The sequence below is a fragment of the Streptomyces sp. NPDC003697 genome (assembly GCF_053587115.1).
Genome location: NZ_JBSFNN010000062.1, coordinates 1 through 41,095, shown reverse-complemented (window position 1 = coordinate 41,095; position 41,095 = coordinate 1). Strand labels below are relative to the sequence as shown.

General features: G+C 71.0%; 39 protein-coding genes and 2 pseudogenes. 26 read left to right on the top strand and 15 right to left on the bottom strand.

The window, feature by feature from the left end; all coding sequences use genetic code 11:
* Nucleotides 1–42: 42 nt before the first annotated feature.
* The 3 genes from ACWDNY_RS22580 to ACWDNY_RS22570 are packed head-to-tail and all read right to left on the bottom strand — an operon-like array spanning nt 43 to nt 1,074.
* Nucleotides 43–396, bottom strand: coding sequence for a hypothetical protein (locus ACWDNY_RS22580; RefSeq protein ID WP_451647597.1), 354 nt, complete (start codon nt 394–396; stop codon nt 43–45).
* A 4-nt stretch (nt 397–400) separates the two neighbouring features.
* A complete protein-coding gene (locus tag ACWDNY_RS22575) occupies nt 401–754 on the bottom strand; it encodes a hypothetical protein (protein ID WP_451647596.1) in 354 nt (117 codons plus the stop codon).
* The gene (locus ACWDNY_RS22570) at nt 751–1,074 is read right to left on the bottom strand and encodes a PadR family transcriptional regulator (protein ID WP_451647595.1); all 324 of its coding nucleotides are present in this window, start codon (nt 1,072–1,074) and stop codon (nt 751–753) included. Before ACWDNY_RS22570 ends, ACWDNY_RS22575 begins: the two co-directional genes overlap by 4 nt.
* Before the next feature lie 185 nt (nt 1,075–1,259).
* Here ACWDNY_RS22570 and ACWDNY_RS22565 point away from each other — a divergent pair, with 185 nt between their 5' ends.
* The gene (locus ACWDNY_RS22565) at nt 1,260–1,520 is read left to right on the top strand and encodes a recombinase family protein (protein ID WP_451647594.1); all 261 of its coding nucleotides are present in this window, start codon (nt 1,260–1,262) and stop codon (nt 1,518–1,520) included.
* A gap of 147 nt (nt 1,521–1,667) precedes the next feature.
* Here ACWDNY_RS22565 and ACWDNY_RS22560 read toward each other — a convergent pair whose 3' ends face one another.
* On the bottom strand, nt 1,668–1,919 hold the full coding sequence (locus ACWDNY_RS22560) for a helix-turn-helix domain-containing protein (RefSeq protein ID WP_451647593.1): 252 nt from the start codon (nt 1,917–1,919) through the stop codon (nt 1,668–1,670).
* A 33-nt stretch (nt 1,920–1,952) separates the two neighbouring features.
* Here ACWDNY_RS22560 and map point away from each other — a divergent pair, with 33 nt between their 5' ends.
* The 5 genes from map (at nt 1,953) to ACWDNY_RS22535 (ending at nt 8,473) form a co-directional block, all read left to right on the top strand.
* Complete coding sequence (gene map, locus ACWDNY_RS22555; protein ID WP_451647592.1) at nt 1,953–2,720, top strand: type I methionyl aminopeptidase; 768 nt, start codon at nt 1,953–1,955, stop codon at nt 2,718–2,720.
* Between the two features lie 513 nt (nt 2,721–3,233).
* Entirely contained in the window at nt 3,234–5,777 is a 2,544-nt protein-coding gene (locus ACWDNY_RS22550) for an ATP-dependent Clp protease ATP-binding subunit (protein WP_451647591.1), read from the top strand.
* 505 nt (nt 5,778–6,282) lie between these two features.
* Nucleotides 6,283–7,188, top strand: a complete 906-nt coding sequence (locus tag ACWDNY_RS22545) for a serine hydrolase (RefSeq protein WP_451647590.1) — start codon at nt 6,283–6,285, stop codon at nt 7,186–7,188.
* Between the two features lie 175 nt (nt 7,189–7,363).
* Nucleotides 7,364–7,882 carry an HAD domain-containing protein gene (locus ACWDNY_RS22540; RefSeq protein ID WP_451647589.1) on the top strand — a complete coding sequence of 173 codons (519 nt, stop codon included), beginning with the start codon at nt 7,364–7,366 and terminating at the stop codon, nt 7,880–7,882.
* A 183-nt stretch (nt 7,883–8,065) separates the two neighbouring features.
* Nucleotides 8,066–8,473: a DUF6416 domain-containing protein gene (locus ACWDNY_RS22535; RefSeq protein ID WP_451647588.1), complete on the top strand. Its 408-nt coding sequence runs from the start codon at nt 8,066–8,068 to the stop codon at nt 8,471–8,473.
* 327 nt (nt 8,474–8,800) lie between these two features.
* On the opposite strand, the gene ggt is transcribed toward ACWDNY_RS22535, so the two are convergent.
* Nucleotides 8,801–10,600, bottom strand: a complete 1,800-nt coding sequence (gene ggt / locus ACWDNY_RS22530; RefSeq protein WP_451647587.1) for a gamma-glutamyltransferase — start codon at nt 10,598–10,600, stop codon at nt 8,801–8,803.
* Nucleotides 10,601–10,824: 224 nt separating this feature from the next.
* Here ggt and ACWDNY_RS22525 point away from each other — a divergent pair, with 224 nt between their 5' ends.
* Nucleotides 10,825–11,580 (top strand): hypothetical protein, encoded by a 756-nt coding sequence (locus ACWDNY_RS22525; protein ID WP_451647586.1) that lies wholly within the window; start codon nt 10,825–10,827, stop codon nt 11,578–11,580.
* A gap of 435 nt (nt 11,581–12,015) precedes the next feature.
* Here the strand turns inward: ACWDNY_RS22525 and ACWDNY_RS22520 are convergent, their stop codons facing one another.
* The 5 genes from ACWDNY_RS22520 to ACWDNY_RS22500 all read right to left on the bottom strand — a co-directional run bounded on the left by ACWDNY_RS22520 (nt 12,016) and on the right by ACWDNY_RS22500 (nt 16,099).
* A complete protein-coding gene (locus ACWDNY_RS22520; protein ID WP_451647585.1) occupies nt 12,016–12,456 on the bottom strand; it encodes a DUF6278 family protein in 441 nt (146 codons plus the stop codon).
* A 91-nt stretch (nt 12,457–12,547) separates the two neighbouring features.
* Nucleotides 12,548–13,327: an exodeoxyribonuclease III gene (locus tag ACWDNY_RS22515; RefSeq protein WP_451647584.1), complete on the bottom strand. Its 780-nt coding sequence runs from the start codon at nt 13,325–13,327 to the stop codon at nt 12,548–12,550.
* A 67-nt stretch (nt 13,328–13,394) separates the two neighbouring features.
* Nucleotides 13,395–14,030, bottom strand: a complete 636-nt coding sequence (locus tag ACWDNY_RS22510) for an MBL fold metallo-hydrolase (protein WP_451647583.1) — start codon at nt 14,028–14,030, stop codon at nt 13,395–13,397.
* Between the two features lie 72 nt (nt 14,031–14,102).
* Nucleotides 14,103–15,395, bottom strand: coding sequence for a bifunctional 3-oxoadipate enol-lactonase/4-carboxymuconolactone decarboxylase PcaDC (gene pcaDC, locus ACWDNY_RS22505; RefSeq protein WP_451647582.1), 1,293 nt, complete (start codon nt 15,393–15,395; stop codon nt 14,103–14,105).
* Nucleotides 15,396–15,763: 368 nt separating this feature from the next.
* Nucleotides 15,764–16,099, bottom strand: a complete 336-nt coding sequence (locus ACWDNY_RS22500) for an IS110 family transposase (RefSeq protein ID WP_451647581.1) — start codon at nt 16,097–16,099, stop codon at nt 15,764–15,766.
* Nucleotides 16,100–16,134: 35 nt separating this feature from the next.
* Here ACWDNY_RS22500 and ACWDNY_RS22495 point away from each other — a divergent pair.
* Nucleotides 16,135–16,338: pseudogene (locus ACWDNY_RS22495) on the top strand (hypothetical protein); the annotation flags it as partial.
* A 396-nt stretch (nt 16,339–16,734) separates the two neighbouring features.
* On the opposite strand, the gene ACWDNY_RS22490 reads toward ACWDNY_RS22495, so the two are convergent.
* Nucleotides 16,735–18,273 carry a sulfatase family protein gene (locus ACWDNY_RS22490; RefSeq protein ID WP_451647580.1) on the bottom strand — a complete coding sequence of 513 codons (1,539 nt, stop codon included), beginning with the start codon at nt 18,271–18,273 and terminating at the stop codon, nt 16,735–16,737.
* 255 nt (nt 18,274–18,528) lie between these two features.
* Here ACWDNY_RS22490 and ACWDNY_RS22485 point away from each other — a divergent pair, with 255 nt between their 5' ends.
* From ACWDNY_RS22485 to ACWDNY_RS22475, 3 genes are read left to right on the top strand one after another with little or no spacing between them, the layout of a single operon-like run.
* Nucleotides 18,529–18,726 (top strand): AraC family transcriptional regulator, encoded by a 198-nt coding sequence (locus ACWDNY_RS22485; RefSeq protein WP_451647579.1) that lies wholly within the window; start codon nt 18,529–18,531, stop codon nt 18,724–18,726.
* A gap of 49 nt (nt 18,727–18,775) precedes the next feature.
* Entirely contained in the window at nt 18,776–19,492 is a 717-nt protein-coding gene (locus tag ACWDNY_RS22480) for a response regulator transcription factor (protein ID WP_451647578.1), read from the top strand.
* Entirely contained in the window at nt 19,489–21,087 is a 1,599-nt protein-coding gene (locus ACWDNY_RS22475) for a sensor histidine kinase (RefSeq protein WP_451647577.1), read from the top strand. Before ACWDNY_RS22480 ends, ACWDNY_RS22475 begins: the two co-directional genes overlap by 4 nt.
* A gap of 339 nt (nt 21,088–21,426) precedes the next feature.
* On the opposite strand, the gene ACWDNY_RS22470 is transcribed toward ACWDNY_RS22475, so the two are convergent.
* The gene (locus ACWDNY_RS22470; RefSeq protein ID WP_451647576.1) at nt 21,427–22,755 is read right to left on the bottom strand and encodes an aminotransferase-like domain-containing protein; all 1,329 of its coding nucleotides are present in this window, start codon (nt 22,753–22,755) and stop codon (nt 21,427–21,429) included.
* A gap of 284 nt (nt 22,756–23,039) precedes the next feature.
* On the opposite strand from ACWDNY_RS22470, the gene ACWDNY_RS22465 reads away from it, so the two are divergent.
* The 12 genes from ACWDNY_RS22465 to ACWDNY_RS22410 all read left to right on the top strand — a co-directional run bounded on the left by ACWDNY_RS22465 (nt 23,040) and on the right by ACWDNY_RS22410 (nt 35,912).
* On the top strand, nt 23,040–24,356 hold the full coding sequence (locus ACWDNY_RS22465; protein WP_451647575.1) for an MFS transporter: 1,317 nt from the start codon (nt 23,040–23,042) through the stop codon (nt 24,354–24,356).
* 346 nt (nt 24,357–24,702) lie between these two features.
* On the top strand, nt 24,703–25,008 hold the full coding sequence (locus ACWDNY_RS22460) for an MSMEG_0570 family nitrogen starvation response protein (protein ID WP_451647574.1): 306 nt from the start codon (nt 24,703–24,705) through the stop codon (nt 25,006–25,008).
* 47 nt (nt 25,009–25,055) lie between these two features.
* Nucleotides 25,056–26,354, top strand: coding sequence for an MSMEG_0569 family flavin-dependent oxidoreductase (locus ACWDNY_RS22455; RefSeq protein WP_451647573.1), 1,299 nt, complete (start codon nt 25,056–25,058; stop codon nt 26,352–26,354).
* A 14-nt stretch (nt 26,355–26,368) separates the two neighbouring features.
* Nucleotides 26,369–27,184 carry an amidohydrolase family protein gene (locus ACWDNY_RS22450; protein ID WP_451647572.1) on the top strand — a complete coding sequence of 272 codons (816 nt, stop codon included), beginning with the start codon at nt 26,369–26,371 and terminating at the stop codon, nt 27,182–27,184.
* A 61-nt stretch (nt 27,185–27,245) separates the two neighbouring features.
* Nucleotides 27,246–27,776, top strand: coding sequence for an MSMEG_0572/Sll0783 family nitrogen starvation response protein (locus ACWDNY_RS22445; RefSeq protein ID WP_451647571.1), 531 nt, complete (start codon nt 27,246–27,248; stop codon nt 27,774–27,776).
* A gap of 34 nt (nt 27,777–27,810) precedes the next feature.
* Entirely contained in the window at nt 27,811–28,902 is a 1,092-nt protein-coding gene (locus ACWDNY_RS22440) for an MSMEG_0568 family radical SAM protein (RefSeq protein WP_451647570.1), read from the top strand.
* The gene (locus ACWDNY_RS22435; protein ID WP_451647569.1) at nt 28,872–30,407 is read left to right on the top strand and encodes an MSMEG_0567/sll0787 family protein; all 1,536 of its coding nucleotides are present in this window, start codon (nt 28,872–28,874) and stop codon (nt 30,405–30,407) included. The genes ACWDNY_RS22440 and ACWDNY_RS22435 overlap by 31 nt, the downstream gene beginning before the upstream one ends.
* Nucleotides 30,404–31,255, top strand: coding sequence for a carbon-nitrogen hydrolase family protein (locus tag ACWDNY_RS22430; RefSeq protein ID WP_451647568.1), 852 nt, complete (start codon nt 30,404–30,406; stop codon nt 31,253–31,255). The genes ACWDNY_RS22435 and ACWDNY_RS22430 overlap by 4 nt, the downstream gene beginning before the upstream one ends.
* On the top strand, nt 31,252–32,088 hold the full coding sequence (locus ACWDNY_RS22425) for a carbon-nitrogen hydrolase family protein (RefSeq protein WP_451647567.1): 837 nt from the start codon (nt 31,252–31,254) through the stop codon (nt 32,086–32,088). Before ACWDNY_RS22430 ends, ACWDNY_RS22425 begins: the two co-directional genes overlap by 4 nt.
* A 19-nt stretch (nt 32,089–32,107) precedes the next feature.
* Complete coding sequence (locus ACWDNY_RS22420; protein WP_451647566.1) at nt 32,108–33,322, top strand: MSMEG_0565 family glycosyltransferase; 1,215 nt, start codon at nt 32,108–32,110, stop codon at nt 33,320–33,322.
* Between the two features lie 323 nt (nt 33,323–33,645).
* Nucleotides 33,646–34,935, top strand: a complete 1,290-nt coding sequence (locus ACWDNY_RS22415; protein WP_451647565.1) for an NYN domain-containing protein — start codon at nt 33,646–33,648, stop codon at nt 34,933–34,935.
* A gap of 305 nt (nt 34,936–35,240) precedes the next feature.
* Nucleotides 35,241–35,912 carry a TetR/AcrR family transcriptional regulator gene (locus tag ACWDNY_RS22410; protein WP_451647564.1) on the top strand — a complete coding sequence of 224 codons (672 nt, stop codon included), beginning with the start codon at nt 35,241–35,243 and terminating at the stop codon, nt 35,910–35,912.
* Between the two features lie 210 nt (nt 35,913–36,122).
* On the opposite strand, the gene ACWDNY_RS22405 is transcribed toward ACWDNY_RS22410, so the two are convergent.
* Nucleotides 36,123–37,328 (bottom strand): cytochrome P450 family protein, encoded by a 1,206-nt coding sequence (locus ACWDNY_RS22405; protein WP_451647563.1) that lies wholly within the window; start codon nt 37,326–37,328, stop codon nt 36,123–36,125.
* A gap of 413 nt (nt 37,329–37,741) precedes the next feature.
* Between ACWDNY_RS22405 and ACWDNY_RS22400 the strand changes: the two genes are divergently transcribed.
* Nucleotides 37,742–39,064 carry an MFS transporter gene (locus ACWDNY_RS22400; RefSeq protein ID WP_451647562.1) on the top strand — a complete coding sequence of 441 codons (1,323 nt, stop codon included), beginning with the start codon at nt 37,742–37,744 and terminating at the stop codon, nt 39,062–39,064.
* Here the strand turns inward: ACWDNY_RS22400 and ACWDNY_RS22395 are convergent.
* Nucleotides 39,056–39,303, bottom strand: a pseudogene (locus tag ACWDNY_RS22395) (EamA family transporter); the annotation flags it as partial. The gene ACWDNY_RS22400 and the pseudogene ACWDNY_RS22395 overlap by 9 nt on opposite strands.
* A gap of 120 nt (nt 39,304–39,423) precedes the next feature.
* Between ACWDNY_RS22395 and ACWDNY_RS22390 the strand changes: the two are divergent.
* Nucleotides 39,424–39,738 (top strand): hypothetical protein, encoded by a 315-nt coding sequence (locus ACWDNY_RS22390; RefSeq protein ID WP_451647561.1) that lies wholly within the window; start codon nt 39,424–39,426, stop codon nt 39,736–39,738.
* Nucleotides 39,739–39,897: 159 nt separating this feature from the next.
* A complete protein-coding gene (locus ACWDNY_RS22385) occupies nt 39,898–40,659 on the top strand; it encodes a maleylpyruvate isomerase family mycothiol-dependent enzyme (protein WP_451647560.1) in 762 nt (253 codons plus the stop codon).
* A 4-nt stretch (nt 40,660–40,663) separates the two neighbouring features.
* Here the strand turns inward: ACWDNY_RS22385 and ACWDNY_RS22380 are convergent, their stop codons facing one another.
* Entirely contained in the window at nt 40,664–40,828 is a 165-nt protein-coding gene (locus ACWDNY_RS22380) for a hypothetical protein (protein WP_451647598.1), read from the bottom strand.
* Nucleotides 40,829–41,095: the final 267 nt, after the last annotated feature.

Genomic DNA, 41,095 nt, shown 5'->3' with positions numbered 1-41,095 from the left:
CAGTCGGCACATGGGCGGTCCGGGCCAGGTGCTCATCAGTTTCTATACCTCGGCGGACCGGCGGTCTTGTGGCGATTGCACGACGGCACGCCGGCGGCCGCGGCGCCGAAGGAGATGGGCAACTGTCGCGCCCAGGACGACCAGCCCGGGTCCGGAGTGCACGGCGAAGACGCCCAGCAAGTGCGGGCCGCCCCAGTCCTGCGCATAGCTCTCAGGATTGGAGTAGTCGATGATGAAGAACTCGGCGATTCCCCGGGCAATCAGGTAAACCGCCAGAAGTCCACCGACAAGCATCGCGGCCGCTCTGAGGACCCACCGCCGGGACCTCGGCGAAACGACACACACCATTGAGCCGACCACAAGCGTGAGAAAGACGCAGGCGACAGCGATGAGCATGAGCTCAGGCCTTCCCAATTGGCTTACGGTGGCGGCGATAGGTGAGGACTAGCAGTCCGGCCCAGGGAGCGAGGGAGGCCGACAGCGCCAGCGCTCGGCGCGGTGTAGTGGGGGCCCACAGGATGTTGTCTGTCAGTCCAGCCTGCAGCGCGAGGTGGGTGACGGTGGTGGACACCACGATCGCCAGCGCGACCAGCACCAGCGTGAAGCGTGCCCGCACCTGCTGTGTGGCAGCATGGGCGACCACGTCGATCAGGGTGCGCGGGGTGAGGTCGGTGTCGTCGAGGAGGGCGCGGAACTCTTCACCGTAGCGCTCACGCCACGGCTTCGGGTGCAGTGCCACGAGCAGATCCCTCATGCCCACCCCAACCGCCGCCTTCCGGTGCTCACTACGCGCGACCAACTCTCCAGGTGCGCCGCCAGCGCCTCCCGCCCGGCCGGGGTGATCTCGTACGGGCGCCGGCGCTCCTCGCTGGGCAGTGCAACGATCAGCCCGCGGTCGACGAGCTTGCTCAACGACCCGTACAGCGTGCCCGGACCTAGTTGGACCCCGGTCTGCTCCTTCACGTCGGCGGTGATGGCGTAGCCGTGCTTGGGCCCATCACTGAGTGAGAGCAGCACCAGTGCGCCCGGTTCGCCGAACCGAGCCAGTCCCTCCAAACGTCTTTGGTTCGTCATGCGATGCATCGTATGACGTAGTAGAGCGCTCGTGAAGGGCGCAACGGAGAATTGCCACCCAGAACTGCGTTCTCCGCGACATACCGGAGCCCGCCGAACCGGCCGCCGCCGTCGAACAGTTCGACTGTCCAACCTGTGAAGCACCCGCCGGAAGCACCTGGGGCACACTCCGCGCCGAGCTGGAGGTGAGGACCCCCGCCGACCGCGGCCCCGGACGCGCGTGGGAGATGGGCCCGGCCATCGACGCCGCGGTGCCCGAGGCAACCACGAAGCCCACACGGGTGGGGTACGCCCGCTGTAGTACCGCCCAGCAAGAACTCCAGAGCCGGCTCGACGCCCTCACGGAAGCCGGGTGCGACCCGGTGTTCTCCGAGAAGCTCAGCACCCGGGTCAAGGTCCGGCCCGAGTTCGTCAAGGCGATGGACGGACCACGCGGCCGAGGCTAGGCGCGGCCTCCGGACGGCGCACCCGGCCACCGGGGGCCGCGACGCAGGGGCGACCGTGCGAGGCCGCGCGGTCGCTACGGCCTCCGGCAGACCCCCTGACCGGGCCGCTTCGGCCTGGGACGCCTCACCGCGAAGGCGCCTCCCCGGTCACAGCGGGGCCGGTACGCACCGTCCGGCCAGCTCGTCCATCGACAGCCCGAGCACGCCGGCCAGCGCGGCGACAGTGAAGAAGGCCGGCGTCGGGGCCCGGCCCGTCTCGATCTTGCGGAGCGTCTCCGCCGAGATGCCGGCTCTCGCCGCGACCTCGGCCATGCTGCGGCTGCCGCGCGCCTCGCGCAGCAGGAGGCCCAGCCGTTCGCCGCGTTCACGCTCTTCGGGGGTGAGGGGGGTGCGCACCATGAGCGTCATTCTAATACCGGTATAGTAATTGGCATGGTGGAACTCAAGACGGACACTTCGATCGACGCCATGCACGCGGCTGGGCAGGTGGTGGCACGGGCCCTCACCGCCGCACGGCGCGCCGCCGGCGTCGGCGTCTCCCTGCTGGAACTGGACGAGCTGGCACGCGAGGTGCTGCGCGAGGCCGGCGCGACCTCCCCGTTCCTGGGCTACCGGCCCTCCTTCGCGCCCGTCCCCTTCCCCGCGGTCCTGTGCGCCTCCGTCAACGACGCCATCGTGCACGGCATCCCGACCGCCTACCGGCTGCGCGACGGCGACCTGGTCTCCCTCGACTTCGGCGCCGAGCTGGACGGCTGGGCCGGCGACTCCGCGATCAGCTTCACCGTGGGCAGGCCCCGCCCGGCCGACGTCCGGCTGATCGAGACCGCCGAGCGGGCGCTGGCCGCCGGCATCGAGGCGGCCGTGGTGGGCAACCGCATCGGCGACATCGCGCACGCCGTCGGCTCGGTGTGCCGGGCGGCGGGTTACGGCGTGCCGGACGGCTTCGGGGGCCACGGGATCGGCCGCCGCATGCACGAGGACCCCGCGGTTCCCAACGAGGGCCGCCCCGGCCGCGGTCTCCCCCTGCGTCACGGCATGGTCCTGGCGATCGAGCCGATGCTGATCGGGGGCGGCACGGACGGCTACCACGCGGATCTGGACGGCTGGACCCTGCGCACGAACGACGGCTCCCGGGCGGCTCACGTCGAGCACACGGTCGCGATCACGGCAGCGGGCCCTCGCGTCCTCACCGCGCGATGAGCGTCCTCCCCACAGGCTGAACCACTCGTCCCGCGCGGCCGGCGGGCTGCGCACCGCGCAGGGCGAGCGTGCTGCCGCGCGCGGCGCGCGGCCGGCCGAGGAGGCCGAACGTGCTGCCGCGCAGCGCGAGCCCTCAGCCGCGCCGCGCAGGGCGCGCGTACTGCCGCGCGCAGCGCGCGGCCGGCCGAGGGGAGCGAGGGCCGGCCGAGGGGGGCGAGGGCCGGCCGAGGGGGGCGAACGGGCCGGTCGAGGGCGGTGAACGTACGCGCCGGGGGGACCGCGCTCACCGCGGCCCTGCGTCTCCGCCGCGCGAGGCGGCGACGAGCGGCCGGGGACGGGGGGCCGGACACCGTACGGGCGGCCGCCTTCGGACCGGGCCGGCACAGGCCGGAAAGCCCTTGCGCGGACTCCGTCCCGGACATGCCTGCCGCAGAAGAACGTGCCATCGTGGCATGAGCGCCCTTCGCCGGGTTACCCGGCCCCGGCACGTCGTCAGCGAAGGAGCGGAAAGCGATGACCAGCGGTTTCATCGGTCCGGAGGGCGACCCCTTCGGCGAATTCCTCGCCCGCTTCTTCGGCGGACCGCGCCCCGGCCCCCGGCAGATCGACATCGGGCGCCTGCTCAGCCAGCCCGCCCGCGAGATGGTCCGGGGTGCGGCCCAGTACGCCGCCGAGCACGGCAGCCGGGACCTGGACACCGAGCACCTGCTCCGGGCCGCGCTCGGCGCCGAACCCACCCGGAGCCTGCTCAGCCGGTCCGGCGCCGACCCGGACTCGCTGGCGACGGAAATCGACCGGCGGTCGGGCCCCGTCCAGCACCCGCCGGGCGAGACCCCGCCCCCGACCTCCCTCTCGCTCACCCCGGCCGTCAAGCGCGCGCTGCTCGACGCGCACGACATGGCCCGCGCCAGCGGCGCCGGGTACATCGGGCCCGAGCACGTGCTCAGCGCGCTGGCCGCCAACCCCGACTCCGCCGCCGGGCACATTCTGAACGCGTCACGGTTCGACGCCGGCGGCGGCCTGCCCCCCGAGTCGTCGGACGCGGCGCGGCAACTCCCCGCCCCCGAAGGCAAGCGGACCACCACGCCCACCCTCGACAAGTACGGCCGTGACCTCACCGACCTGGCTCGCGAGGGCCGCATCGACCCGGTGATCGGTCGCGACGAGGAGATCGAGCAGACCATCGAGGTGCTCTCCCGCCGCGGGAAGAACAACCCGGTCCTGATCGGTGACGCGGGCGTCGGCAAGACCGCCATCGTCGAGGGGCTCGCGCAGCGCATCGCGGACGGCGACGTGCCCGACATCCTCAGCGACCGCCGGGTGGTGGCCCTGGACCTGCCGAGCGTGGTCGCGGGCACCCGCTACCGGGGCGACTTCGAGGAGCGGCTGAACAACATCGTGACGGAGGTCCGGACCAACTCCGACCGACTGATCGTCTTCATCGACGAACTGCACACCGTCGTCGGCGCCGGCTCGGGCGGCGAGGGCGGCGCGATGGACGCGGGCAACATCCTCAAGCCCGCCCTGGCGCGCGGCGAACTGCACATCGTGGGCGCGACCACTCTGGAGGAGTACCGCAGGATCGAGAAGGACGCGGCGCTGGCCCGCCGGTTCCAGCCGATCCTGGTGCCCGAGCCGTCCGTCCCGGACGCGCTGGAGATCCTCCGCGGGCTGCGCGACCGCTACGAGGCCCACCACCAGGTCCGCTACACCGACGAGGCGCTGACGGCCGCCGTGGAACTGTCCGACCGGTACCTGACGGACCGCCGGCTGCCGGACAAGGCGATCGACCTGATCGACCAGGCCGGTGCCAGGGTGCGGCTGCGGGCGCGGACGAAGGGCAGCGACGTACGGGCCATGGAGCGCGAGGTCGAGCGGCTCACCCTGGACAAGGACCAGGCGGTCGCGGACGAGCAGTACGAGACGGCCACGCAGCTGCGGGACCGCATCACCGAGCTGAAGCAGCAACTCGCCACGTCCGGCCACGGCGGGGAGGCTGACGAGGGACAGAACCTGCAGGTCACCACCCAGGACATCGCCGAGGTGGTCTCGCGCCTGACCGGCATCCCCGTCAGCAGCCTCACCCAGGAGGAGAAGGAACGACTGCTCCGCCTGGCGGAGCATCTGCACCGGCGGGTGATCGGGCAGGACGAGGCGGTCACCGCCGTCGCCGAGGCGGTGCTGCGCTCCCGCGCCGGACTCGCCAGCCCGGACCGGCCGATCGGCAGCTTCCTGTTCCTCGGCCCGACCGGCGTCGGCAAGACCGAGCTGGCCCGGACGCTGGCCGACGCGCTGTTCGGCAGCGAGGACCGCATGGTGCGCCTCGACATGAGCGAGTACCAGGAACGGCACACCGTCAGCCGCCTGGTCGGCGCCCCGCCCGGGTACGTCGGCCACGAGGAGGCCGGACAGCTCACCGAGGTCGTGCGCCGGCACCCGTACTCGCTGCTGCTCCTCGACGAGGTGGAGAAGGCGCACCCGGACGTCTTCAACATCCTGCTGCAGGTCCTCGACGACGGACGGCTCACCGACTCCCAGGGCCGCACGGTGGACTTCACCAACACGGTGATCGTCATGACCAGCAACCTGGGCTCCGAGGCCATCACACGACGCGGCGCCGGCATCGGCTTCGGCACGGGCGGCGCGGAGTCGGACGAGGAGGCGCGGCGCGAGCAGATCCTGCGGCCGCTGCGCGAGCACTTCCGGCCGGAGTTCCTCAACCGCATCGACGAGATCGTCGTCTTCCGCCAGCTGACCGCCGAACAGCTCCGGCAGATCACCGACCTGCTGCTGGAGAAGACCCGTCGCCTGCTGCACGCGCAGGGCGTCACGGTCGAGTTCACCGACGCGGCCGTCGACTGGCTCGCCCAGCGGGGCTACCAGCCCGAGTACGGCGCCCGGCCGCTGCGCCGCACCATCCAGCGCGAGGTCGACAACCACCTGTCGCGGCTGCTCCTCGACGGCACCATCACCGAGGGCAGCCGGGTCACCGTCGATGTCGAGGACGGCCGGCTGACGTTCCGCACCGAGGAGGCGGCACCCGCCGGCCTCGCCTGACGGCCGGTCACCGGGCGCGCGGCCGTCCGCGGCCTGCGGCGTCGCCGGGCGCCGTGGCCGCCCGGCGTGGACGATCCGACACCTGAGCCCGCGCACCTGAGGGGTCCGGCCGCTGTGGCCGGACCCCTCAGGCGTGCGCCCGGCCGCACGGCCTCGGCGGGGCCGAAGCCCCGTGCACCCGACGCGCGGCCGCCTCGCCGGGGCGGGAGCCCCCGGGGCCGGCACACCGCGGCCGCCCGGCTTCAGCACCCCGCCGTACGGTCGGCTGAGGACCCGTGCCGGGTGGTGTGCGGGTATCCGGGAGCGGTGCCACGTCCAGCGGGCCCCGGTGCCGACCCGACCGCCGCCTTTGTGACGGCCGTCACCCCGCCGGAGTGTGGGTCTGCCCACATTCGGCCCGGAAAGCCCGTCGCAGTGACGGCGCTCACTTCACACGTCGGCCGGTTTGCCTACGTTTACAGGCCTGTGCACCCCTTCTCCAGGAACTGCTGAGGCCTGCTCGACCATGCCCAACCGATCACTCCTCCCGCCACGCCCGAAGACCGCGCGCCGGCGCCGGGGGCGGCACACCGCAGCTCGCGCCGGTGTGCTCCTGGCGTCGGTGGCGGCCGTTCTCTCCGGCGGCGCGTTCGGCGCCGGTGCCGCGAACGCCGCGGCCGTGCCCACGCCGAAGGCCGGGACCCCGGCCACCTCCCCGACGACGGCTCGATCGCAGCACCCGGCACGCGTCACGTCCGCGGTGCTCGACCTCGACGGGTCGGCCCGGCAGCCCACGGTGCGCGGGGCCGACACCCCGTACGACACCGCGAGCATCGTCAAGGTCGACATCCTCGCGGCCGTGCTGCTCCAGGCGCAGGACGCCGGACGGGACCTCACCGCGCAGGAGCGCACCCGGGCCGAGGCCATGATCGAGCACAGCGACAACGCGTCCGCGAACGCGCTGTGGCGGCAGATCGGCGGGGCGCCGGGGCTGAAGAAGGCGAACCAGCGGCTGGGACTGACCTCGACGAACGGCGGCCCGGGCCCGAAGTGGGGGCTGACGCAGACGACGGCGAGCGACCAGGTCCGACTGCTCCGCACGGTCTTCGGGACCGGACCGGCGGCGAACACCGGCTCCACGGGCCTGAGTGAGGCGTCCCGGACCTATATCAGGACGCTGATGACCCGCATCGCGAGCGACCAGTCCTGGGGCGTCTCGGCCGCCGCCGACTCCGGCTGGGCCCTGAAGAACGGGTGGCTGCAGCGCAGCACGACCGACCTGTGGGACGTCAACAGCGTGGGCCGGGTCACGGTGGGCGGACACCGCTACCTGGTCGCGGTCCTCTCGGACGGCAACGCGACCATGGAGGACGGCAAGGCACTCGTGGAGCGCACGGCCCGGGCAGCGGTGTCCTCGGCGTCGGGTCACTGACGGCAGGCGGCAGGCGGCCGGTCCGGAGAGCGTCTCACCGAACCAGCGGCCAACGCGCCTGGCATGCCGCCGGGTACGCACATCCAACCGCCGTGACTGCCAACCCGGCGAACCTATGCGGTCAGAGCACTGGGGCGCGTTTCACTCCCCCGCCCCGCCGGGCTACCGTGCCGCCGTGACAAGCGCAGCGGAGCGCCCCATCCTCTTCCTCGACGTCGACGGCCCACTCATCCCGTTCGGGTCGTCGTCCAGTCGGCTGCAAGCCCCTGCTTCCGACTCCCAGGTGTCCCTCGACCAGGGAAACCCGCTGCTTGGACGGCTCGACCCAAGCCTCGGGCCGCGTCTCATGGCCTTGGGCTGTCATCTCGTGTGGGCCTCGACCTGGATGGAGGAGGCGAACGAGGCCGTCGCCCCACGTCTCGGACTGCCGAGGCTGCCTGTCGTGGAGTGGCCGGACGCCTGCGCCCACGACAACCCGCGCGGCTTGCACTGGAAGACCCGCCCTCTTGTCGAGTGGGCCAACCGCCGGCCGTTCGTCTGGGTCGACGACGAGATCAGCGCCATGGACCGCCTCTGGGTCGCTGCCCAACATCCCGGGCCGTCGCTGCTTCATCGCGTCGACCCGACCAAAGGTCTCGTAGACGCCGACTTCTCCGCGCTCGCCGGTTGGCTCCGTGCCGCTGCGCCGAGCTGAGCCACAAGACCAGGCGATTGGAAGGCGCCTTGTGGCTGCGTCCCGACCTCCTTTTGACCTGTGCCTCATCCTCAGCTGAACTGCTTGCCGATAGGACTTCGACACGGATTCGACACGCAGTGGCCTGGTGGCTCTGTACGGTGCGAACGTACACACGCCAGGGACGAACTGTTGGGGGCGGGCATGACGGAGTATCTGTCTGAGGTTGATCCGCGATGGGCTGAGCACTCTGGCGAAGAGGGGCACTACGGTGCCCCGGAATGGGGTCCGGAGGACTTGGAGCGCGCGGCAACGTTCTCGGCTGAACTCGCGCCGCAGGCCCGGCGGGTGTTCGAGTACCTGTTGCGCAACCCTGGCCGGATGATCCACTGCACGGAGCTGGTGGATGAGGCCCTGGGCGGGCCGAACGAGAGTGATCCAGCGCGGCGCGTGGCAGGGGTGCTTTCCGGGATGAGCAAGGGACACAGCAACAGTGAGCGGCGGCTTCCGTTCTACTGGTGGGAGGCTCCCGAGGGGAGCGCGGGCGCAACGTACGCAGTCCGCCCCTCGGTGGCAGCAGTGTTCCTGGCTGCTCAGCTCGGCGCTGCGTGATCTGCACAGCCACAACTGATCACCGGCGGCCGTGACCTGCAGCCGCCTTATCGATCAATGCCCCGACCTGCTGCTGAGCTGTCGGTAGTTGTCGACGTTGGTCAACGTCGAGCGCCCTTCCACGGCCCGGGGACGGCCCGAGAGGGCGCTCGTGCGTTGACGTGAAGGACTGCGTCCGGTGCAGGTCCTCGTTGTCACTTCGCCGTGGCTTCGGGAGGACAGGGCCGTGCCGTGCGGCACGGCCAGGGTCCAGGAGAAGCCGGCGGCGGCCGCAGGCGGCCGCCGCCGATCCGCCGGGTCACCCGTTGGGTGACCTGCGGTGACCGCCTACCGCGTCGGGCGTACCACCATCGCCGAACCGCCGCCGCGCCGTACCTTCTCGGCCGCGGCCAGCCACCTGCCGTCGGGCAGGCGCTGCACGCCGGTGGCGGCGCCGATCTCCGGGTTGAGTTTGAAGGAGTGCCCGAACGCCTCCAGTTGCTTCCTCAGGTCGCTGTCGTACAGCGCCGGTTCGAGTTCCGTCTGGGCCGCGTTGCGCTGGCTGGCGCGGGGCGCGGCGATCGCGTCGACCAAGGGCAGGCCCCGGTCGAGGAAGCCGGTCAGGGTCTGCAGGACGGTGGTGATGATGGTGGCGCCACCGGGTGAACCGATCGCCACCACCGGCCGGTTGTGTCCGTCCAGCACGATCGTCGGGGAGATCGACGAGCGCGGCCGCTTGCCCGGGCCCGGCAGGTTCGGGTCGTGCACGGCCGGGTTGGCCGGGGCGAAGGAGAAGTCCGTCAGCTCGTTGTTGAGCAGGAAGCCGCGGCCGGGCACGGTGATGCCGCTGCCGCCGGTCTGCTCGATGGTGAGGGTGTAGGAGACGACGTTGCCCCAGCGGTCGGCGACCGTGAGGTGCGTGGTGTTCTCACCCTCGTAGGTGGTCGGGGCGGTCGTCCCGCCGGCGCCGCAGGCGGCCGGGTGGCGCGGGTCACCGGGGGCGACGGGGCTGGTGAGGACCGCGTCGTCCTTGATGAGGCAGGCGCGCGAGTCGGCGAACCGCTGGGACAGCAGTTCCTTCGTCGGCACGTTCTCGAAGGCGGGGTCGCCGACCCAGCGCCCGCGGTCGGCGAAGGCGATCCGGCTGGCCTCGATGTAGTGGTGCAGGTACTGCGCCTCGCTCGCCTTCGACAGGTTCGTCCGCTCCAGGATGTTGAGCGCCTCGCCGACGGTCGTGCCGCCGGAGGAGGAGGGCGCGATGGAGTAGACGTTCAGGCCGCGGTAGGACGTCCGCGTGGGCGCCCGGTACTTGGCGCGGTAGGCGGCGAGGTCCCGGACGGACAGCTCGCCCGGCCGGGCCTTCCACCCCGAAGCCGGGTCGACCGGAGGGTGGTTGACCGTGTTGACGATGTCCCGGCCCAGGTCGCCGTGGTAGATCGCGCCGACGCCCTTGCGGGCCAGCTCGGCGTAGGTGCGGGCCAGGTCGGGGTTCTTGAACGTGGAGCCGACCGCGGGGAGCCGGCCGCCGGGCAGGAACAGCTCGGCCGTGTCGGGGAAGTACCGGAACCGCGTCTCGTTGGAGGCGGTCTGCGAGCGGAACGTCTCGTCGACCTCGAAGCCGTTGCGGGCGAGGCGTTCGGCCGGCTTCAGGACCGTGCCGAGCCGCCTGCTGCCCCATGCGTCCAGCGCCGTCTGCCAGGTGGCGGGCGTGCCGGGGGTGCCGACGCTCAGACCGCTGCTGACGGCGTCGGCGAACGCTAGCGGCTTGCCGTTCTCCGTGAACAGTTGCGCGTCGGCGGTCAGCGGTGCCGTCTCGCGGCCGTCGATGGTGTGCACCGTGCGGGAACGGGCGTCGTAGTAGACGAAGTAGCCGCCTCCGCCGATGCCGGCGGAGTAGGGCTCGGTGACGCCGAGCGCGGCCGCGGTGGCGACGGCCGCATCGACGGCGTTGCCGCCCTGCCGCAGTACCTCGATGCCCGCGGCCGAGGCGTCCGGGTCGACGCTCGCGACCGCGCCGCCCCAGCCGACGGCGACCGGGGTCTTGGCGGCCGGTCGGGACTGCGGAGTGGGCGGAGCCGCCGCTCCCACCGACACCACGGCGGCCGAGACCGCCAGGACCGCCAGACTCCGTGGGACAGGGCGACGCATCCGCACCTCCAGGCTGCTTGCGTGGCTCGGTTCGCCGGCGGGGCGCCACCGCCGGCGCCGAACGCCCGTACTCGGCCGCCTCGGGCCTTCGTGCGCCCGGTCGCTCGGCATCGGCGCCCCTGCGGCTCACTCGCCAGGACCGTTCAGGCAGCCTAATCGATTGCCATGGCCCCGTCAGGAGCGTATCGAACACCGTTGCGTGCGACCCGCTAGCATGCGCGGCCATGACTGACGACGTGCGCAACATCGTCCTGGGTGTGATAGCGGCCGGCGTGAGCGCCGCGCTCGGCTGGCTCGCCCGTACCACGCTGTGGCGGCGCAGGCTCCGCCGCAAGCAGGCCTTCTTCGGGCTCCCCGACAACTCCGAGTCGCTGCTCGTGGTCAACCGGGACGCGGGCGGCCCCGAGTTGACGGTCACACGCCACGACGTGTTCGCCCTGCTGGAACTGTCGGCGCTCATCAAGGACTGCCATGCGCACGCCCAGGTCGTCGCGCACGACGCCGCGCAGCAGGGGTTCGGTGAGCGCACCGAGTTCTGCCTCGGCGGGCCCGCCTCGAACCGCCGAATGGCCGCGCACCTTCACTCCCTGCTGCCCGGCGTCCGGGTGAACGTCGAGGCCGAGCCGGGGCCGGAGCGCGGCGCCTACCAGATCGGCGGTGAGCGCTACCGGATGGAGCAGGGCCGCAGCGAGTACGTCCTCCTGGCCCGGCTCGTCGCCGGGGAGAGCCGCGCGGCACGGCCGGTGTTCCTCTTCTGCGGCCAGCGCGCCATCACCAACCAGGCCGCGACCCGCTATCTCGCCCGCCATCACGAGCGGCTGGCCCGCAAGTACGGCACCGACTCCTTCGTGCTGCTGCTGCGGGTGGTCAACTCCCAGGCGTACGGCCCGGACGTGGTCGAGCTCGTCGCGGACGTGACACGGGCCGCGCGGGCGCCCCTGCCGGAGCAGTCGCGTACCTCGCAACGGGCCGCGGACTGACGCGGAGCGCCGGGGGTGCGGAGGCCTCGCGGTCCGGCCGGCGCTGCGGCGCGGAGCCGACGGTCGTGAGCCGGGCCCCGGTCGGCCCCTCCCCGTGCCGAGCACAACCCGCCGGCGCGCAGCTGACCTTCTCCTCGCCTGCGGACGATGCGTCGTGCGTGTCCGTCCCCCTGCGCGAGCAGTGATCTCCGGCTGCCGCCGGGCGGGCCTGGCCCTGGTGAACCGCTGCCCCTACGGTCCGGGGACCGTCGGAGGATCCCCTCCTTCCCGCAGCAGCGTTCCCGGTTCCTCCGCGGCCGGGCGACCGGGCGGAGGTGTCACCACGAGGATGAACGACACATCGTAGTCCAGGCCCGCCACCGGCATCCACGGGCCGGACGCATCGCCCGGAAAGGGCCGCTGACGTGGTATCGGTTCCTGACGACTGACGTCATGTCAGGACTCCCCCACCTCCGCGTACAGCTGGGAGAGTTCGGGGACGCCGCTGGCGGCCCAGTCCTGGCCGGCGGCCACGACGTCGATCTCGCGGCCGGAGGTCAGCCGGACGACGGGCCGGCCGTCGGGGAGGATCTCCCAGGACGCGCCGGGAACGGTGCGGACGATGACCGTGCCGAGGTACAGCCCGGCGTCGTTGCCGAGCCAGGGCAGAGTCTCCTCGTCGTCGCGCCAGCGCGGCACGAGCTGGTCCAGCGCCTCCAGCGAGGCCGCGGTGTCGTCGAGCCGGACGTCCTCCTGGGCCGCCTGGGAGCGCAGGAGTTCGCATTCGGCGAGCAGGGCGGCGATGCCCGCGCCGCCGTCCGCGCCCCCAGGGAACACCGCGACACCGGAACCGCTTCGGCGCTTGGTGCGCCTGTTGCCCAGAAAGGGGATGTTCATGCCTCCAGCGTGTCACCCGGACGGCCGTGGCGCACCGGTGCGTGCGGCGGTGCCGTGACCGCCGTCCGGGTGCAACGCACGCCATGCGCCCCTACACGTCCAGGTCGACCACGACCGGGGCGTGGTCGGAGGCACCCTTGCCCTTGCGCTCCTCGCGGTCCACGTAGGCGTCGGTGACGGCCTTCGCGAACGGCTCGTTGCCGTAGACCAGGTCGATGCGCATGCCGCGGTTCTTGGGGAAGCCGAGCTGGCGGTAGTCCCAGTACGTGTAGGGGCGGTCGTACTTCAGGGGCCGCGGGACCACGTCCGTGAGGCCGGCCTCACGCAGGTCGGCCAGGGCAGCGCGCTCGGCGGGGGTGACGTGCGTGCTGCCCTGGAAGGCGGCCACGTCGTAGACGTCCTCGTCCGTCGGCGCCACGTTGTAGTCGCCGAGGATCGCGAACGGGCGGCCGCCGCCGGCGTCGCCGGCGACGGCCGCCTTCAGCGCCTCGAACCACTGGAGCTTGTAGGCGTAGTGGGGGTGGCCCACCTCGCGCCCGTTGGGCACGTACACCGACCAGACGCGGACCGGGCCGCAGGTCGCGGAGACGGCACGCGGCTCCTGGACGCCCTCGTAACCGGGATCGCCCGGCAGGCCCTTGACCACGTCCGCCAGGCCCACGCGGGAGAGCACCGCCACGCCGTTCCACCGGCCGGTCGCGTGCACCGCGGCCTCGTAGCCCAGCTCGCGCAGCGGGTCGAACGGGAACTGGTCCTCGGCGATCTTGGCCTCCTGGAGGCACAGCACGTCGGTGCCGGTGCTCTCCAGCCAGGCCAGCAGCCTCGGCAGACGGGCGGTGATCGAGTTCACGTTCCAGGTCGCGATGCGCATGTCCCACAACCTACCGGGCGGGTCCGACAACGGTGCCGCCCGCCCGGTGGGCAGGCCCGCGGGCGACTCAGACCTCCGTCGACGCCCCCGGGGACAGCCGCAGGTGCTCCGCGCCGCCCAGGGCCCCGATCTGGCGGTCGTAGATCGGGCGGGCCAGCTCGGTGAGCAGGGCGTCGTGGATGTCGTAGGCGCGCTGCGGCTTCACCTCGCGCACGTAGTCGATCACCTCGGCGATCTTGTTCCACGGGGCGTGCACCGGCAGCATCAGCGTCTCGACCGGCCGGCCGGGCACGGTGAGGGCGTCGCCGGGGTGGAAGACCCTGCCGCCGTCGATCAGGTAGCCGACGTTGGTGATGCGCGGGATGTCCGGATGGATCAACGCGTGCAGTTCGCCGTGGACCTCGACCTCGAAGCCGGCGGCGGTGAAGGTGTCACCGTGGCCGACGGTGTGCACGCGGCCCGGGAAGGCGGCGGAGATCTGTTCGGCGACGGACCTCAGGGTCCAGACCTCCGCGCCCGGGTCGGCGTCCAGCGCGGCACGCACCCGCCCCTCGTCGAAGTGGTCGGGATGCTCGTGCGTGATGAGGATCGCGTCGGCGCCGGCGGCGGCGTCCTGCTCGCTGAAGCCTCCGGGATCGACGACGAGCGTCCGGCCGTCCTTCTCGAGGCGGACGCAGGAGTGCGACTTCTTCGTGAACTTCATAGTCCCATCCTGCCCCTCGTCGCGGGACGGCGTCACCGCACGGCGGTCGTGCCCCGGGCACCGGGCCGGCCGTCAGTCGGCCGGGGTGGTCTCCTCGCGGACGACCTGCTGCGCGACCTTGAAGGCGCGGTTCGCCGCAGGCACCCCGCAGTACACCGCGGCCTGCAGCAGGACCTCCTTGATCTCGTCCGGGGTGAGGCCGTTGCGCAGCGCGGCGCGGGTGTGCGCGGCCAGCTCCTCCAGGTGCCCGCCCGCGACCAGCGCGGTGAGGGTGACGCAGCTGCGGGTGCGCCGGTCGAGGCCGGGGCGGTCCCAGATCTCGCCCCAGGTGTAGCGGGTGACGAAGTCCTGGAAGTCGCCGGAGAACTCGTCCGCCCCGGCCAGCGTCCGGTCGACGTGCGCGTCGCCGAGCACCTCGCGGCGCACCTTGATGCCGGTGTCGTACGGGTCGGGCCGCCCCGCCGTGGGCTCCGTGGCGGCGGGGGCGATCTCGGCGATGGGCGCGGCCTGCACGGGCACGGCCGGGACCGGCCTGGCCGGGGGCACGACGACCGCCAGCTGCCCGCTGGTCGTCTCGAACGCGGGCTGCCAGGCGCTGGAGAAGTGCCTCAGCAGCAGGTCGGTGACGGCGGCGGGCTGCTCCACCGGCACCAGGTGGGAGGCGCCGGGAACGACGGCGAGGCGGGCGTCCGGGATGCCGGCGACCAGGGTGCGGGCCTCGGCGGGCCCGGTGACCTGGTCGTCGGAGCCGACGAGGACCAGGGTCGGCACCCCCACCCGGCCCAGCTCGGCACGGACGTCGAAGGAGGCGAGCGCCTCGCAGGCGGCGATGTAGCAGCCGGGATCGGTGGTGCGCACCATCTGCACGGCCCACTCGGTGATGGCGGGCTGGGCGGCGGCGAAGCCGGAGGTGAACCAGCGGTCCGGCGATGTGCGGGCGATGGGGTCCAGCCCGTTGGTGCGGACGATCACCCCGCGCTGGCGGAACTCGTCGGCGGTGCCGAACCGGGGCGATGCGGCGATGAGCGCGAGCGAGGCGAGGCGCTCGGGCCTGCGCAGCGCCAGTTCGACGCCGACCGCGCCGCCGAGGGCGCATCCCGCGTAGCCGAAGCGCTGCACGCCGAGCGCGTCGAGCGTGGCCAGCAGCCGGACCGCGAGGTCGGACACCGAGGCGGCCGGATGCGCGGGCGAGCCGCCGTGCCCCGGCAGATCGAACCGGAAGACCCGCCACTGCTTGGCCAGCTCCGGCACCTGCCGGTCCCACATGTGCCATGTGGTACCCAGCGAGGGCCCCAGGATCAGGACGGGAGCCTCTTCTGGCCCGTCAAAGCGGTATTGCAGGGTGTTCGACGGTGTCTCACTCACGCCCCAGACCCTCTCACGTCTCACGGACGCCCCTATAACGCGGGGGTGCGGGAAACCGGTCTGACCAGGTTGAAGACCTCTCGGGCGGCGCAGCAAAGGACGCCCCGGTGTTCAGTCGCTCGGGGTTGTCTCCCATGGTGATCAGGAGAGTGACGGCACTGTCCGGGCCGATGCCCACCGGTGCGAGTAGCTGTGGGGCGTGGTGTTCAACGAGCCGGGTCAGACGTTGGTTCAGCTCATTGATCTGCCCGGTGAGCTGTTCGATACGCTCCGCGAGCATTCTCAGAGTCACATGGGTGGCCTGGGCCACCGCGTTCTCGCCGTCCTCGCCGTCGTCCGGCCCGAGGCGTGCACAGGTGCGGAACAGCTCACGGTTGCCCAGGCTGGACAGTCGTTCCCGCAGTGCAGGCGGCGATGACCAGGACGGCTTTGAGCTGGTTGATCGCCTGGGTACGGGCCTTGACCGCGGAGTCCTTGGCCAGCTTGAAGATCCGGGCGCTGTGCACCGGACCGTCACCGGACTTGGCCCGGGCCAGGGCGCGGCCACTGAGCACGGCCCGCGCGGCGGCCTGCGCATCGAGCGGGTCCGACTTCCCCGGCAGCCGGCGGGCCGAGCGGTCGGGCCGGTTCACCTCGTATACCTCGACCTGCTGCGCCAGCAGGTAGCGGGACAGGCCCGGGCCGAAGGTGCCGGTGCCCTCCACACCGGCCCGGCTCCGTCCCCCGCTTGCGGGCCCACGGTACGCAGCCGTATGAGTTGATGCGCGGCATCGGCAACCTCTGCACCGGACGCGACAACGACCCCCACTACGACCCCCGACGCTTGATCGCTCTCCTGCTCCAGGGGCTGCAGGGACCTCACGCGTCCGGATGCCGACGAGCGGCATCGCGACCTGGTCCCTCCGCGCTTCCATGCGATCCGGTGGTCTGTTACCGCCTGTAGCGGAGGGGCTGTAGCAGTGCCGTACGAGCAGGGCCTGGACGCAAGCCTTATCTGCGCCACAAGTTCAACCAGCAACCGCGCACAGAACCGCACAGCGCCGCCGAGGTACTTGGCCCGACCAGCCACCGCAGCGACGCGTCATCTGCCAACCGGAGCGGGGACTCCGGCTACGACGCCGCAGGTTGGGTCCTGAAGGAAGACTTCCACAGGATGCGCCGCCGGCGAGCGCCCATGGCTGATGGCACCGACGCCTCCGGAGCCGTGTGCGCAGGCTCAAATCGTGCCCGGGGGCGGTTCGCATGAAGTGCGGAAGACCCCCGCAACCCCTCAGGGCGCTGGATGCGGGGGTCTTCGCATATCCGCAGCCGGATGCCGCCGAGCGCAGCCCGATGACGGCTACTGGTGCAGCCGCGACGCGTCCCGGCAGGACTCGGAGCCCGAACAACGGGCGAGCGCGGTCAAGGTCTCGTGCAGGGCTTTCTCTTTCCCGTCGCTCAGACTGCCTGCGAGATTCTTGAGCTCAGCGGGATCGGCCTGCGTGTCGTAATATTCGCGTTCCCCGTCCGCGTACTCGACCCAGAGACTGTCTGCGGTCCGAAGCGCCTCGTACGTCGGCGGATTGCCGCTGTCCTTCGGAGCCGCGTCGGGATCGCCCTCGGACGTTCCGGGATGGTGATGCTCGACCAGAACGGACTCACGCCAGTCCTTCGGCGACGATCCGTGGAAGAGGCCGACAAGGCTGAGACCGTCCACGGCCGAGGGCGGCTTCAGCCCCGCGAGTTGCTGGAACGTCGGATTGAGATCGGTGTTCTGCACCAGTTGGGAGGCGGTCCGCCCCGCCGGCACATCCGGTCCTGTCACCATCATGGGGACGCGGATATCGGTGTCGAAAGCGGTCTGCTTGCCCGGCCGCAGCCGGTGCTCACCCATGTGGAAGCCGTTGTCCGAGCCGAAGACCAGATACGTGTCGTCCGCGAGCCCCTTCTCCTTCAGCACGTCCTCCAGGCGGCCGATCATCCGGTCGACGGCCTGAACCGAGCGGACCCGCTTGGCGAACTTGCGGTCGATCTGCGTCTTCTCCTTGTCGCTCAGGGGCTTGAGATCGGCCTGCCACTTCGGCGCCTGCGCGGGCAGCCGATCGTAGGCGGCGCTCCTGGGTGCCTTGAGCCCCGGGTAGCTGTTGGCGTCGCGGGGCGCGGGCGTGGAGGGCCCGTGCGGCGCGAAGGTGGCGAGTTCCAGCATGAACGGCTTGCTGTCCGCCGCCGAGGAACTGATGAAGGAGACCGCCTTGGCGGACACCACGTCGGTCAGGTAGTCCTGCGGGTCATGGCCGTAGTGGACGACCTTGCCGTTCTCGTTGAGGTCGTAGTTGAACTCCGGATACCCGTTGCCGGCCACGTCCCATTCGTTCCAGCCCGGAGGCACGTACGGGTGACCGGTACCGCTGGCGTCCTTCGGCTCGTAGCCGTTGAGGTACTTGCCCATGAAGCCGGTGCGGTAGCCGGCCTTCTGAAGAGCCGGCGCGTAGCACTTCTTCTCGTCGCCGTTCTTCATGAAGGCGCCGTAGCCTCCGTCGTCCCCGTTGTTGGTGAAGACCCCGGTGTTGTGGGGGTACTGCCCCGTGAGTATCGAGGAACGCGAGGGGCAGCAGAGCGAGTCGGTGACGAAGTAGTTCGAGAACGTCGTCCCCTGCTTGCTCATCTGCTGAACGTGCGGCATATACCGCACGAGATTCCAGGAGAGGTCGTCGGTGAGTACATAAATGATGTTGGGCTTGCGGCCCTGTTCGGAACTCCCCGCCGACGAGGATGCGGACGCCCCGACCGCCGCGCTCTTGCCGGGCGCCGCCGAGCACCCGACGAGCAGCGCGGCGGCCACGGCAACCCACAGCAGGACCTGCCCTGCCGCACTCCTACCCAGTGACGATCCGTGCATCACTCTCAACTCCCACTAGTCTGCCGGTCGGTGGGCCAGCGAGAGTAAAAGCGCTTCTTGTGGATTCCTTGTGGTGCCGAAAGGCCCAGGTCATCAGCCGAGGTACGCATCCCACAGGCCCGGTGCCGAGGCCGAGGTCTACTTCGGAGATGTCACGGTGATGCTCGCCGGGGAACTGGTGACCCGGTATCTGTTCGCGTCCAGCTGTCGTACTCGGGCAAGGCCGTCCACCGACCCGTTGACCGCACTGTCGGCGTGTCCTCCGCCTTCTACGGGACCCCAGATGGGCAAGTCGAGACCGGCGACGACACCATCGCCCGTATAGGACGGCGCTGCGGATTCTCCGGTTCCGAGCACTTCTCGCGGAGCTTCCGCCGCATCATGGGATGCACGCCGTCGCAGTGCCGGACGAGGCGCTCCTGCGGTCTGGGGCAGAGCCTTCCCGTGCTTTGATCGGTCTCCTATGGGCAAGCTCGTTCGACGCGGTGAAACCGAGGTGTGCATGGCAGGCAAGGCCGGGCGGGTGCTGGTGGTCGACGACGACGCGGCGATACGGCGGTCACTGGCACGGGGGCTGAGGCTGAGCGGATTCACGGTGACGGTCGCGGACGGCGGTCACAGCGGTCTGGCGGAGGCCCGCGTCGGCCGCCCCGACATCGTCGTCCTGGACGTCAGCATGCCCGTTCTCAGCGGCATCGACGTGTGCCGGGCCCTGCGCGACGACGGCGACGACGTACCCGTGCTGATGCTCTCCGCGCTGGACGAGACGGCCGACCGGGTGGCGGGCCTACAGGCGGGCGGGGACGACTACCTGGTCAAGCCGTTCGCACTCCAGGAGTTGGTCCTGCGGCTGCACGCCCTGCTGCGCCGCCGCCCGCCGGCCGCCACCGCCCCCCTCCGCGTCGGCGGCCTCGTCCTCGACCCGGCCGCCCACCAGGCCGTTCTGGACGACCGGCCACTGCAACTGACCCGGCGCGAGTTCGCGCTGCTGGAGATCCTGGCCCGCAACGCGGGCATCGTGCTCACCCGCGAGCAACTGCTGGACTGGGTCTGGGGATACGACTTCCAGGTCCGCAGTGACGCCGTCGACACCTTCGTCAGCTATCTGCGGCGCAAGCTGGAGACAGGCGGCCGGCCCCGGATGGTGCACACCGTGCGCGGGGTCGGTTTCGTCCTGCGCGCGGACCGCCAGACCCCGCACATCGAGGGCACGCCGTGAAACTGTCCACCCGTATCGCGCTCGCGGTCGGCGTGAGCGTGCCCGTGCTGGTCCTCGCTTCCGGCTGGCTGCTGCTGCACCTGGTCAGCAGCGACCTGCGCACGCACCAGAACGACCAACTGCGCGCCCGCGCGACGGTCGTCGCCCAGAACGCCAAGGCGTATCTGGACGTGGCCGGGACCGACCACCCGCTCCTGGAGCAGGTCCGCCGACGCCGGCTGATCAACTCCGCCCGGGATGTGGGCGTCCGGCTGAAGGGGCCGCAGGACACGATCTCGGCCGGCCCGCAGCCCGAGCCGAACCCCACGCTGCCCCGCAACGCCCCGACGCCCGTCACCGTGACCTCCGGCGGCGAGGACTGGCTCGTCCTGTCACTGCGCGTCGGTGCCGTGGCGAAAGAGAGCAACACCCCGAATCTGTGGCTGCTGTCACCGGACACGGCCGAGGACGAATTGGCGCTGGTGCGCCAACGGGTGCTGACCGGTGCGCTGGTGGCCGCCGCACTGGCCGGTGCCGCCGCCTGGGCCATCGCCGCCCGGGCGGTTCTTCCGCTACGGCGGCTTCAGCGGCGTACCAGTGGACTGGACCCCAGGACCAGCACCGTACGCCTGGAGCACACGCCGACCCGGGTCACCGAGGTGGACGACCTGGCGTACACGGTGCAGACCGTGCTCGCCCGCTACGACGAGCAGGTCGCGCGCACCGGGGAGGCGCTGGCCACCGCCCGCGCGTTCGCCGCGACCGCCTCCCACGAGCTGCGCACCCCGCTGATGAGCATGCGCACCAACCTCGACATCCTCACCGACCACCCCGGCCTCGACCCCGAGGACCGGGCGGAGGTGCTCGGGGACCTCGGGCGCGAACACACCCGGCTGCTCGGGCTGCTGGTGATGCTGAAGGCGCTTGCACAGGGCGACCTGATCGAGGCGGACGCGTTCTCGCCACTGGACCTCGGGGAACTCGTGGAGGCGTCGGTCTGCGACCTGCGGCGCACCCGCCCCGACGCCGAAGTGTCCGTACGCGCCACCGCGGGGGTGCGTGTCGACGGCTGGGAGCAGGGTCTGCGCTCGGCGGTGGACAACCTGCTGACCAACGCCTGGACCCACGGCCGCGCCGAAGACGGCGTCGCCCGCGTCGAGGTGACCCTGCGCCCGCCGCTCGGTGGGCGTGAGGCGACCGCGGTGCTCGTGGTGGACGACCACGGCCTCGGCATCCCTCCCGAAAGCCGCGAGGAGATCTTCCAGCGTTACCACCGCGGCCCCGACAGCCCCGGCTCCGGCCTGGGCCTCACCCTGGTCGCCCAGCAAGCCGTCCTCCACGGCGGCCACATCACCGTGTCGGACCGCCCTGACGGCCGGCCCGGCACACGCTTCGAGCTCCACCTGCCGGCCACGGGCGTCCAGGACATGGAGTACACCCTGCCGCTGCTGCACCGCGACTGGCTGACTCGAACCCCCGAACAGGCCCCGCCGGGCCTGTTCACCAAGCGAACCCAGAGTCCCGTCAGAACGGACCTCGGTGGGGCCTCGCCGTATCACCCACGTGTCACACAGCCATCACCAACTGGGCAGACCCTCCCGGACCAAGAGCCCTGACCTGCTATTTCATGTCCGCACTGGACTGGCATAGACGTCCCTGGACGGTCTCTACCACCTGTGCCAGGTGGTAGCCAGTGAGGGACCGAGGATCAGGACCGGGGCATCTTCTGGTCCGTCAAAGCGGTATTGCAGGGTGTTCGGTGGTGTCTCACTCACGCCCCAGACCCTCTCACGTCTCACGAAATCTCACACGGCCAGGTGAACCCGGCGGCTCGTGACCTCGCGGCGCGACACGCCCGGCACCACCGAGACCTTCCGTCCACGCGTCGGCCCCGGTGACCGGTCCGACGAGCAGAGGGTGTTGAAGCAGGACTGGTCGTGGCGGGTGGCCGGTCGTCAGCCGAGGCCGGCGGTGTCCGGTCGGCTGTGGATGAGCTTCGCCAGGGTCATCAGCGCCCGGCGCAGGGTGTCGTCGTCGGCATCGGCGTTGAGGCCGACGCGGACACCGAAGGCGGCCTGGCGCCGGACGGCTACGTACTCGTCTCCGGGTGACACCAGAACGCCGGCGTCGCGGGCAGCAGCGGTGAACTGGCCGACCGTCCACGGCTCTGGAAGAGGCAGCCACAGGTGGGGAGCGGCCGGAGTGATCCGGGCGCCGAGGTCGGCGAGGATCCCTGCGGCCATCGCGGTGCGCGCCGCGACGGCGGTCCGCCGGGCGGAGGTGATGGCCGCGGCAGTGCCGTCGTCGATCCAGCGCGTGAGGATCTCGCCCATGAGCGGGGCCGCGAGCCAGGTGGTCGCCCGGAGCGCGGCCGCCAGGTCGGTGTGGGCCGCCTCGGGGGCGGCGACCACGCCGATCCGCAGTCCGAGTGTGAGCACCTTGGCGGCACTGGACACGTAGCACGTACGGTGCGGCAGCAGTGCGGCCAGCGGCTCGGGGCGCGGGGCGGCGAGCGGTCCGAGCGGGTCGTCCTCCAGCACCCAGACGCTCGCCCGGTCGCACACCTCGGCGAGCTCGATCCGCCGGGCGGCCGGCATCGTACGGCCGCCCGGATTGGCCAGTGTCGGCTGCAGGTACACGAGCCTGACCCGGTCCGCGGCGCAGGCGCGGGCCAGCGCGTCGGGAAGCATCCCGTCGTCGTCGCAGTCGACGGTGGTCAGCGGCACGCCCAGGTGCCGGGCGGCCGCGATCAGCCCGGGGTTGGTCAGGGGCGCCGTCGCGACCGCGCCCCCCGCTGCGAGTGCGAGCAGCGTGATGGTGAGGGCGTGCTGCGCGCCCGCGGTCAGCAGCACACGTTCGGGCGCCGGCCGAAAACCCGCGTAGGAGGCCCAGGCGGCCCCGGCAGCACGGTGGGCCGGCGCGTCGGTGCTCTGTTCGGTCTCGGTCACCGACCGCAGCGCGTCCGGATCGGCGGCCAGTGCGCCGAGCGTCGCGCCCAGCAGAGCGGAAGGGTCGACGCCGCCGGTGATCGGCGGGTGCAGTGAGGCCAGGTCGACCGCCCCGGAGACCGGGGTGCCGGCCAGGCCGAAGCCGGATCGGACGAAGGTTCCCCGCCCCACCTCACCCGCGACCAGACCGCGCCGCTCGGCCTCCGCGTATGCGCGGGCCACGGTGCCCACGGTCACGCCGAGAGTACGGGCAAGGCTCCGGTGGGTCGGCAGACGGTCCCCGGGCCGAAGCCGGTCGCGCGCGATGTCCGCGGCCAGCCGGTCCGCGACCCCCACGTATGCGGGTCGCCCTTCGGGGAGGGGGCCCGGATCCCACGTACCACGCACCGTTCCCACCAGATCCTCACCTCTAACCGGGGCAGATTGACTCCATCAAAGTCGCCGATTGTCGTCATGTCAAACACCGACGAACAGCCCAACAGGCCGAGCCAGCGCTCATTGCACCGGCGTTTTCATTACCGCTTTGCAAGATTGAACCCATCGATACTGTCAATTGACACCCTCTGATCTCAGCCCTACGGTGTCAATCCCTCGAACCGCCCCGAAAGGACGTCCCGCCGATGCGTTGGCACCCGGTATGGTCCGACTCCGGATTCCGAGCCCTCTGGGCAGCATCCGGAGTGAGTCTGATCGGCACCCAGGTGTCGGTGCTGGCTCTGCCGCTGACCGCGCTCATCGCGCTGCATGCCTCGGCCTTTGAGGTGGCGTTGCTGACGGCGGCAGGTACAGCCCCGTTCCTGCTGCTCGGCCTCCCGGCCGGCGCCTGGGCCGACCGGTGGCCGCGGCGCACCCTCATGGTCGCCTGCGACCTGGGCCGCGCCGTGCTGCTGGCGAGCCTCCCCGCGGCGCAGCTGGCTGGGGCGCTGACCCTCGCGCAGCTCTACCTCGTCGCACTCGGGGTCGGCGTGCTCAGCGTCTTCTTCGACATCGCCTCGCTGTCGGTCCTGCCCTCCCTGGTCGGCGGTGACCGGATAGCACCGGCGAACGCACGGCTCGAGACAGTCCGGGCCGCATCCCAGACCTCCGGGCCGGCGATCGGCGGAACGCTCGTCCAACTGCTCACCGCGCCCTTCGCACTTGCGCTCGACGCGCTGAGCTACCTGGCCTCCGCCCTCCTGCTCCGCGGCCTGCCGCCGCTGCCCGCCCCCGCCGCCCCCGAACGGCCCGCCGGGACGCTCACCCGGATCGGCGAAGGGCTACGGTTCTGCCTGAACCACCCCTACATCCGCCCCCTGGCCATCGGCGCGGCCTGGCTCAACTTCTGGACCGAAGCGCTCCTGGCGGTCTTCCTCACCTACGCCGTGCGAGAGCTCCACCTGTCCGCGGCCAGGGTGGGCACGGTCCTCGCGCTCGCCGGTCTCGGCTACCTCGCCGGTTCGCTCCTGGCACCGCGCCTCAACGCGCGAATGGGAGTCGGGCCCGCCATCGTCCTCGGCGCGGCCCTCAACGGCGGCTTCCTGCTGGCCGCCTGCGCGCCGCGCACAGGCACCACCGCCTGGCTCGTGATCGGCTTCACCGTCACCGCCACAGGCGTCAGCGTCTGGAACGTCAACGCCGTCAGCCTCCGCCAGGCTACGACTCCCGACGGCTTCCTCGCCCGGATGAACGCGGCCAACCGCTTCCTCATCTGGGGCACCATGCCACTCGGCGCGGCGGCCGGCGGCCTGCTGGCCGATCGACTCGGCCTCCACGACACCGTGGTCGTCTGCGCCCTGGCGGCTCCGGCGTGCGCCCTGCCCGTACTCCTTTCCCCCGTGCGGAAGGTGAGGACCATGCCGCAGCCGACGGCCCCTGCCGCGACCGCGCCCTCGGCGGAACCGCCGTCCACCGGTTCCCAGCCACAGGTCGCCGACCCGGTGGGCGAGGCCGCACGATGACACGGCTCACACGCTGGGACTCCGGACCGAGATGGGGCCCGACGTCACGGGCCAGGCTGGGAGACGATCAAAACTGCTGCTCCGGACGGCGGCGTCAGCAGGTGCGGCTGCGCCTTCGTGCACGCCAAGAACTTGATTCCCGCGGGCCGACGGCAAGTCAAGGTGCCCTTTCGGGCGCGGATTTGCCTCTGAGGCAACTACCGGTACACGGTCACTCACTCGAGGTGAGGAGCATGTAACGCCGCCTTATTCCGGATGCCTCGGTTCGGTAATCGCTCCTGGCTGAAGTTGTCCTCACAAGCAGCGGCGAGGTGTCAAGGCCTCGGCGCCTCGCATGGAGGACTTCATGCCTGAGATCTATTTCCATGTGCGCTGGCCCGATGGCGTGACCCAGCGCTGCTACTCCCCCTCCACGGTCGTCGAGGACTACTTCGTGGCCGGCCGCGCGTACGAACTCACCGACTTCGTGGAGCGCAGCCGCACGGCGCTCGGTATCGCCGGTGAGCGGGTGAAGGAGAAGTTCGGCTTCTACTGCACCGGCGCCTCCGACCAACTCGCGCAGATCGAGCGGACCGCCGCCCTCTATGCGGTCGCCGACGGGGCCAAGGTCACCGTCGAGTCCCTGGTCAACGCAGACGGGAGCACGCGATGAACCCCACGCCAAGGCCGGCCGAAGTCCTCCCCCACAGCCTGAAGGGCATGGGAGCCACCCCCATCCCGGTGGCCGTGATCGGCGGCGGACAGGCCGGTCTGTCGGTCAGCTACCACCTGCGTCAACGAGGCATCGACCACATCGTGATCGAGGCGAACCGGGTCGGCCACGAGTGGCGCGAGCGCCGCTGGGACTCCTTCTGCCTGGTGACGCCGAACTGGCAGTGCAAACTGCCGGGCTTTCCCTACCAGGGCGACGATCCGGACGGGTTCATGGTCCGGGACGAGATCATTCAGTATCTCCAGGACTACGTGGCCTTCTTCCGGCCGCCGCTGGTGGAGGGCGTATCCGTGACCGGGCTGCGGCGCGCCGCCGACGGCCTCTTCGAAGTGGCCACCACGGAAGGTGAGTTCACCGCCGAACAGGTGGTGGTGGCCACCGGTCCGTACCACGCCCCGTCCATCCCGCGGATGGCTGAGCGGCTGCCCTCCCACGTCGAGCAGATCCACTCCTCCCGTTACCGCAACGCGGGCCAGCTCCCCGAGGGCGGCGTCCTGGTCGTCGGTACCGGTCAGTCCGGTTGCCAGATCGCCGAAGACCTGCATCTCGCCGGGCGGCAGGTCCACCTGGCCGTCGGCAGCGCGCCCCGCGTCGCCCGCTTCTACCGCGGCCGGGACTGTGTGGCCTGGCTCGACGACATGGGGCACTACGCGAAGAACATCGACGAGTTCGACGACGCCGGTGCCGTCCGGATGCGGGTCAACCACTACGTCACCGGGCGCGACGGCGGCCGAGACATCGATCTGCGGGCGTTCGCCCGGGACGGCATGCGCCTGTACGGGCGGCTGACCGGGGTCGACGCTGCGGCGCTGGAGTTCGCGGACGACCTGAAGGTCAACCTGGACCGGGCGGACGCGGTGGCCGAGGGCATCAAGGACGCCATCGACGCCCACATCTCAGCGCACGCGCTCCACGCCCCCGAGGAGGCACGGTACGTACCGGTGTGGGAGCCCTCCGGGCACGTGACCGAACTCGATCTGGCCGAGGCGGGGATCACCTCCGTCGTCTGGGCCACGGGCTTCACCCGCGATCACCGGTGGATCGAGATACCCGTCTTCGACGGCCGCGGCTACCCCATGCACTGGCGCGGCGCGACCAGCACACCCGGCCTGTATTTCCTGGGTCTGCCCTGGCAGTACTCCTGGGGCTCCGGCCGCTTCGAAGCGGTGGGCCGGGACGCCGAGTTCCTCGCCGGCCACATCGACACCAGCCGCCGCCTCACCGACGTGTGCGGCGCCCTCACCGGAGTGCCGGCCTCCGTCGCCTCCGCCGTTCCCCTGGGCTGACAGGAACCACAGTCATGGTCTACGACGCACACCGCCACATCGGCGTCCTGCCCGCCTACCCGTTCTACGGCGGACCGCCCGTCAACCCGGACACCACCGCCCGCGCGACCGTCAAGCAGCTCGTCGCCGACCTCGATGCCGAGGGCACCGAACGCGCCCTGGTCATCCCCAACTACGGCGTCCCCGACCCCGCCATCGCCTTCTCCTTCAACGAGCTGGCGATCGAGGCCGCGCAGAGCGACGACCGCATCCGGGCCGGCCTGTGGGTGTCCCCGCGCCCCGAGGACACCGAACGCACCGAGCAGGCCCTCGCCCTGGCGGGAGAGGACGGCGTACGAGCCCTGAAGCTCAGCTTCCTGCTCGGCGGCCACCCCACGGACCCGGCCTGCCGCCCGCAGCTGGACCGGATCTTCCGGACGGCACAGGAGCACGGGCTGATCGTCCATGTCCACACCTCCCCGGGCGCCGCGTCCGACATCGACGAGGTCGGCAACCTCGTCGACTGGTACGCCGACCAAGTCCCCGTCCACCTCGTGCACTTCGGCGGCGGGATGAGCGGTCACATCAAGCTCGTCGGCTCGCGCTTCTTCGACTGGATCGAGTCCGGCAAGCGCGTCTACACCGACCTCTCCTGGGCCATCGGCTTCACACCGCGCTGGCTGGCCCAGGAGATCGAGCGCCGCGGCATCGGCCACGACCGGGTGCTCTTCGCCAGCGACCAGCCGTGGGGCGACTTCACGGGCGAGTACGCCCGCCTCGCCGAAGCGACCGGCGGCGGCGAACTCGGCGAACTCGTCTTCAGGGACACCTTCGCCACGCTCTACGACTGACCGGCCCCACCCCTTTCCGTACCAACCAAGTACCGAGCAAGTACCGAGCAAGGAGACAGCCATGTCCGAAACCGCCTCCGCCGCAGAACTCACCGACGTCGAGCAGAAGTCCCTGAACGAGATCCCGCACCCCTCCCTGCCCGAGGGTTCCAGCATCTACGGCTCCACCAAGGTCTTCCCCGACTACCAGGCCGAGAACGGCGAGAGCTACTTCACCCTGGTCCACGGCATCGCCCACGAGTCGTCCGTGTCCTTCGTGGCCGTCCTGCAGGCCACCCGCGCGCTGCGCAAGGGCTTCGACGCCGGCATCTACTTCTACGGCCCCGGCTCCCTCAACTGCCTTGCCACCCGCGGCTTCCCGACCGTCGGCAACTCCGCCTTCCCCGGCGAGCACAACATCAACAACCAGCTCAAGACGTTCATCGCCGAGGGCGGCAAGGTCTACTGCTGCCGATTCGGACTGTCCCTGCACGGCGCCCGCGAGGAGGACCTCATCGAGGGCGTCATCCCCACCCACCCCCTCGACGTCCAGGACGCGCTGATCCACTACGCGCGCAAGGGCGCCATCATCAACTCCACCTACCAGCTGTAAGGGGCACGCCGTGAGCGTTGGCACCGAGCCGACAGTGACAGAGCGTACGGCGGTGGACGTGCGGATCATGACCCGCACCGAACTCGCCCTGCGCGGCATCCGTCAGGACGTTGAGGTCGAACGGCCGGACGGCGCGGGCCCCAGCGACGACGGACACGTCCTCGTCGACGGTGCCAACGCCGCGCTTCCCCGCAACCCCGACAGTCCCTACACGGTCCGCGACGGCAAGGTCTGGCTCGGCGACGAGACCGGAGCCCTCACCGACACCGGGCTCTCCCTCACCCCCGTACGGCGGCCCAGGTTCTACGACCTGACGACGGCCGACGGCACCCGGTACGAGCAGATCGCCCGGCTGCACGGCTCCGATGTCCTGGCCACCACCGTCGTCCAGACGTGCATCCGCTACGCCGAGGCCGATCGCTGCCGCTTCTGCACCATCGAGGAGTCCCTGCGCTCGGGCGCCACCGTCGCCGCCAAGACCCCGGCGCAGCTCGCCGAAGTCGCCGAGGCGGCGGTCCGGCTGGACGGCGTGCGGCAGATGGTGATGACCACGGGCACGACCACCGGCCCGGACCGGGGTGCCCGCAATCTCGTCCGTTCGGTGCGCGCCGTCCTCGAAGCGGTTCCCGGACTGCCCATTCAGGTCCAGTGCGAGCCGCCCGGGAACCTCACGTGCATCCGTGAACTGCACGACGCCGGTGCCACCGCCATCGGCATCCATGTCGAGTCCCTCGACGACGAGGTACGGCGGCGCTGGATGCCCGGCAAGTCGACCGTCCCGATGGCCGAGTACGAGGCCGCGTGGGACGAGGCGGTGCGGGTCTTCGGGCCGAACCGGGTCTCCACCTACCTGCTCGTCGGTCTCGGCGAGGATCCGGATGAGCTCATCGCGGGAGCAGGGAAGTTGATCGACAGGGGGGTCTACCCGTTCGTCGTTCCGTTCCGGCCGATGCGCGGCACGCTCGCCGCCCGCGACGGGGTCGGGGCCCCGAGCGCGGAACTGCTGCGGTACGTCACCGAAGGCGTCGCCGCGAAACTGCGCGCGGCCGGGATGAGCGGCGCCGACCAGAAGGCCGGCTGCGCGGCCTGCGGGGCGTGCAGCGTGCTCGGGACGGCAGGCGGGTGACGATGTACCTCGACGGATCCACCGCACCGCCGGCGGCCGACCGCCCGGTCGACGTCCTGGCGCTGCTCGGAGACCGCAGCACCCTGGCGCGACAGCCCCTCGCCCGCATCGAACAGGCGTCTTCCCCAGCCGAGTTGTCCGAGTACCGGCGCCTGCGCCGAGAGGCCTTCGTCCAGGAACAAGGGCTCTTCACCGGCCACGACCTGGACGACCGGGACACCGATCCCCGCACCCTCGTCCTGGTCGCCAAGGACGAGGACGGCACCGTGGTGGGCGGCGTACGCCTCGGGCCGGTGGACGACGGTCCCGACATCGGCTGGTGGCAGGGTGGACGCCTCGTCGTGGCCCGCCGGGCCCGCGGCCCGCACGGCATCGGCGCGGCACTGGTCCGGGCGGCCTGCGCCCGCGCGGAGGCCGAAGGAGTCCTGCGTTTCGACGCGACCGTTCAGGCCCGCAAGGAAGTCCTGTTCAAGCGGCTCGGCTGGTGCTCCGTACGCGAGATCGAGGTCGCGGACGCGCCGCACATGCTGATGCGCTGGCCGATCGGCCGGATCGCGGCACAGGCGGCGGCCGCCAAGTCCGCGCTCGGGCCGCTCCTCGCGGCCCTCCACGGACCGGCGACCCACACCCGCGCTCAGGACCCGGCCGGCGGGGCCCTGCGCGAAGACGCGCGGGCCGCCCTCGGCGGGCCCGGGTTCGTCGGCGACGACGGCGCCCCCGTCCCGGGCACCGATGTGATCGCCGCGTGCGACGCGATCGTGCCGTCCATGGTCGAACGGGACCCGGGCTGGGCGGGCTGGTGCTCGGTCCTCGTCAACATCAACGACCTTGCCGCGATGGGCGCTTCGCCGATCGGCCTGCTCGACGCCGTGGGCGCCAAGGACGCGGCGCACGCCGCGCGGGTCCTCGACGGGCTCGGCCGGGCGGCACAGGCGTACGGTGTGCCGGTCCTGGGCGGGCACACTCAACTCGGTGTACCCGCGGCGCTGTCCGTCACCGCGCTGGGCCGGACGGACCATCCGGTGCCGGGCGGCGGCGGACGGCCCGGACACTCGGTGCGGCTCACCGCCGACCTCGGCGGCGGCTGGCGCACCGGCTACCGGGGCCGCCAGTGGGACTCGACCACCCATCGCCGTACGGACGAACTGCGCGCCATGACCGGCGCGGTGGCCGCCGCCCGGCCCGCCGCGGCGAAGGACGTGTCCATGGCGGGCATCGCCGGCACTCTCGGCATGCTCGCCGAGGCGAGCGGCTGCCGCGCCGTCCTCGACGTGGCCGCCGTACCGCGCCCGAGGCCCGTGCCCATGGGTGACTGGCTCACCTGCTTCCCCGGCTTCGCGATGCTGACGGCCGACGAGCCGGGCGTCGCACCGCTGCCCGCCGGGCCCGCCACGGGAGCCGTGTGCGGGGAACTGGCAGAAGGACAAGGCGTGGGGCTGCGCTGGCCCGACGGAGAGATCACAGACGCGGTCACCTCCACGGTGACCGGGATGGGGACCGCATGAGCACCCTTCGCATGGCGGCGGCCGCCGCCGAGTTCGGCCGCGACCTCGAAGAGGACTTCGCCGTCGCCGAGCGGCTGATCAAGGAGGCCCGGGCCGACGGCGTACGCCTGCTCGCCCTGCCCGAAGCCTCACTCGGCGGCTATCTGCTCAGCCTCGACAACGACACCGCGCTGGACGAGGGCCCGCCCGCGCTCGCTCTCGACGGCCCCGAGATCCGCCGGCTGGCCGCGCTGGCGGGCGAGATGACCGTCGTCGCCGGTTACTGCGAGGACGGCACGGACGGACGGCGCTACAACAGCGTCGTGTGCGTCAACGGCGACGGCGTTCTCGGCAACCACCGAAAGGTTCACCAGCCGCTCGCCGAGGACGCCAGCTACGCCTCCGGCGACCGCTTCCACGCCTTCGACACGCCCGTCGGCCGGATCGGCATGATGATCTGCTACGACAAGGCGTTCCCGGAGTCGGCGCGCGCCCTCGCGCTGGACGGTGCCGAGATCGGCGTCGTTGTCTCGGCCTGGCCGGGCGCGCGAACCAATGCCACCACCGATCTCGCGGGCGACCGCTGGAAGCGGCGCTTCGACCTGTTCGACCGGGCCCGCGCGCTGGAGAACCAGATCGTGTGGGTCTCCGCCAACCAGGCGGGCACGTTCGGGTCGCTGCGCTTCGTCGGCAGCGCCAAGGTCGTCGACCCCGGCGGTGACGTACTGGCGGACACCGGTGTCGGCGCGGGCCTGGCCGTTGCCGAACTCGACGTCGCCCAGGCCCTGGAGACCGCCCGCCGCGCCATGGGCCACCTGCGCGACCGGCGCCCGGAAACCTACACATACGCACGAGCAGTCAGCGCATGAGCACGATCCGGATCGCGGCCGCCGCCGCCCACTTCGGCCGCGACCTGGAGTTCGACCTGGCCCGCATCGCCAAACTCATCGATGAGGCCCGCAGGTCGGGCGCCGGGCTGCTCGTGCTCCCCGACGCCGCGCTCGGCGGCTATCTCGCCGATCTGCGCCACCCCGACCCGGAAGCGCTTCCCCCGGCCCTCAAGCCCGACGACCCGCTGATCCTCCACGTCGCCCGCCTGGCAGCCGAGATGGTGATCTGCGTCGGCTACTGCGAGGACGGCGGCGACGAACACTACAACGCGGCCGTCTGCGTCAGCGGCGACGGAATCCTCGGCCGCCACCGCAAGGTCCACCTCCCCACCGGGGAAACCGCCGTCTACACACCCGGCGACCGCTTCGACGCCTTCGACACCCCCGTCGGCCGCCTCGGCATGCTCATCGACTACGACAAGACCTTCCCCGAGTCCGCCCGCTCCCTCGTCCTGGACGGCGCCGAGATCCTCGCCTGCCTCTCGGCCTGGCCCACCAGCATCACCAACCGCGCCCCACGCATGGCCCAGGACCGCCAGGCCAAGCTGTTCGACCTGTACGACCAGGCGCGCGCCGCCGAGAACCAGGTCGTCCTCGCCTCCTCGAACCAGACCGGCGCCATGGGCGGCATGCGTTTCCTCGGCCAGTCCAAGGTCGTCGGCCCCGGCGGCGACATCCTCGCCCGCACCTGGGCCAAGGCCGGCCTCGCCGTCGCGGAAGTGGACGTGTCCGAGGAGATCGACCGCGCGCGCCGCGTCCTGCGCCACCTCGACGAGCGCCGCCCGGCGGCCTACCGGGAGAACCCATCGTGACGTACCGGGAGAACCCATCGTGAAGATCGCACTGCTGAGCTACTCCACCAAGCCCCGTGGTGGCGTCGTCCACACCCTCGCCCTCGCCGAGGCGCTCGCCACCGCCGGGCAGGACGTCACGGTCTGGTCGCTGGGGCGGGGCGGCGACGACGGCTTCTTCCGCGCGGTCGACCCGGATGTGCGCGTACGGATCGTGCCTTTCCCCGACGGACCCGCGGCGGAGACCGTCGGGGAACGCATCATGCGCTCCATCGCCACCCTCCGCGACGCCTTCGACCCCACCCCGTACGACGTCGTCCACGCCCAGGACTGCATCAGCGCCAACGCGGCCGGCCGCTGCGTCCGCACCGTCCACCACCTCGACCACTTCACCACGCCCGAGCTGGCCTCCTGCCACGAGCGGGCCATCGTCGAGCCGTACGCCCACATCTGCGTCTCCCGCTCGGTCGCCAGTGAACTCGCGCAGGGCTGGGGCCTGAAGGCGGAGGTCATACCCAACGGCGTGGCGTACGACCGCTTCGCCGTCACCGACCCGGCGGCCCGCACTGCCTGGCGAACCCGCCTCGGCCGCTACGTCCTCACCGTCGGCGGCATCGAACCCCGCAAGGGTTCCCTGGACCTTCTGGAGGCGTACGCGCTACTGCGTGCCGACCACCCGGACGTGCAGCTGGTGATCGCGGGGGGCGAGACCCTCTTCGACTACCGCGACTACCGCGCCCGCTGGGAGGACCGCGCGGCCGAACTCGGCGTCGAGCCGGTCGTCCTGGGCCAGGTCCCCGAGGAGGATCTCCCGCCGCTCGTCGCGGCCGCGGACGCCTTCGCGTTCCCCTCCGTCAAGGAAGGCTTCGGCCTGGCCGCGATGGAGGCCCTCGCCGCCGGGGTCCCCCTGGTCGTCCGTGACCTGCCCGTCCTGCGCGAGGTCTTCGGCCCTGCGGCCCGCTTCGCCGCCACGCCCCGGGACCTGGCCGACGAACTCGGCGCGGCGCTCGCGGACGGCGACCCCGTACGCCGCGAAAGGGGCCGGCAGCTCGCCGCCGGCCACACCTGGGACGCCGCAGCCCAGCGCCACCTGGACTTCTACCGCACGCTGCCCCTCTCCGCGGACAGTGGCGCCACGCGCCTGTCCAGTTCCTCGGATGTCGCGGTACCCGTAGACGCCGGTTCGGAGAACGTCCTGCCCATCGCGGACACGCACAGCGGCGCCTTCGGCGTCGGCCGCTCCAGGACTCGATAGAAGGGCAAGTTGGGCTCGGGCGCCGAGGAAGCGGCCCATCCCCGGCACCCGCAGCCCGAAGCGCGTCGAGGGAGAACGCCCGCGCCACCGACCTCACCTGGGTGGGCACCGGTGTCCACTGCGGCAGAAGCCGTTGTCCTGTGCGACAAGCGCCTCGGTCAAACCCCTGACCGTTCGTTCCGTTCCGGTTTTTCGGTACAGGAACGGGGCTATGCTCCCCACACCGATGTCATGGCTGCGTGGATCACTCCCCGTGAGCGCTCCGCGAAATGATCAGTGGAGGTGGGTCGTTGAGTAAAGAGCCATTCGATGGCGCCAATTCAGTGTCGATCAAGTCCGCATTGTTCGTGGACTTCGACAACATCTACTTGGGACTTCGCGATATGGACCCGGGGGCGGCTGAAGCTTTTGCGACCCGTCCGGACAGGTGGATGAGTTGGCTGGAAGGCAAGAGGGACACAGGTGAAGCTACCCAGGGTGACCCCGCTCGCCGCTTCCTCGTCCGGAACGTGTATATCAACCCGGAAGCTTTCGGCAGGTACCGCGCCTTCTTCACGCGCAGTGGGTTTCGGTCTATCGACTGCCCGCCCTTGACTTCCCGGGGCAAGAACAGCGCCGACATCTACATGGTGCTCGACATCATGGATGCTCTCGCGGACGAGACCCGGTACGACGAGTTTGTGATCATGTCGGCGGACGCAGATTTCACCCCCGTGTTGCAGAGGCTCCGGGCCAAGGATCGGTGGACAACGGTGGTGGCGGCCGGCCTGAGCGCCGCTGCCTTCCGGGCGACGTGCGATGTTTTCGTGACGCCTGAGCAGCTCGCCGCGGCCTCGCTCTGGGACGATTTCCACGCGACTGAGGTGACGCTCGACAGCGACGCCGAGCAGGTCGCGGTCGTCCTTCCGCAACAAGTGGGCAGCGACCAGCGCGAGGCAGTCGTCAAGGAGATTCACCGCGTCGTACGAGCGGCTCCCCGTCCGCTCGCCTCAGCTGCCGCGGCACAGGCGGCGCTCAGCATCGATCCCTCGATGAAGGATTCCGCATGGTACGGCGCCGGAAGCTTCAGTGGGTTCGTGAAGACTCATTGCAGTGATCTTGAATATGTTGCCACGCCACCCGGATACATTCTCGATCCAACGCTGCACTCCTTTGAGGACAAGGACGGTCGAGCGCAGCTTCCTCGTCTTCTTGCTCAGGTGAGTGCCCTGACAGATGTGCCGGCGTTGCAGCCGGACGCCTATGCGCTGCTGTTCGAGGTCCTCGCCCAGGACCTGCAGAGTTCTCCGTTTCAGCTGTACCCGACGTCGAAGAGAGTCCGAGACGCAACAGAGTCGCGTGGAAACCCCGTAAATCGCAACGCCGTCAACTTCGTTCTCAAGGGGCTCGTCTACGTGGGACAGCGGATGGCCGAAGGCGTTACAGCGGAGGCCCTTGCCAACGCGTGGGTGGAAAACGTCTACACGTTGTGCGCGAACGCACGGATGTCGCTCTCCGAGGAGGACCGGGAACTGATCCGTAGATGGATCACCGGGGGCGACATCAGCGGATTCGAGGTGGGGTTGGCAGCCGGCAGCCCTGAGGAGACAGCTTCTCAGCGCCTGCCCAGCTGACCGTCAGGGCGGCGGAGCGGAATCGGTGAAGCCGTCCGGACCAGCAGGACCTCTTGGTAGCAACAGCGGTGTCGAAGCCGGCCGCTACGCCAAGAGGTCCTGTCATGCCGTTGTACGCCACCGCGCCGCCCCTGTCTCCGACGTTGAGGAAGTCGGCTGCTCCTGCACCGCCTGCCGACTCGGCCACGGTGTCGACCGCCCTGCACGAAGGTGACGACATCCGAATGGTGGCTCGTCACCAACGAGCCTTCACCCGGCTGACGGTAGCATTCATACCGGGGAGCGCTCCCCGGTACGGGAGTGAGATGAAGGGCAACACGATGGGCGACCGTTCGCCGGTAGGGCGCCGCGATGCGCTGCGCAACCGGAAGCTGCTGACGGACAAGGCCCGCGAGGTCTTCGCCGAACAGGGCTTGGAGGCCCCGCTTGATGAAATTGCTCGGCGGGCGGGCGTAGGCAACGCGACCCTCTATCGCCACTTCCCGACCCGTGCCGCGCTCGTCGATGAGGTCTTCCGGGACGCGCTCACTGAGACCACAGCAGCGGGCGAGCAGGCGCGAACCGCCAAAGACGCATGGACCGGACTGACGCAGTATCTACGAACAGTGTTCGCAGGCCTGGCCGCAGACCGCGGCACCAACGACCTCATGACCACGAACCTGCAAGGCGTCGCCTCCCTGGAGGCAATCCACGCCCACAACCGCACAACCATCGACGTGCTGCTCCGGCGCGGTCAGGAGCAGGGCAGTATTCGCCCGGACCTCACCACCGAGGACCTGCTCTTCACCCTGGCAGCACTGGGCCGGGCTGTTCCCGCGCTCACCACGGTCGCCCCGGATGCTTGGCTCCGCCCGCTTGCCCTGCTCCTCGACGGCCTTCGCGCCCGGCCGGCTGCGGCCCCGCTGCCCACGCCGGCCCTTACTTCCGCCCAGCTCGGCGAGGTGCTGCTCAATCTTGGGCCGCACCGGCGGCGTTGAGAGACCTCTGCCTCACACAGTTGCCCTGATAGACCAGCCCCTCACCAAGAACCTCTCAGCCTCGGCATCGCGATCAGATGGGAAAAGGCTCCCGCCGGGATCGATGTCGGGGGCGTCTTCAAGGTGCCTCTGCGGTCGGGCGCCATCTGCGGAACCGTACCCGCGTGAGCTCTCCGACTGGATTGAGCCGCTTCCAAAAAGGCGCTGTGATCACCAGCGCACCGGCAGCTCCCGCAGGCTCCGCATGAGACTGGTGCGCCACTGCGGTGTGCCGTCACCGTCGAAGGCCAGACGGGGGAAGCGGTCCAGCAGGATGGGCAGGGCCAGGGTCGCCTCCAGGCGGGCCAGCGGGGCGCCCAGGCAGTGGTGCAGGCCGTACCCGAAGGCAAGGTGGGCGCGGGTCGCGGCCGGATCGCGGCGGAGGTCGAAACGTTCGGGGTCGGGGAAGCGCGCGGGGTCGCGGTTCGCGGCGGCGATGGAGAGCACGACGCGCGCACCGGCCGGTATCCGGGCACCGCCGAGGGTGATCGGTTCGGTGGTGTAGCGGTAGGTGGCCGCCGGCACCGGCGGCTCGAAGCGGAGCGTCTCCTCCACGGCGCCTTTCAGTAACTCGGGGTGGGCGCGGAGGGCGGCGAGCTGCGTGGGATTGCCGAGCAGCAGGTGGACGGAGTTGGCGATGAGGTTGACGGTGGTCTCGTGCCCCGCGACGAGCAGCAGGAAGGCCATGCCGAGCAGTTCCTCCGGGGTGAGCCGGTCGGTGCCGTCCCCGTCGTGGGTGCGGACCAGGGCGTGCAGCAGATCGCTGTCCGCCGCGTTCCGCAGCCGCCGCTTCTCCTCCGCCAGTGCCGCGAGATACGCAGCCATCTCCTGTGCGGCGCGGGCGGACTGCTCCGCATCATCGAGTGCGACGACCTTCGTGGACCAAGCCCGGAAGGCAGTCCGGTCCACGTCTGGCACGCCGAGCAGTTCGCAGATGATGGTGAGCGGCAGTGGATAGGCGTATGCGGCCACAAGGTCGGCACGGCCGTCGGCGGCCACGGCGTCCAGGAGGGCGTCGGCCGCCTTCTGAACGCGGGGCCGCAGCGCCTGGACGCGTCGGGCGGTGAACTCACGGGCCACAAGAGTCCGCAGGCGGGTGTGATCGGGCGGATCGACCTGGAGCATGTTGCGCCCCACGGCGTACAGCCCGTCGTCCTCGAAGTCGGCAGAGTGACGCACGTCGTTGCGCAGTTTTGGGTCGACGAACGCGGCCCGCACTTCCTCGTATCCGACCACCAGCCACGACTCGTCCCCGGAGGGGAAACGCACGTGGTGGACAGGCCCGCGGGAGCGCAGCGCGGTGAAGGCGGAGTAGGGGTCGGCGGTGAAGTTGTCGGTGAGGTCGGCGAGCCGGACGGTGGGCTGCTGCGTGTGCATCGGCGACTCCCCAAACGAAGTGGGGACTGCTCCCCGTTTAGCCGGAAGGGACCATAGCATGAAGTGGGGAACTGCCCCCACTTCACTTTCGGGCAGTCCCGAAGGTGCCCGCATGGCCACTGCGAAGCCCGGCGTCCCGCCCGTGTGAGCCGATGTAGGGCCCGTCGGGGCACTGGCCCCGGCCCGCCGAGCACCTCGGCCTCCCCGCGAGGCCGGGCCCGAGCCATGCCCGCGCCCCCCGGTGGACGCGCAGCCCGGTGCCCTGTGCAGGTAAAACTCGCGGCGCTCAACCCGTTGACGTACATACCGGCCGGTCAGTACGTTCCCCGGAACCCGGGCCACCGTCTCACGGTTCCCTCTGATTCACCCTGTTCCGCCTGTTCCGTCCCCGCACCCATCGGAGCGTGCACCGCATGGACACCGCGCCTTCCGCCCAGCCGCTCACCTCCACCACTCCCGCGGCCCCCAACCGCCGCCGGGTCGCCACGGCAGCCGCCCTGGCCTCGGCCGTCGAGTGGTACGACTACTTCGTCTTCGGCATCGCCGCGGCCCTGGCCCTCGGCCCTCTGTACTTCCCGGCCGGGAGCCCCACCGCCGGGGTCCTCGCGTCCTTCGCCACCTTCGCCGTCGGCTTCCTCGCCCGTCCGCTCGGCGGCATCGTCGCCGGTCAGCTCGGCGACAAGCGCGGCCGCAAGCCCATGCTGGTGCTCGCACTCACCCTGATGGGCGTGGCCACCACCGGCATCGGCCTGCTCCCGACGTACGAGACGATCGGGGTCGCCGCCCCGATCCTGCTCGTCCTGCTCCGCATCGTGCAGGGCGTCGCCGTCGGCGCGCAGTGGGGCGGCGCGATGCTGCTGGCCACCGAGTACGCCCCCGAGGGCAAGCGCGGCGTCTACGGCAGCGTCGTCCAGCTCGGCGTCCCCATCGGCGTGGTGACCGCCAACAGCGTGTTCCTGCTGGCTGGCGCCTTCACCTCGGACAGCGCGTTCGCCTCCTGGGGCTGGCGCGTGCCCTTCCTGGTCGGGCTGCTCGTGCTCGCCCTCGCCTGGTACATCCACACCCGGGTGGAGGAGACCCCGGAGTTCCGGGAGGCCGAGCGGGCGCTGGCCGAGAAGGAGAAGGGCGAGAAGAACTCACCCCTGCGCACCATCCTGCACGGTCACCTCGGCACCGTGCTGCTGGCCGGCGGCTCCTTCGCGGTGAACACCGCGACGTTCTACATCATCATCACCGGCGTCCTGGACTACACGACCCGTGAACTGGGCATGAACAAGGGCGCTGTCCTCACCGTCTCCCTGTGCGTCAGCCTCACCCAGCTGGTGCTGATCCCCGCCTCCGCCGCCCTGTCCGACCGGCTCGGCCGGATCAGGATCTACGCGATCGGCGCGGTCGGCATCGCGCTGTGGGCCGTTCCGATGTTCCTGCTGATCGACACCGGGTCGCTGCTGTGGCTCGCGGTCAGCACGTTCGTCGCTAGCTGCTTCCTCAGCATCATGTACGGCCCCCAGGCGGCGCTGTTCGCCGAGCTGTTCACCCCGGAGATGCGCTACACCGGAGCCTCCCTCGGCTACCAGATCGCCGCTGTCGCCGGCGGCGGGCTGGCACCGTTCGTCATGGTGCTGCTGCTGGAGGCGACGGGCACCTCGATGGCCGTCTCCGGCTACATCATCGGGCTGTCGCTGATCGCCCTGGTCTCCATCAAGGTCCTCGCGGACCGGGCCCGCTCACGCTGAGCCGGGCGTCCGGCCGGCCCGCGGTTCCCCTGCCTCCGTCTGCTCCGGAGCCGGGACCGCGGCCGTCCGGGCCGTCGCCCCCGACCGGGCCCGGGACCGCGACACCGCCACACCCGCCAGGCACAGGGCGCCGCCACCAGCGTGAGCGGTCCCGGCACCTCCCCGAGCGCCAGCCACGACATCAGCACGACCAGCGCGGGCACCGCGTAAGTGGTCGCGCCCATCCGGCCGGCGGTCGTGGCCGGTTTCGGTCTTACTAGCCGACGAACCGCCGACACTACCCTGCGGACAGGGACAGACCTCCGGCTGTCCTGGAGGACCAAAAGGGGGAAACGTCAATGCGTGCGCGCAAGCTTGCTGTGACTGCTGCATCAGTAGCCGCGCTGATCGGTCTTACCGCACCGGCCGCCGTTGCGGCTCCAGCCAGTCCCGCCGGAGGCAACTGCACTTATCCCGCCTGCGGCGTCGTCTACAACCGCAGCGGCCACGTCATCCTGGTGATGCACGACGCCAGCGGTCCAAACGACTCCGACTGCGACGACGACGAGATCGCCTATCTGCCCGACGGCAAGGCCTCCGACCTGTACACCGGATGGAAGGACGTCGACTGCTGGACCGAGGACTTCGGCACACCCTGGCACCGATTCAGTAGCCACCCCATCTGGGTCTACTAGCCTCGATCTTGGGTGACGGTCTGCCAACCGGAGTTGGCAGACCGTTTCGCGTGCCGTGTCCGATGTGGGGTCGGTCGGCTGCCCGGCTGTCGCGTCGGCGCAGCTGACGGCCTGGAAAACAAGGTGCGGTCGGGTGAACTGGGCTGATAGATAAGCGAAGTGACAGAAAGTCTTCAGTATCCCGTCCTGCTGCAATTGATCGACGAGCGGTCGGCCGCCTTCCGGAGTGCGGTTGCCGCCGCGCCCAGCCTTGACGCGCCGGTGCCGTCCTGCCCCGAGTGGACGTTGTTCGATCTGGTGCAGCACCTGGGTACGGGCCACCGCTGGTGGGCCGCGATCGTCGCCGCGGGCCCCGCCGAGGCTCCGCCGGCCAAGGACGCCGCGGAGGCGCCGCGCGAGCTCGAGGCGCTGCTGGCCTGGTACGCCGAGTCGACCGAGCTGCTGCTGAGTGCGCTGCGCAAGGCCGGCCCGGAGCGCGAGTGCTGGGCATGGTGGAGCGCCGGCGTGTCGCCGGCGAATGCCTGGGGCGTTGCCCGGCGCCGGGTGCACGAGGTGCTGGTGCACACCTACGACGCCCAGCTCGCCGCAGGCGCCGTGCAGCCGATGCCGGCGGACGTCGCGATCGACGGCGTGGCCGAGTTTCTCGACACCTGCAACTCCACCCCGGCTGCCTGGCCGCACGAGAACGCCACCATCCACTACCACGCCACCGAGGGCCGCTCCTGGCTCCTCGCGCTGGACGGCACCGGCGCCTGGCCCGCACCCCTCACGGACGGGGCCCCGCCCCCCTCCGCTTCGGCCACGGGCACGGCCGAGCAGCTGCTCCTCTTCGTCTGGGGCCGCCTCACGCTGAGCGACCTGAAGATCGAGGGCGACCAGCAGGTGTTCGAGCAGCTGATCGCCTGGGAGCCCGAGGAGTAGCCAGTCAATATCGCCGGCGGACGGCCTCGATGACGTCCGCGGCGGTGAACATCGCGAACAGCTCCGCCTCCGCACGCCGGGCGGCCAGTACGGCCTCGTACAGCTCGGGCCCGAGCGCCTCCCCGCAGCACTGCCGGCTCGGCCAGGAGGGGATACGGCTACGACCCAAAGGAACAGGAGGCGCTCCGCCGGCGCCTTCTCCGGGGGTAGCCTCCCGGGTGCGCGGGTCGACGCGCGAGCGGGTCTGCACGATCCGGTGCGGGGCGGCGTCGGCCTGCCGGTCGCCGCCGCGATCGAGGCGACGGGTCGTATCGAGCGCTCGTCGGATCAGACGGGCCATGGATCATCCCGTCGGGCTCTCCGGGTACCGTCGGGGTATGAGTCATCCGCATCCCGAGCTCAAAGCCGCACCGCCTCTTCCCGAAGGGGGGCTGCG

Excerpts from the sequence above, each read along its gene's own strand:
- ACWDNY_RS22400 (WP_451647562.1), top strand. The coding sequence starts at position 37,742 with ATGGACACCGCGCCTTCCGCCCAGCCGCTCACCTCCACCACTCCCGCG.
- ggt (WP_451647587.1), bottom strand. The coding sequence starts at position 10,600 with ATGCGTCGCCCTGTCCCACGGAGTCTGGCGGTCCTGGCGGTCTCGGCC.
- ACWDNY_RS22580 (WP_451647597.1), bottom strand. The coding sequence starts at position 396 with ATGCTCATCGCTGTCGCCTGCGTCTTTCTCACGCTTGTGGTCGGCTCA.
- map (WP_451647592.1), top strand. The coding sequence starts at position 1,953 with ATGGTGGAACTCAAGACGGACACTTCGATCGACGCCATGCACGCGGCT.
- ACWDNY_RS22480 (WP_451647578.1), top strand. The coding sequence starts at position 18,776 with ATGGCAGGCAAGGCCGGGCGGGTGCTGGTGGTCGACGACGACGCGGCG.
- ACWDNY_RS22450 (WP_451647572.1), top strand. The coding sequence starts at position 26,369 with ATGGTCTACGACGCACACCGCCACATCGGCGTCCTGCCCGCCTACCCG.
- ACWDNY_RS22515 (WP_451647584.1), bottom strand. The coding sequence starts at position 13,327 with ATGCGCATCGCGACCTGGAACGTGAACTCGATCACCGCCCGTCTGCCG.
- ACWDNY_RS22545 (WP_451647590.1), top strand. The coding sequence starts at position 6,283 with ATGCCCAACCGATCACTCCTCCCGCCACGCCCGAAGACCGCGCGCCGG.
- ACWDNY_RS22455 (WP_451647573.1), top strand. The coding sequence starts at position 25,056 with ATGGGAGCCACCCCCATCCCGGTGGCCGTGATCGGCGGCGGACAGGCC.
- ACWDNY_RS22535 (WP_451647588.1), top strand. The coding sequence starts at position 8,066 with ATGACGGAGTATCTGTCTGAGGTTGATCCGCGATGGGCTGAGCACTCT.
- ACWDNY_RS22490 (WP_451647580.1), bottom strand. The coding sequence starts at position 18,273 with ATGCACGGATCGTCACTGGGTAGGAGTGCGGCAGGGCAGGTCCTGCTG.
- ACWDNY_RS22510 (WP_451647583.1), bottom strand. The coding sequence starts at position 14,030 with ATGAAGTTCACGAAGAAGTCGCACTCCTGCGTCCGCCTCGAGAAGGAC.
- ACWDNY_RS22520 (WP_451647585.1), bottom strand. The coding sequence starts at position 12,456 with ATGAACATCCCCTTTCTGGGCAACAGGCGCACCAAGCGCCGAAGCGGT.
- ACWDNY_RS22465 (WP_451647575.1), top strand. The coding sequence starts at position 23,040 with ATGCGTTGGCACCCGGTATGGTCCGACTCCGGATTCCGAGCCCTCTGG.
- ACWDNY_RS22550 (WP_451647591.1), top strand. The coding sequence starts at position 3,234 with ATGACCAGCGGTTTCATCGGTCCGGAGGGCGACCCCTTCGGCGAATTC.
- ACWDNY_RS22410 (WP_451647564.1), top strand. The coding sequence starts at position 35,241 with ATGAAGGGCAACACGATGGGCGACCGTTCGCCGGTAGGGCGCCGCGAT.
- ACWDNY_RS22445 (WP_451647571.1), top strand. The coding sequence starts at position 27,246 with ATGTCCGAAACCGCCTCCGCCGCAGAACTCACCGACGTCGAGCAGAAG.
- ACWDNY_RS22575 (WP_451647596.1), bottom strand. The coding sequence starts at position 754 with ATGAGGGATCTGCTCGTGGCACTGCACCCGAAGCCGTGGCGTGAGCGC.
- ACWDNY_RS22525 (WP_451647586.1), top strand. The coding sequence starts at position 10,825 with ATGACTGACGACGTGCGCAACATCGTCCTGGGTGTGATAGCGGCCGGC.
- ACWDNY_RS22460 (WP_451647574.1), top strand. The coding sequence starts at position 24,703 with ATGCCTGAGATCTATTTCCATGTGCGCTGGCCCGATGGCGTGACCCAG.
- ACWDNY_RS22425 (WP_451647567.1), top strand. The coding sequence starts at position 31,252 with ATGAGCACGATCCGGATCGCGGCCGCCGCCGCCCACTTCGGCCGCGAC.
- ACWDNY_RS22430 (WP_451647568.1), top strand. The coding sequence starts at position 30,404 with ATGAGCACCCTTCGCATGGCGGCGGCCGCCGCCGAGTTCGGCCGCGAC.
- ACWDNY_RS22405 (WP_451647563.1), bottom strand. The coding sequence starts at position 37,328 with ATGCACACGCAGCAGCCCACCGTCCGGCTCGCCGACCTCACCGACAAC.
- ACWDNY_RS22570 (WP_451647595.1), bottom strand. The coding sequence starts at position 1,074 with ATGACGAACCAAAGACGTTTGGAGGGACTGGCTCGGTTCGGCGAACCG.
- ACWDNY_RS22560 (WP_451647593.1), bottom strand. The coding sequence starts at position 1,919 with ATGGTGCGCACCCCCCTCACCCCCGAAGAGCGTGAACGCGGCGAACGG.